Source organism: Bacteroides caccae, from assembly GCF_002222615.2.
In the GTDB taxonomy this organism is placed as follows: domain Bacteria; phylum Bacteroidota; class Bacteroidia; order Bacteroidales; family Bacteroidaceae; genus Bacteroides; species Bacteroides caccae.
In genome coordinates this window covers 2878473-2936143 of record NZ_CP022412.2, presented here as the reverse complement: position 1 = coordinate 2936143, position 57671 = coordinate 2878473, and the positions used below count along the sequence as shown (strand labels likewise).

Below are 57671 nucleotides of genomic sequence, written 5' to 3'. Positions count from 1 at the left end.
ACAGTCAAGCTATTACGGGGAATCTCGGCATCAATATCCTTCAAATTATGTACGCGCGCACCATACACATTAATATATTCTGTTTCCTGCATATTCATATTCTTCCATAAATGTTGCAAAATTAATGTTTCCGCCCGAAATATGCTCCTAAAAAAGCACAATATTATTTTCTTAACTCAAATCTTATGAAGATATAGGGCATTATTTGTACCTTTGTTCCTTGATTTCAAGAACTAATAGTTATAATTTGATGAAACCGATAAACCGATTATTCTTATTTTTGCTTTTTATAAGCGCTTCATACGCTATCAGTTATGCCCAAGAAAATCAATCATTTTTCTTGCATACTATCGAAAAAGGACAAAGTTTATACTCTATCTCCAAGATGTACAATGTCACTACATCTGACATCATCCGCTTGAATCCCGGTTGCGATGAGAAGATTTATGCCGGACAGACTATTAAAATTCCCAAAGGAAAGGATACTCAGAAAGGGGAAACATTCCATACGATTCAAGCCGGAGAGACTTTATATAAACTGACTACAATGTATAACGTATCCGCCAAGGCAATCTGTGAAGCAAATCCCGGGTTAAGCGCTGAGAATTTTCGCATCGGACAGGTAATTCTCATCCCGTTGGAAAAAGAACCAACCAATACGGTGCAGACTTCGGTGACACAACCTGCGATCCAAGGTCCGGTAGTAGCCAGATGTAAAGAGATGCACAAGGTTAAACGCAAAGAGACTATATTTAGCGTGAGCCGCGAATATGGAATCAGCGAACAAGAATTAATCAACGCTAATCCCGAACTGAAAAAGGGAATGAAAAAAGGACAACTACTCTGTATCCCTTATCCTTCTGCAACACCAGTGCAACCTACACCCAAGGAAGATCTATATGCGGTTCCTCCCAGCAACAGCGAACTTTTCCGTAAGAGTAAAGAAACTCCGAAGAATATCTCGACTATTAAAGCCGCTCTGTTACTGCCTTTCCAGGAAGACAAACGTATGGTAGAATATTATGAAGGTTTTTTAATGGCAGTTGATAGTTTGAAACGTACGGGTACTTCTCTTGATTTGTATGTATACGATTGCGGTAAAGAAGTTTCCACGTTGAACACAATTCTGGCTAAAAAAGAGATGAAAGAAATGAATGTCATCTTCGGCCCGATGCATCAAAGTCAAATTAAACCGTTATCTGATTTTGCGGAAAAGAATGGTATTCGTCTAGTGATTCCTTTCTCACAAAAAGGCGAAGAAGTATTCAACAATCCTGCCGTTTATCAGATTAATACTCCACAATCATATTTATATTCTGAAGTATACGAGCATTTCACTCGCCAATTCCCCAATTCTCATGTTATTTTTATTGAATCGGCAAATCCGGACAAAGAAAAAGCTGACTTCATCAGTGGGTTGAAGCAGGAATTGAAAAGCAAAGGCATTTCCATGCGGACTGTAGACGAAAGCGCAACTAAAGAAACGCTGAAAGCAGCACTACGCAACGATAAAGAAAATATCTTTATTCCGACATCCGGTAAAAATGTATTATTAATCAAGATACTTCCACAGTTAACCCTGTTAGTCAGAGATAATCCGGGTCCCAACATTCATTTATTCGGTTATCCGGAATGGCAGACTAACACAAAAGATCACCTGGAAAGTTTCTTTGAACTAGATGTATATTTCTACTCCTCATTTTATACAAATACTTTGTTCCCGGCTGCCGTGCAATTTACTAATGCCTACCACAAATGGTACAGCAAAGATTTAGCCAGCAAATATCCCAACTATGCAATGCTTGGTTTCGATACAGGTTTCTTCTTCCTGAAAGGATTGTCACGCTATGGCTCGGAACTGGAAAATAACCTGTCCAAGATGAACCTTACTCCTATCCAGACCGGTTTCAAATTCGAGCGTGTAAACAACTGGGGAGGATTTATTAATAAAAAGGTGTTCTTCATACGTTTCACTAAGAACTTTGAATTAGTAAAACTTGATTTCGAATAATACGAAAATGATAAAGATAAAGACATTTTTGCTCGCAACACTCCTGCTTACAGGACTTGTTTTTCCTGCTACTGCACAGATCGGAGAGCCACGAAGTAACTTCTCTGTTGGTGTCAATGGAGGTGTCAACCTGAACAGCGCTTCCTTCACTCCTACTATTAAGCAAAACAGCCTTATGGGAATTACCGGAGGATTGACGGCACGTTATATTTCCGAAAAGTATTTTGCCATGATCTGTGGCGCACAAGTAGAACTTAATATCTCACAACGAGGCTGGGATGAGTTATTTGAAATGGAAGATGAAAACGGGCAAACGATTAAAGTACCCGGCAAGACATATACCCGCAAGATGACCTATGTCGATATCCCTTTTCTTGCGCATCTTGCTTTCGGACGAGAAAGAGGTTTGCAGTTCTTTGTTCATGCAGGTCCTCAAATCGGTTTTCTGATCGGTGAATCGGAAACAATAGAGGGCATAGATATGAATACGTTGTCGAACACCCAGAAAGCGATATATGGAGTTAAGATCCAGAATAAATTCGATTATGGTATCACTGGCGGTGGCGGCGTGGAACTAAGAACGAAAAAAGCCGGCAGTTTTTTGGTAGAAGGTCGTTATTATTTTGCCTTATCCGACTTCTACAGTACAACAAAAAAAGATTATTTCGCCCGCGCAGCGCATGGCACAATCACTGTAAAACTCACCTATCTTTTTGATTTGAAGAAATAAATAATCTCTCATCAGATTATAAAAATGGCCACTAGTTCATTGCTGAAACAGTGGCCATTTTATATTATATTCTTATTTCTGACGATTATCTCAATCTATCGGCAGCTTTAACCATAACTTCATCACGTCCTATAGAACGGATAGCCAGTATATTCAGAATGATAGAAACAAGGGGTAAACAAAGCGCCCAACCGATACGGAAAAGATTCTCATCGTTTTTCAATGCAAAATAAAAAGCAAAGAAAGCAATATAATATCCTACCAGCAGCAAGCTATTGAAAATAGACATACGAATCTGCAACATACGATTCTTATATAAAAAGATAGTAGCAAAAGCAACTATAGTGCTAAGCATCAATATGCCAAACAATCCCCATGTAGATTGAAAAGCACCATTTACATCCATTCCTAAAGCTTTGAAGGGATGTTCGCCCATTGTATCAGTAAAATATCCCATTGGCAAACACATTGCCGTAATAAGCAACCCTGTAACAATCAGTAAATAAACTGTTTGAATTCGTTGAATCATAAGTATTCTAATAGTAGTTAAGTTAAACAATAATAGCCAAGCAATAAGGAATAGGAATTACTTTCCCGCTTACTACTTGACTATCAATTCTTTCGTCAGAAAATAAATTACTGAAGTTTTTCCTTTTCCTTTGCCGGATTTCTATAATATATTTTCCCTTCGATGTATTCTTGCGTAGCAATCAAGTCCGGTTTCGGCAACTTCTCATAATAACGAGAAATTTCGATTTGCTCTCTATTCTCAAATACTTCTTCCAAGTTATCATTGTAAGAAGCAAACTCTGCCAATTTCTTAGAAAGGTCGTTCTTGATTTCCACGCTGATCTGGTTAGCACGCTTACCAATAATAGCAACAGTTTCATAAACATTTCCTGTATCGGCACAGAGTTCCATCATGTCACGGGTTACCGTTGTAGCAGGAGCATTCGTTTTTTTGTAGTCCATAAATCTATTTAAATTTAGTCTTTAATTACTTTTTGTGATTCATTAAATATTTTCTCAGCCTCTTTCAAGTACTTGCTTTCCGGAAACTCATTCTTAAAAGCATAATACTCATCAACAGTTTCACGATAACGATCCGCCTTTTTATCTTCCACGCTATAAATAGCCATTTCGTATCTTGCACGCAGAATTAATATAGAAAGTTCTTCGCGATAATCGGTATAAGGATAATCTTTCAGTGCATTCTGAGCCGTGATTACACAAGACTCATAATTATTACCCATATAATTACCCAAATTATAATATAGTTTTGCCGAATAAAGTTCTTTCAACACCAGCTTATCCTGCAAAGCAAAAATCATATCCTGAGCTTCCTGCTTCTTGACACTATTCGGAAAGTATTCCATGAACATCTGTAATTGTTGGATAGCCTGATAAGTACTCGATTGGTCCAGACGTGGTTCCGGAGTATCCAAGAACAAGGCCTTACCTGCATGGAAACGTGCCAATTCGGTAAATGTGCCACGCGGATATGTATTAAAATAGGTGATAAATGTCTGGGCTGCTGTCTGATAATCTTTCTGATTATAATAGCTCATACCCAACATATACAAGGATTCTTCCGCTTTATCGGTTCCTTTAAGAATGGTTATTAACTCGTTCAGCAAAGTAGCTGAGCGGTTATACTGCCCTTTCGCAAAATAGTTTTTGGCGGCTTCGTACTTGTATTCGTAATCGGTGCTTTTCAGCAATTTATTATACTCTCCACATGATGTCAGAGTGGCTGCCGCAAGCAAAGTTATAATGATATTTTTCTTCATCCTATTTAAAAATAATGCGCAAAGTTACTTATTCGCTGGGAATTTAGCAATTAATCTATGTTTTTTAATACATAAAAGGCGTTAAACATCGACAAAAGGGGAGAAAATAACGGCGAACCGGAAACAATATACGGTGAATAAACTGCACATCACTTAAAAGCGCAACCTATTCACCGCATATTATTTACAATTCATTTTCTACTGTCTACATTTCAGCTATAATACTACAATTTATACAAATCGCTTGCCGCCAACAGGTCGACTTTCTTTTCTTTCAGCACTTCGATGCATTTATCCAGATTGCTGGGGCGAATCACCACATTTGCAATATTGTTGTTAGCAAATGAGTACATATATTCAATAAACACTCCTTCAGCAGACAAATATCCCAGTACCTTTGCCAAAGCTCCGGGTACGTTCGGACAGCTAATGCCGACCACATCAGTCACATTCACTGCAAAATGATTGTCTTTTAAGGCTTTGTATGCTCTATCCGGATCGGATACAATTCCACGCAGAATGCCAAAATCAGCATTTTCGGCGATGCACAAGGCAGAAAGGTTGATATTTTCTTTTGCCAGCACTTCAGTCACTTCCGTCAAACGACCTGACTTGTTTTCCAAAAAGATAGAAAGTTGTTTTGCTACCATAATTATTTAAGTATTAGGTTTACAGTTTTCTGTTATCAATCACTCGTTTCGCTTTACCCACGCTACGTTCAATACTACGTGGTTCTACCAGTTTCACATTAACACCCAATCCGAGTACACTTTGCAAACGTCCTGCCAATTTCTTCTTCAATGCCAACATCCGGTTGATTTCGTCCGAATAAAAATCCGGACGTACTTCCACCTGGAGTTCCATGGTATCGGTATTATTTTCACGGCCTACTATTAACAGGTAATGCGGTTCAAATTCTGCCATTTCAAGAATAACAGATTCGATCTGTGTCGGGAAGACATTCACCCCACGAATAATCAGCATATCATCACTACGTCCCAAGATACGATCCATACGTACCAACGTACGACCACAGGAACATGTGTCATAATGCAAGGCAGTTAAGTCACGAGTACGGTAACGTAATAGTGGCATCCCTTCTTTTGTCAAATGAGTAAATACCAGTTCACCCGTTTGCCCGGGTTCAACAGGTTGCAGGGTATTGGGATCAATAATTTCCGGAAAATAATGGTCTTCATTCAAGTGAGTGCCGTGTTGGCATTCACATTCGTACCCCACACCCGGTCCGGCAATCTCACTCAAGCCATAAATATCATAAGCCTTGATACCCAGTTTTTCTTCAATTTCATGGCGCATTTGCTCCGTCCAGGGTTCTGCACCAAAAGCACCGACTTTCAACTTGAATTCTTCGCGGGGTAAACCGGAGTCTTTGATCGCATCAGCCAGATAAAGTGCATAAGAAGGAGTACAACAAAGCACCGTTGAACCGAAATCATGCATCAGTGTGATTTGTTTCTCCGTATTACCGCTGGACATCGGAATCACGGATGCTCCGATATTTTCTGCACCGGCATGTGCTCCCAATCCACCTGTAAAAAGTCCGTATCCATAAGACACCTGGAAAATATCCGAACGGCCGGCACCATAAGCAGTAAAAGCACGTGAGATACATTCTGCCCATGAAGACAAGTCCTTACGGGTATATCCGACAACGGTCGGTTTTCCGGTAGTACCGGAAGACGCATGAATACGCACAATCTGACTCATCGGCACGGCACAAAGTCCGAACGGATAGTTATCTCTTAAATCATGTTTTGTGGTAAACGGCAGTTTCACAATATCATCAATACTGTTGATGTCATCGGGCGTGATACCCATTTCCTGCATTTTCTTCCGATAGAAGGGGGTGTTGTGATAAACGTAATCTACAATTTTCTTGAGTCGTATGCTTTGAATCTTGCGAAGACTTTCGCGGTCCATACACTCAATGCTCTCATTCCAAATCATGTGTTTCTGGTATTACTAGTTGTATGAATCTGTTTTTTGATATTAATATGTTGCAAAGTAAAGGATTTATTTGGAAAAATGATTTGTTATCTCGATTATTTTACCGAATATTGCTCCACTTTTTAGGATTTAACTATGAATTTTGAATTAACATCAGCCTACAAACCCACCGGAGACCAACCGGAAGCGATTGCCCAACTAACAGACGGAGTAATCCAGGGACTTCCTGCACAGACTTTATTAGGAGTTACCGGTTCGGGAAAGACATTCACTATCGCCAACGTTATTGCTAACATCAACAAGCCGACGTTGATTCTAAGCCATAACAAGACGCTGGCTGCACAGTTATACAGCGAGTTTAAGGGATTTTTTCCGAATAATGCGGTAGAATACTATGTTTCTTACTATGACTATTATCAGCCGGAGGCCTATCTACCCAACAGTGATACTTATATAGAAAAAGACCTTGCTATCAATGACGAAATTGACAAACTCCGTCTTGCTGCCACTTCTGCCCTACTCTCCGGACGAAAGGATGTGGTCGTGGTGTCTTCCGTTTCTTGTATCTATGGCATGGGAAATCCTTCGGACTTCTATAAAAATGTCATAGAAATCGAACGGGGACGTATGCTCGACCGCAACGTATTCCTCCGCCGGCTAGTAGATAGTTTATATGTACGCAACGACATTGACCTAAACCGTGGGAATTTCCGTGTCAAGGGAGATACAGTAGATATTTATCTGGCCTATACGGACAATCTGCTCCGTGTCACTTTCTGGGGTGACGAAATTGACGGTATAGAAGAGGTAGACCCAGTGACCGGAGTCACCATTGCTCCTTTCGAAGCTTACAAGATTTATCCGGCAAATCTGTTCATGACTACCAAGGAGGCGACTCTCCGTGCCATTCATGAAATAGAAGATGATCTGACCAAACAGGTTGCCTTCTTTGAATCAATCGGCAAAGAATACGAGGCCAAACGGCTCTATGAACGGGTTACTTATGATATGGAAATGATCCGGGAGTTGGGACACTGCTCCGGGATAGAGAACTATTCACGTTACTTCGACGGTCGGGCTGCCGGTACTCGTCCATACTGCCTGCTCGATTTCTTCCCGGACGATTTCTTGATTGTTATTGACGAAAGCCATGTTAGCGTACCACAAATCCGTGCCATGTACGGAGGAGACCGTGCCCGTAAAATCAATCTTGTAGAATATGGCTTCCGTTTGCCCGCAGCCATGGACAACCGTCCGTTAAAATTTGAAGAGTTTGCAGAAATGGCAAAGCAGGTGATCTATGTCAGTGCCACTCCGGCAGAATATGAATTGATTCAGTCTGAAGGTATTGTCGTAGAACAAGTGATTCGTCCCACCGGCCTGCTTGATCCTATCATTGAAGTCCGGCCGAGCCTGAATCAAATTGATGATTTAATGGAAGAAATCCAGCTTCGTATCGAAAAAAGCGAACGTGTGCTTGTCACTACTCTCACCAAACGTATGGCTGAAGAACTGACCGAATATCTCCTTAATAATAATGTAAGATGCAATTATATCCACAGTGATGTCGACACTTTGGAGCGTGTGAAGATTATGGATGATCTCCGGCAAGGTATATACGATGTACTGATTGGTGTCAACCTGCTTCGTGAGGGGCTTGACCTTCCAGAAGTATCACTTGTTGCTATCCTTGATGCGGATAAGGAAGGATTCCTCCGTTCACACCGTTCCCTGACACAGACCGCCGGACGTGCTGCCCGTAATGTCAATGGAAAAGTTATCATGTATGCCGACAGAATGACGGACAGTATGAAACTCACCATTGACGAGACTAACCGCCGCCGCGAAAAACAGTTGGCTTACAATGAAGCAAACGGAATCACTCCCCAACAGATTAAAAAGGCTCGAAATCTATCAGTATTCGGAAATGCAAACTCGGAAACAGAAGAACTGCTGAAAGAAAAGCACGCTTATGTTGAACCTTCTACTCCGAATATTGCAGCAGATCCGGTGGTACAGTATATGAGCAAAGCGCAAATGGAAAAGAGCATCGAACGTACCCGCAAACTAATGCAAGAGGCAGCCAAGAAACTGGAATTTATCGAAGCTGCACAATATCGCGATGAATTATTGAAACTGGAAGACCTTATGAAGGAGAAATGGGGATAAACTTTCCTCATTCTCCACATACTATATTCTGGGTATTAAGGGCTATAAATTCTTAACAAGTCTATAATACAAACATCCATTTTTTAATTAGTGTTATAAAAACACCTTTTATCTGCTGTTAATTTGCAGATATGGCAAAACAACGTATCTTTGCAGTGTGTTTTTCATAGTATTAGATTTAAGGTTAACAAAGGTTGGAGCAAGGCGTTGCTCCTTTTTTTATGTCCATACATTTGATTTCCTGAAAAAGAGTCGTATTTTTGTACACTATTCATATAAAAGGAAAATGAAACGAAAATTACTCTATATCACTTTAATAATAACCATTCTATGTGTAATTAGCATTATTATATGCAACCGGCGAATCAAGAAGAATGCATCTCAAAAATTATATACTGAAATTACAGAAACACCTAAAAACAATGTAGGGCTATTGCTTGGTACTTCTCCCAAACTAAAAAACGGGAATAACAATTTATATTTTGACTACCGTATTTTTGCAACTCTTGAATTATACAAAGCCGGAAAGATAAATTATATCCTTATCAGTGGCGACAATCGTAAAGAAAATTATAATGAACCGGAAGAGATGAAGAAAGCACTTATGCAAAGAGGAGTCCCGGAAAAATACATTTATCTGGATTATGCAGGATTTCGCACACTCGATTCCGTTGTTCGTGCCAAAGAAGTGTTCGGACAAAGCCGACTAACAATTATTTCTCAACGTTTTCACAATGAACGAGCTATTTATTTAGCAGAAAAGAATGGAATAAACGCTATCGGTTACAACGCCAAAGACGTGAATGCTTATTCAGGACTGAAAACTAATATTCGAGAATTATTTGCAAGAGTCAAGATGTTTATTGACTTGGCAATAAACAAACAACCTCATTTTTTAGGAGACAAGATTATTATCGGAAAATAAAAACAATTATGGAACAACAAATTCAACTCAACGACCACAACAAACAGGAGTATCCTCCTATGCACACTGCGGAGCATTTATTGAATGCCACTATGGTGAAGACATTCGGTTGTCCACGCTCACGTAATGCCCATATAGAAAGGAAAAAAAGTAAATGTGACTATATTCTTTCCTCTTCTCCGACAGCGGAACAAATTCAAGCGATCGAAAATAAGGTGAACGAAGTAATCAACCAGAACTTGCCCGTAACAATTGAATTCATGACACACGAACAGGCAAAAAATATTGTAGATCTTAGCAAGTTGCCGAAAGATGCCAGCGAAACACTTCGCATCATACGTATAGGAGATTATGACGCTTGCGCTTGTATCGGGGCACACGTCTCCCATACCTCCGAAGTGGGCATTTTCAAAATCATTAGCTATGATTATGACGAAGCAAGACAAACTCTACGATTAAGATTCAAACTGGTTTAAAAGGGAAGCACAGTTTATGCAAAGAGTTTCAAACGGATTTGGAACACATTGTTTCAACCCTACTTGAAACAATGTGTTTCATGCTTTGAAACAAATTCAACCTACCGTTTACCGGCTTTTCCTATAGCTAATCACCGCCCAACTATTGAAGAATACAGCAAAAAGAGACAGAATGCCTATCTCCGGCAATAAATCGACCAAGCCGCTTCCTTTCAGATATACCATACGCATCGCCTCTATAAAATATTTTAAAGGATTGAATACAGTGATAGCCTGCGCCCATTCCGGCATACTGCTAACCGGTGTAAACAGTCCGCTCATCAACATCAGAATCAACATGAAAAAGAACATCACAAACATAGATTGCTGCATCGTCGCTGAATAGTTGGATATAACCAACCCAAAACCGGACATCACCAATACAAAAAAAATCACCAAGAGATAGATCATACTAAAATGCCCCACAGGTACTATCCCATAAAGCAGCCAAGCCAACACAAAACATAATGTCAACACAATAAAACCTACAATCCAGTAAGGCAAAAGTTTAGCAAGAATAAAAGTAAATTTAGGTACAGGAGTAACATTTATCTGTTCAATGGTCCCGACTTCTTTCTCACTGACCACATTCAAAGCCGGCAGAAAACCACAAATCAATGTCAACAGCATTGCCATTAATGCCGGAATCATATAGAGCTTATAATTCAGATTCGGGTTAAACAGCCCTTGCGTATCAATACGGATAGAAGGAATGATTTCGGATACAGAAACAGCCTCCGGACGTTCCGAGCGTAATTCGGACGCATAACCATTAATAATAGCGGTCAGATAAGAACTGCCTAATCCGCCTTTTGTTCCATTCACCGAGTTGGCGGCTACTAATACGTGCGCATCTCTCCCATTCATCCAGTCACGCTCCAAATGCCTAGGAATCTCCATGACAATATCCGCCGTACCCAGTTCAATATTCCGTAATCCTTCTTCATACGAAGCCGGGACCTCCGTTAAATGGAAATAAGTAGAAGCGGCAATCTTATTCACCAATCGTTGCGAAACTGCAGAATGGTCATTGTCAACTATATTCAACCGAATATTCTTTATCTCCATATTCACCGCCCAAGGCATCAACAGCATAATCATACAAGGAAAAATAAGAATCAACTTCGGTAGAAACGAGTTGCGAAGCAACTGTTTAAACTCTTTTTCTATCAGAAACTTTATCATAACCGTTACTCCAATCGATATTTAAACTTCTTAATGCTGACAGTGATGAGCACGGTTGCCATTAACAACAAAATGCCAATCTCCTTAAATACCAGTACAACCGATACTCCTTCAATCATCAGTTTACGTACAGCCTGGATATACCAGCGGGCCGGAATAATATCCGATATCAACTGAAGAATCAACGGCATACTCTCCACAGGGAAAATCATACCGGACAACACCATGGTAGGCATCATCAGAATCATGCCGGAAGCCAGCATAGCCGCCACTTGTGTACGTGTTACCGATGAAATCAGCAATCCCAACGACAACGAGACAAAAATAAACAGCAAAGACACCACCACCAACCAAAACAGGCTGCCCACTACCGGTACATCCAGTACAAATACAGAAAGCAACAGAATCGTCACCAAATTGACAAACGACAATACAAAATAAGGAACTGCCTTCGCCAGAATGATAAACAGCGGTTTGACAGGCGATACCAACAAGACTTCCATTGTGCCTGTTTCCTTCTCACGGACAATAGAGATAGAAGTCATCATTGCGCAAATCAACATCAAAATCAATCCCATTACTCCCGGAACAAAGTTATAGGCGCTCTTCATTTGCGGGTTATACAGTAACTTTATGTCCGGAGTCAGACGAGCCGACGACGATATGCCCGGAGATATCATCTCCTGTCCTACCGCAGACACAATGCCCGTAGCATAGTTGATTTGCGAGGTCGACATATTAGGGTCTGTTGCATCCACAATCAACTGGACACGTGCGTCACCGCAATAAAGTCCGTCGGCAAAATGTTCGTTAAAGACAACCACCATATCTATTTTATTTTTCAAGAAGGCAGCCTCCATTTCCCGCGGAGAATGAAAACGCCTGGTGACAGTGAAATACTCACTAGCATCCAGCCGATCAATGATTTTCCGTGTCACCACATCATTAGAGGGATCGAGAACAGCAAGCCGGACATTTTTTACCTCCGTACTGATAGCGAAGCCGAATAGGATAATCTGCACGACAGGCATTCCCAACAGAATCAGCATCGTACGCCGATCCCGGAAAATATGGTAAAACTCCTTCTTTACGAAAGCTATAAACTGTTTCATAATCAATCTGCTTTACGTACCGCATGGCGGGCCAATTGTTGGAAAACATCATCCATTGTATCTGCTCCGAACTGCTGCTTCAGACGGGCCGGTGTGTCAAGAGCCTTGATCTGCCCGTCCACCATAATGGAAATCCGGTTACAATATTCAGCCTCATCCATATAATGCGTAGTTACAAATACAGTAATTCCCCGGTCGGCTGCCTGATAGATCAGTTCCCAGAACTGCCGGCGCGTAGCAGGGTCAACCCCGCCCGTAGGTTCATCCAGAAAGACAATTCTCGGCTCATGGAAAATAGAGACCGAAAAAGCCAGCTTCTGTTTCCAGCCCAAAGGAAGGCTTTTAACCAACGTGTTCCGCTCGGCAGAAAATCCCAAGCGTTCCAGCAGTTCATCAGTCTTCTGTTCTATATCTTTTTCCTTCATCCCATAAATCCCCGCAAACAGGCGAATGTTCTCCCAAACCTTCAAATCCTCATATAGAGAGAATTTTTGGCTCATATAGCCAATATGCTTTTTCACTTGTTCCGCTTCCCGGGATATATCAAATCCGGCGACTTTCCCTACCCCGGACGTCGGCTTGCTTAGTCCGCATAACATACGCATTGCAGTCGTCTTTCCTGCTCCGTTTGCTCCCAGGAAACCGAAAATTTCTCCACGGTTCACTTGAAAAGAAATATGGTCGACCGCAGTGAAATTGCCGAAACATTTTGTCAGTTGTTCTACTTCAATAACAGGAGCCATTGTATGTTGTACTTCTTCCCGTTCCAACGAAGGCGGACAAAGAATGGAAGCAAATTCCTGTAAAATCCGTTCGGGAGTATCAATTCCATGAATCTCTCCATGATTGATAAAAGCTATCCGGTCGCACTGGCGGGCTTCATCCATAATAGGAGTCGAAACAATAATCGTAATGCCCTGTTCCCGTAAGTTTCGCAACATCTGCCAGAACTCTTTACGAGACACCGGATCAACTCCTGTGGTAGGTTCATCCAAGAACAAAATATCGGGTTTGTGAATCAGCGCACAACTTAATGCAAGTTTCTGCTTCATACCTCCCGACAAAGCTCCCGCTCTCCGCTTCTTAAAAGGCTCTATCTGTTGATAAATATCTTTAATCAAAGCATAATTCTCTTGAATCGTCGTATGGAATACGGTAGCAAAAAACTCCAGATTCTCTTCTACCGAAAGATCCTGGTACAAAGAAAAACGACCGGGCATATACCCCACTTTGGTACGAATCAGTTCATAGTCTTCCACCACATTCAGCCCTCCGACAGTTGCCGAGCCTTTATCTGCAAGCAACAGGGTCGTCAAGATGCGGAACAACGTACTCTTGCCCGCACCATCGGGACCAATAAGCCCGAAGATTTCCCCCTGCTCTACAACAAGAGAAACCTCTTTCAGAGCTTCCACTTTTCCGTAGCTCTTACTTACATACTTTACAACGACTATAGGTTCTCCTTTTCTCATCTTTCCGGTTCTTCGTCATCAAAACTTGACTCCGCCATACATACCTATTTTCAACGCTCCGTCACTTTCCACGGCAATCTTTACCGCATACACCAGATTGGCACGTTCGTTCTTCGTCAGAATGGTTTTGGGTGTAAATTCCGACCGTTCGGAAATCCACGTAATTACACCCGTATAAGCCTTCTGCTCCGAATTTCCATAATCGGAATATACCGTCACCTTATCACCCAGTTTCACTTGTGATAGCTGCTCCGAAGTGATGTAAGCCCGCAGATACATACGACCTATTTCGGCCACCTTAAACAGAGGTTTGCCAACAGCCGCCAGTTCACCGGCTTCTGCATATTTCGCTAATACCGTGCCTTCAATCGGCGACTGAATATGACACTTATTCAATTGGTCTTTCACTTGTGCCACTTGTATGGCAACGGAGTTTCCCTGCTCCGTCAAACTATTCGTGCTATTCAGCAACGATGATTCTTGAGCTGCAAGCTGTCGTTCAAGCAGTTTAACCTGCGCATCCCAGTCATCCAATTGTTTCTGGTTTGCCGCTCCTGCCGTAAGCAAATTCTCCACTCTCTTTTTCTCCCGCTCAGCCGTAGCAATCTGCTGTTTGGTAGCAGCAATTTGTTTGGCTAAATCCGGACGCTGGCTTTCCACCGATTTCATGTTAGCCTCCAGTTGTAGTTTTTTCAAGTACAACTGAAGCGTATCCACCAGGCCGATTTCCTCTCCAGTCTGCAACCGCTTCCCTTCCTCAATATCCAAATTCAACAATTTGCCGGCAGCTTCAGCGGAAACTATAACTTCCGTTGCTTCAAACGTGCCTGTCGCATCATAGTCAGGCGTTCCATTTCCGCAGGCAGATAGCATTGTCAATGCTATCCCTCCTATTCCTATTTTTATCATTCGTTTCATATCCGAAGAAAATCTAATTAATGGTTTGTAGTATATTTCAATTGATAGATACCTTTCAACCGCTGGATTTCGTGCATCGCTTTCGTCTGGCGTGCCAAACTTTCATTCGTCAGTTCCCGAAGCATCTCAGTCACCGTCAAAGTACCGTTCGCCACTTTGGCTTCCGCCGATTTCCGAATGTTGGTACGCAAGCGGATAATCTCGTCATCATCCTTCATCTGTTTCTCCAATGAACGAATTGCCTGATCCTGCTGCGTCATTTCCAGACGCGTATTAAAAAGAAACACATCACGGTTATTATTCAGTTGCCGACGTTTGTTCTCAATCACCTGCCGGTCATTCTTCAGTGTATACAGACTCCCGAAATTCCACGAGAGTCGGACACCGGCTATATAATAAGGAGAGAACTCATTCTTCAGCATATTCAATCCCGGATTCCCATAAGCACCTTGCACATATAATCCAAACTGTGGCAAGTGGCGTACATTCAATGCTTTCTCCTGTATCTGCAACCCTGCACCCTGCGCATCAAACAACGACAGTTCCGGCCGGCGGATGTCGCTGACTGCCGAAACATCATTTTGCGGAACCGGTTTCTCCAGTTGTGTTTCCTGAGATAATTCCTCGCCTATCAATATGGAAAGCATCTCCAGATACGCAACGCGCAAGGAGGCAAGTTCCACTCTTTTCTGCTGCGTGTTCAACTGCTCCACCTTCACAGCGTCCAGATCAGCCTGATTAGCAATTCCATTTTCCACATAGGCGGTGATCTGACGATAATTCCGTCCCAACTCATCCTGCAACAAAGCATTCTGCCGCAACTGCTCATCCAGTAAAAGTATCCCGAAATAAAGATCATTTACCCGGCTATTCAACGAATACATATCCACGTTCAGCTTCTCTTTCTCCACGTCAGCCTCCGCTATCGTCTGTTTCTTCTGCATCCGGATTCCTCCACCGTCCCAGATTTTCTGTTGCAGTTCCAGCATTACCTGATATTGGTCTTTAGGCAATCTCTTTAGTTCCACACCGGGAATCTTCACCGGCAATTCCGTCACATCACTTTGATAAGAAGCCTTGGCCGAAAGAGCAAACTGAGGCAGATAACCTTTGGCCGCATTCTCCAGATTATATTCCTTTGTCTTCTCCACCAATCCATATTGATGTACCAACGGATAATTTTCCTGCGTCTTTCGTTGACATTCCTCCAACGTGATTTGCGCATACATCCCCGATACAAACAATAAAAAGGAGAGACTGAAAACCATTCTTTTCATACGCATCTTTTTCTATTAGTTTTTCGAAAGACAAAGATAAGAGGTTTCAAATATACAGTCACTCTCTATGAGTTGGTAAATATGTTCCAATAGTTCGATAAATCAGAAAAAAAGAATTAAGAAATATCTTTTTATTACCTTTGCAGGAAAAGAAAAAAAAGAATGGAACAGAAGAAAGCACCGTTAGACTTGGGACTTAAAATGTTGGAGAACTACAAAATTGTTCGTCATAACGAATTTCGTTTTATTTCCTCTGAGTTCGGATTCGTCAACAGCTTCATTAAAATGGAACCGAGTCTTTTCGCGTTCGGACAGCCGTATCGTATAAAAGAAGGTCGTATCGCACTGGTCAAACAAGGCGTTGCACGTGTTTCTATTAATCTGATAGAACATAATCTGCAAGCAGGAAACCTATCATTAATGACTCCCACCTCTATTATTCAGGTCATAGAAGTCTCTCCTGATTTCGATATGCAAATGATAGCCATAAATAACAACTTCCTCCCTATCTCCGAGAAAGAAGATTTTTTCACCTATCTCTTACATCATCAAAGAAACATTCTGTTATCATTAACTCCGCAGGAACATATACAACTAGAGAAGTATTTCAGTTTAATCTGGAGCATTCTGCAAGAACCTCCTTTCCGCCGGGAAGCTATACGACATCTTATCGCCAGCCTTTTATACAATATAGAATATATAGCTAAACACTATAATCAAATGAAAGGAGAGCGTTTGACACATCAAGAGAGTATTTTCCAGCAATTTATTTCTCTAGTCAACTCTTATAGCAAGACAGAACGCAATGTCGGCTTTTACGCAGACAAGTTATGCCTCACCCCCCGTTACCTGAACACCCTCATCCGGCAGACCAGCCAACAAACAGTAATGGACTGGATAAACCAGTCCATTATACTAGAAGCTAAAGTATTGCTAAAACATAGCAACCTGCTTGTCTATCAAATTTCTGATGAATTGAACTTCCCTAATCCTTCTTTTTTCTGTAAGTTTTTCAAGCGAATGACAGGAATGACGCCACAAGAATATCAGAAATCGGAATGAGTTCTTATTTTGAAAACTCTTTGATTCTCTGTTCTTCTTCCAATTTACAAATCAGCAGCGTATCATCTTTTTCGGCAATAATATATCCGTCCAATCCTTGTATTACCACGTGCTTTTCTTCACTGGTATGAACAATACAATTCTTGCTTTCATACAAACGAATATCAGTTCCCACCATAGCATTGCCCGATTTATCCTGTGGCAATAGTCCACGGAGGGCTCCCCATGTCCCTAAATCCGACCAGCCGAAAGAAGCAGGAAGCACATAGATCTCCTGTGCCTTCTCCATTACTGCATAGTCAATAGAAATACTTTCACAGGTCGGAAACAGCTTCTTGATTGATTCATTTTCTTTTTCAGTATAGAAATCCGGGAAAATACGATCAAAAATCTGTGCTATCCCCGGAGCATATACACGCATCACGGAAGTAATAGTACGCACATTCCATACAAAGATTCCTGCATTCCAAAAGTAATTGCCTTCCAACAGATATTTCTCGGCCGTTTCTTTGTCCGGTTTTTCCTTAAATGCATCTACTGTAAATATCTCCTTATCAGTTTGAAGCTGGTCGGCGGCGGCAATATAACCGTATCCCGTTTCCGCACGGGTCGGCCGGATACCGATTGTCACAATGGCACTGCTATCATCAGTGAAACGAAGAGCCTTCTCCACCACCCGACGGAATTCTCCCGTATCAATAACCAATGCGTCCGAAGGAGTCACCACCACATTAGCATTCGGATGTTTTTTCTTTATCTTCCAACAGGCAAAAGCAATACAAGGGGCCGTATTCCGCGCACAAGGTTCCGCCAGAATATTACTTTCCGGAATTTCCGGCAACTGTTCCCGAACAATATCTATATATTTTTCTGAAGTTACCACCCACATATTTTCTCTGGGACAGACACCGTCAAACCGATCTGCCGTCAACTGAATCAATGAGCGTCCACATCCCATTACATCTATAAATTGTTTGGGACATTCCGGCGTGCTCATCGGCCAAAAGCGGCTACCGATGCCACCAGCCATTATTACCACATGATTATCCATACCTGTTATTCTCCTATAAAAACACATTTGAAATAATTGCGCAATTTACTCCAAAATATCCAACTTTACAAGAAAAACAAAACACTTTTATCATAAATCCATAGTAATAACAGGAGTACTATTTCGTTGATTGGCAAAATATGTCCCTTCTAAGTAACAAGAGACACCCCTCCTCCTTTTCGCTAAAATTAGGTCAAATATTCCTTTTTATTGATTAAAAAGGTAAGTGTTTTCCAGACGATAATTGCATTTCATTCTCTTTTATCTATATTTGTGCCCGCATTTTTATCACATTTTATTAGCCACCCTATTCAAAATTTACAAAACCAAGATAAGCCGAATGGAAAAAATTAACGCAATAATTACAGGAGTCGGAGGATATGTTCCCGATTATGTTTTGACCAATGATGAGATTTCTAAAATGGTAGATACCACCGACGAATGGATTATGGGGCGTATTGGCATAAAAGAAAGACGTATCCTGAAGGATGAAGGACTAGGGACCTCCTATATAGCCCGTAAAGCAGCGAAGCAGTTGATACAACGTACCAGAACGAATCCGGACGATATTGATCTGGTTATTGTTGCTACCACCACTCCTGATTATCGTTTTCCTTCCACTGCATCCCTTTTATGCGAAAGGCTGGGATTGAAAAGAGCTTTTGCGTTCGATATGCAAGCCGTATGCAGCGGTTTTTTGTATGCACTGGAAACAGGAGCTAATTTCATCCGTTCGGGAAACTATAAGAAAATTATAGTTGTAGGAGCCGAAAAGATGTCATCAATCATCAATTATACAGATCGCGCCACTTGTCCTATTTTTGGTGATGGAGGGGCAGCCGTCATGCTGGAAGCCACAACCGAAGATTTAGGTATTATGGATGCCGTATTGAGAACAGACGGCAAAGGATTACCTTTCCTGCATATAAAAGCCGGTGGTTCTGTATGTCCCCCCTCCTATTATACATTGGATAATCAAATGCATTATATCTATCAGGAAGGACGTACTGTATTCAAGTATGCCGTAGCCAATATGTCCGATGCCTGTGAAGCTGTAATTGAAAGAAATCATCTTAACAAAAATGATATTGACTGGGTGATTCCTCATCAGGCCAATCAACGCATAATCAGCGCTGTAACGCAACGCTTAGGAGTACCTTCCGAAAAGGTCATTGTCAATATTGAACGATACGGAAACACCAGTGCCGGTACTCTCCCACTCTGCCTTTGGGATTTCGAGAATAAACTCAAAAAAGGAGATAATATAATTCTTACAGCATTCGGAGCAGGATTTGCCTGGGGAGCTATTTATGTAAAATGGGGATATGACGGCAGGAAGAAGTAATAAGCTGTTGTTATCAAAAGATACATACGATGATAACAACAAATAATGAATCAGTAATCTTTTTCATTTTATACAACTTTAGTGATTAGCTTTAAGCATCTGTTTATTGACATATTTAATCAATTGATATTACATTTCAATCCAGAATAATAGTAAAGAAAACAATTTTAAAAATAGCCAATATGTCACATTTATGAGTTCAAGTAGCTAATATACATAAATGTTATACATGGATTAGTCGCACGAATTATAATAATTGGTCGCACATTATGTACACCATATAATAAATGGAGCGAAGGTAAAAACATAAAAAAAGCACTAATATATCAAATATCAGTGCTAAGTATCTCTTCTTAATTATTTTTCGCGGTGCGTACGGGACTCGAACCCGTGACCCCATGCGTGACAGGCATGTATTCTAACCAACTGAACTAACGCACCATTTTTAGATATTGCATCCCTCTCGAATGCGGATGCAAAGGTAGATATTTTTTTGAAACCTGCAATAGCTTCAGTATCTTTTTTCTGAAAAAGTGGGTTTATTAAGAATTATCGTGTACATTTGCAAGCATTACATAAAATAGAAAATAGAATGAAAAATACACCAATTGAACGACATCTGATTGATGAAACCATAAATGAGTTTCAAATTGTCGATTTTTCTAAAGCAACCATTCGTGAAGTGAAAGCTATTGCTTCAAAAGCAGAAGCAGCATCGGGAGTCGAATTTATCAAAATGGAAATGGGTGTTCCGGGACTTCCTCCTTCTGCAGTAGGCGTAAAAGCTGAAATTGCGGCATTACAGAATGGAATTGCCAGTCTATATCCTGATATTAACGGATTGCCGGAACTGAAAAAAGAGGCTTCCAACTTTATCAAGGCATTTATTAATGTAGATTTAAGTCCGGAAGGTTGCGTGCCTGTCACCGGCTCCATGCAAGGCACATTTGCTTCATTCCTTACTTGTAGCCAATGTGACGAGAAGAAAGATACCATTCTGTTTATCGACCCCGGATTCCCGGTACAAAAACAGCAGTTGGTGGTAATGGGACAGAAATATGAAACATTCGATGTATATGATTACCGCGGTGATAAGCTGAAAGAGAAGCTGGAAAGTTTTTTGAAGAAGGGAAATATATCCGCTATCATATACTCGAACCCGAATAACCCCAGTTGGATTTGCTTAAAAGAGGAAGAACTGCGGATTATCGGTGAATTGGCAACACAATATGATGTGATTGTTTTGGAAGACCTGGCCTATTTCGCAATGGATTTCCGCCAGGATCTGAGCAAACCTTATCAGGCACCATTCCAGCCGTCGGTTGCACATTATACAGATAATTATGTATTGCTAATTTCCGGTTCAAAAGCATTCAGCTATGCCGGACAGCGTATCGGTGTAAGTTGTATATCTGATAAGTTATATCACCGGAGTTATCCCGGACTGACGAAACGTTATGGCGGAGGTACTTTCGGTACAGTTTTCATTCATCGCGTACTTTATGCCCTTTCTTCAGGAACAAGCCACTCGGCGCAATTTGCTATGGCTGCCATGCTGAAAGCGGCCAATGAAGGACAATATAACTTCCTGAATGAAGTGAAAATATATGGTGAAAGAGCGCAGAAATTGAAAGAAATCTTCCTTCGTCATGGCTTTCATCTGGTATATGATAACGATCTGGGCGATCCTATTGCAGACGGATTCTATTTCACAATCGGCTATCCGGGAATGACTAGCGGCGAGCTGGCTAAGGAACTGATGTATTATGGAGTCAGTGCTATTTCGTTAGTGACAACCGGAAGTCACCAGGAAGGCTTGCGCGCATGTACCTCTTTTATTAAAGACCACCAATATGCGCAACTCGATGAAAGAATGAAACTATTTGCCGAAAATCACCCGGTAGTATAAATATTTACCGGAAGATATTCACAAAAGCTACTCTTAAAATGAAAAAAAACGGAAAGAACGATTGTTATTCCGTTTTTTTTCTTACTTTAGTGGCATGAATATCGACTCTGACATATTTAAGATTCAATCAAATAATGTGTTGCCGTCAAGAGGAAAGATTCTAATATCCGAACCTTTTTTACGCGACGTAACGTTTGGAAGATCTGTAATTCTACTGATTGACCATACGGAAGAAGGAAGTATGGGATTGGTCATCAACAAGCAACTGCCGTTGCTTCTCAACGATATCATCATGGAATTTAAGTATATAGACGAAATTCCATTATATAAAGGTGGTCCGATTGCAACTGACACCTTATTCTATCTGCACACACTAGCTGACATTCCCGGTGCTATTTCTATCTGCAAAGGACTTTATCTGAACGGGGACTTTGAGGAGATAAAAAGATACATATTACAAGGAAATAAGATTAGCGAACATATCCGTTTCTTCCTGGGCTATTCCGGGTGGGAAAGTGAACAGTTGAGCAATGAAATCAGAGAAAACACATGGCTGGTCTCCGAGGAAAAGAAATCCTACCTGATGAAGAGCGACACCAAAGACATGTGGCGGAAAGCTTTAGAGAAATTAGGCAGCAAGTATGAAACGTGGTCACGTTTTCCACAGGTACCCACACTTAATTAATGATGAACTGTGAACGACAAACAAAATAATATGCCATTCGTTCACAATTCGTCTTTTATCACTTGCAGTTTAATTTAGGATTCAAACACTGGAAAAGTGCTGCATCTTTGCAGCATCCTCCTATCTGCAACCAATTCTTTAACAAGCCGCATTGCACAAAACCGCAAGATGTGAATAGCTTCATACAAACATCATTGTCGACAGCTACGTGTGCATAAAGCTGCGTTAAAGAAAGAAAGTCAAAAGCATACTCACAAAGTAAATTCAATGCATCGCCCGCATATCCTTGCTGACGATAATCCTTATGAATAGCAATTCCCACCTCCCCCCGCGAATGAAGGGGAACAAAGTCCGTAATATCAATAGTACCAAGTATGCAGTGATCGGATTTTCTCACGATCATCAGACGTAGCTGCTTGTCGGCAAAAACATCGCATTGAGAACCTTCGATGTACTGTCGTAATACGTAACGGGAATACGGAACGGTGAAATTGCTGATATCCCACATCGACGGGTCATTTTCCATTTCGTACATCACATCCATATCCTCTGGCTCCACAGCACGGAGATAAATACGGTCGTTTATTAAGAAGGACTGTTTCATAGTGCTTTAGTCTTTCGTGATATGAAGTTCGTTACGCAATCTTTTCTCACCAGGCAGACAGAAAAGAGAAGCAGTGAGACCAATCAACATACAAAGATTTCCTGTGGTACTAAGCGTCAGATAATAGCATAAAAGATTGGTAACGATAGCGACTTCCAATATGCCGAGACGGACAATGCTCCATTGCACATAACATTTCAAAGCAAGCGTGATCGTCATTTGATCTATTTTCTTTTTAAGCACCAGGCTGAATAATTTAAGAGAAAGGGGAATACACAAGGCCGTTAGCAGAATCCCTAATGTCTCAAAATAATAAACGGCTTGTGCATTGTCTGCCAAACTTCCTACGGGAAGGAGTTCAAACTCCCCTGCTCCAAGCAGAAACGCAGGGAGCACCCAAAAGAAAATATAACTAATATTTAAATTTCTGACAGCACGTTTTATCTGTTCTTCCATGTTCGTTCTAAGTTTCTAAAGATTAATTGATTATACAGTTCCGGTAAAAAGTGTCCGGTTCACAATACTACGGCCCAGAGTCACTTCATCCGCATATTCGAGTTCATCCCCCACAGATATGCCGCGAGCAATCACACTCAGCTTAACACCTAGTTTATCCAACTTACGGTAGATATAGAAATTAGTGGTATCCCCTTCCATAGTAGTGCTCAGAGCGAGAATCACTTCCTTTATTCCACCTTCGGATACCCGTTGCACCAGACTTTCAATTTGCAGGTCGCTCGGCCCCACCCCGTCCATTGGAGAAATCACACCGCCCAACACATGATAAAGTCCCCGGTACTGCTGCGTTGCTTCAACTGCCATTACATCACGAATGTTCTCCACCACACAAATAGTAGAAGCGTCCCGCTGCGGATTGGCACAAATCTGGCATATTTCGGTATCGGATATATTATGGCATACTTTACAATACTTCACCTCACGTTTCAAAGTAATAATAGAATTCCCGAAAGCTTCCACCGTAGCCGTATCCTGCCGAAGCAGATGCAGCACAAGCCTCATGGCCGTTTTACGCCCGATACCGGGAAGTTTGGAAAATTCGCCGACTGCCTTTTCAAGCAGCACGGAAGGATATTGTTGGTTCATAGATAATAATTGCTATTCTATCGATATTTTGGCGCAAAGATACGGATTATTGTTATAATACCTACAAAAAATACTACCTTTGCAGCCGATATGATGATACTTGTCACTATTATTTGCTACTTCGCGGCATTATTACTAATAGCCCGTATCACCGGACATAAAGGCGGATCGAATGCAGCGTTCTTTAAGGGAGAGAACAAATCGCCCTGGTATGTAGTCTCCTTCGGAATGATTGGCGCCTCTATCTCCGGAGTCACTTTCGTTTCCGTTCCGGGAATGATACGCGGAATGGATATGACCTATATGCAAACGGTATTCGGATTCTTTTTCGGATATATGGTTGTTGCCCACGTACTGCTTCCTTTATATTACAGACTCAACCTGACAAGTATCTACGGCTATCTCGGTACACGCATCGGGACACATGCCTATCGCACCGGCTCTTTCTTCTTTCTCTTATCACGTATGCTGGGAACGGCTGCCAAACTATATCTGGTCTGCCTCATTCTCCACACCTATGTATTTCAGGAAATGCATATCCCCTTCTGGCTGATAGCCGTCGGTTCGGTAGCATTAGTATGGATATACACCCATAAAAGCGGTATAAAGACAATCGTCTGGACAGATACCTTGCAGACATTCTGCCTGATTGCAGCATTGATCTTCATCATCTATTTCACCGTTCAGAAACTAGGACTTGATTTCAGTGGTATCATCCGGACAATTCAAGGCAGCGAACACAGCCGTATCTTCGTTTTCGACGACTGGATATCCCGCCAGAACTTCTTCAAACAATTCTTTAGCGGTATTTTCATCGTCATAGTGATGACCGGGCTAGACCAGGATATGATGCAGAAGAACCTTTCCTGCCGGAACCTCCGGGAAGCAAAAAAGAATATGTACTGCTACGGATTCTCCTTTATCCCGCTGAATCTTCTGTTTTTATGCCTGGGAATTTTGCTAATAGCCCTAGCCGGACAGATGCAACTGGAACTTCCGGCAATGAACGACGACATTCTTCCCATGTTTGCCGCACAAGGGTACTTGGGGAAACCGGTATTGATACTTTTTACAATCGGAATTATCGCAGCCGCTTTCAGCAACTCTGATTCCGCGCTGACAGCCATGACGACCAGTGTATGCGTAGACCTGCTGAACACGGGAAAAGACTCTGAAGAGGTGGCATGCCGTAAAAGAAAGAAGGTACATTTCTCTCTTTCTGTTTTATTAGCCTTATTCATTTGCCTGGTAGAAATGCTGAATAACAAAAGTGTAATTGACGCCATATACATCATCGCCTCCTACACATACGGCCCGCTACTGGGAATGTTTGCCTTCGGTCTGTTCACACGAAGACAGACAAACGACCGCCGGGTTCCCCTCACAGCTGTCGCCTCCCCACTGCTCTGCTATGTTTTAGACTGGTGGATATTCAAAGAAACCGGATATAAATTCGGCTATGAATTGCTAATGTTGAATGGAACTCTTACCTTTGCAGGACTAATGCTTATGTCTAAAAAAGAGAAAACGCCGAAAGCGCCATAAAAACAGGTGCTCCGGAGTTTATTATAAATAATGGCAGAGTTTATTATAAACGACGCAATAGTTTATTATAAACGATGAGCGAGTTTATTATAAACGAAATTATAAAGAAATAAATGACAAGAAAATGGAAATAACAAGTGCAGAATTTGTGATTAGCAATACAGACGTGAAAAAATGTCCGGCAGGTATCTTCCCCGAATATGCCTTCATCGGCCGTTCCAACGTAGGAAAGTCAAGCCTTATCAATATGCTGACCGCCCGCAAAGGACTGGCAATGACCTCCGCTACCCCAGGAAAGACAATGCTAATCAACCACTTTCTTATTAACAAGAACTGGTATCTGGTCGACCTTCCGGGATATGGATACGCCCGTCGCGGACAGAAAGGAAAAGACCAGATACGTACCATAATCGAAGATTATATCTTGGAACGGGAACAGATGACAAACCTCTTTGTCTTGATAGACAGCCGTCTGGAGCCTCAGAATATAGACCTCGAATTTATGGAATGGCTGGGCGAGAACGGAATACCTTTTTCTATCATCTTCACCAAAGCCGACAAACTCAAAGGCGGCCGCCTGAAGATGAACGTCAACGCTTATTTGCGTGAGTTAAGTAAACAGTGGGAAGAACTTCCCCCCTACTTTATCTCCTCCTCGGAAAACCGCACAGGACGGACAGAAATTCTCAATTATATTGAAAACATAAACAAGGAAATCAATTACAAATGAAAAAGAACATTGTATCACTTGCCTTTATGGCAGTATTCTTGCTAATGGCCACTAACAGCCAGGCGCAGTCATGGAAAGACTTGTTAAATAAGGACAACATCTCGAAAGTAGTAAATGCTATCACTGGAACTCCTGAAACGATCGACATGACCGGAACATGGAACTACAAAGGTTCGGCAGTAGAATTTGAATCGGAGAACCTGTTGATGAAAGCAGGAGGCGCCGCAGCCGCTACCATGGCAGAAAACAAGCTCGATGAACAACTAAGCAAAGTAGGGATCAAGGCCGGACAGATGAATTTCACATTCAATGCCGACAGTACTTTCACAAGTACCGTAGGTAAAAAAACACTGAAAGGAACTTATTCTTATGACGCTTCCGCAAAACAGGTAGACCTGAAATTCTTGAAACTGCTGAATCTCCACGCGAAAGTAAATTGCAGCTCCAGCTCATTGGAATTATTGTTCAACTCGGACAAACTGCTCAAATTATTAGCGTTTATCGGAAGTAAAAGCAATAGTACCGCTTTGAAAACAGTCAGCTCACTGGCCGATAATTACGACGGAATGATGTTGGGGTTCGAGCTCTCTAAATAACAAAAGAGAGTCGTTTAATACTATTTCGCACTCCATAAAGTACATTTTAAGGAAAAAGCACTACCTTTGTCACTTGTAATCACTAAAAAGAAGGAAAAATGAAAAAGGTACTTTTTTTAATGACCTTATTAGTAATGGGAGTAAGTTTTGCATTTGCACAAACAAATGCCGACATTAAATTTGACAAAACAACCCATGATTTCGGTAAGTTTTCCGAAAACAGTCCGGTTGTCAGTTGCACATTCACCTTTACTAATATCGGTGACGCTCCTTTGGTAATTCATCAGGCAGTAGCCTCTTGCGGATGTACCGTACCTGAATATACGAAAGAACCTATCATGCCCGGAAAGAAAGGCACGATCAAGGTAACTTATAACGGAACAGGTAAATATCCGGGACATTTCAAGAAATCAATCACTCTGCGTACCAATGCCAAAACAGAAATGGTAAGGCTATATATCGAGGGCGACATGACGGCCAAAGATGTCAAATAAGAAAAAATAGGCGATAACATAAAGGAGAATCTTTCGGTTCTCCTTTTTTTTTGTTTACTTTGAGGACGAATATATAAAATTGACACATTAGCAAATTATAAAACTATGAAACAAGAAGAAGACAAGTTCACCGGGCTACCCGAGAACGCGTTCAGAGAGTTGAAACCGGGAGAAGTGTACAACCCGTTAATGGCTCCCTCAAAAAGTTATCCGGAAGTTAACATCTGGTCAGTAGCATGGGGTATCGCCATGGCAATCCTTTTCTCGGCTGCCGCCGCTTATCTGGGATTAAAAGTAGGTCAGGTGTTCGAAGCAGCTATCCCGATTGCAATTATTGCCGTAGGAGTTTCCGGAGCTGCCAAAAGAAAAAATGCTTTAGGAGAAAATGTTATTATCCAGTCAATAGGGGCTTGTTCCGGTGTAATCGTTGCCGGAGCTATCTTTACCCTCCCCGCCCTCTATATTCTTCAGGCTAAGTATCCCGAAATGACCGTCACCTTTATGCAGGTATTTATCAGTTCCCTGCTGGGCGGTGTATTGGGTATCCTGTTCCTGATTCCTTTCCGCAAATATTTCGTTAGCGACATGCATGGCAAATATCCTTTTCCGGAAGCCACTGCTACTACTCAGGTATTGATTTCGGGAGAAAAAGGCGGTAGTCAGGCTAAACCGTTGTTAATGGCAGGAATGATCGGCGGATTATATGACTTTATCGTAGCCACATTCGGTTGGTGGAACGAGAATTTCACGACTCGCGTATGCAGTGCCGGCGAGATGTTGGCGGAAAAAGCAAAACTCGTATTCAAGGTCAATACAGGTGCGGCAGTACTCGGTTTGGGATATATCGTCGGATTGAAATATGCTTCGATCATTTGTGCCGGTTCATTGGCTGTCTGGTGGATTATCATTCCGGGAATGTCTGCTATCTGGGGAGACAGCGTGCTGAATGCATGGAATCCGGAGATTACTTCTACGGTAGGCATGATGAGTCCGGAAGAAATATTCAAGTATTACGCCAAGAGTATCGGTATCGGTGGTATCGCTATGGCAGGTGTGATCGGCATTATCCGTTCCTGGGGAATCATCAAGAGTGCTGTCGGACTGGCTGCCAAAGAAATGGGTGGTAAAGGAAATGTAGAGAAAAACATTATCCGTACGCAACGGGATCTTTCGATGAAAATTATTGCGATTGGTTCTATCATCACACTGATACTGATTGTGTTATTTTTCTACTTCGATGTGATGCAGGGAAATCTGGTGCATACATTGGTAGCAATCGTTTTAGTGGCCGGCATTTCTTTCCTGTTTACTACGGTAGCCGCCAATGCAATCGCCATTGTAGGCACAAACCCGGTATCGGGAATGACACTGATGACATTGATTCTGGCTTCCGTAGTCATGGTAGCCGTTGGATTGCGAGGTCCTTCGGGAATGGTCGCTGCGTTAGTTATGGGTGGTGTGGTATGTACGGCACTATCCATGGCGGGAGGTTTTATCACTGACTTGAAGATCGGTTACTGGTTGGGAAGTACTCCTGCCAAACAGGAGACATGGAAATTCCTAGGGACAATCGTTTCTGCTGCAACCGTAGGCGGTGTAATGATTATCTTGAACAAGACATACGGATTCACAAGCGGCGCACTCGCTGCTCCACAGGCAAATGCAATGGCAGCAGTTATCGAACCGTTGATGAGCGGTGTTGGTGCTCCTTGGTTGTTATACGGTATCGGAGCTGTTTTAGCTATCATTTTGACTCTTTGTAAAATTCCTGCTTTAGCTTTCGCATTGGGTATGTTTATTCCTTTGGAATTGAACGTACCATTGGTTGTGGGTGGTGCTGTAAACTGGTATGTCACTTCCCGCAGCAAAGACGCAGCATTGAATACGGAAAGAGGAGAAAAAGGAACTCTGTTGGCGTCCGGTTTCATTGCCGGAGGTGCATTAATGGGGGTAATCAGTGCCGCTATGCGTTTCGGTGGCGTTAATCTGGTGAATGAAGCATGGTTGAACAATACTTGGTCCGAAGTGTTGGCATTAGGAGCATACGCTTTATTAATCCTCTATTTCATCAAAGCTTCAATGAAAGTTAAATAAGTAATATGCGGAGACTGCTATCTATCATAATATCGCTTATCACTGTTATGGCATTTGCACAACAGCCCGTTGAATCAACTTCAAACGAGTCTGACCCTATGCTAAGAATCGGAAAGTCTTACTTGGGGACCAGATACGTAGCCAACACGTTGGACCGGAACGAAGTAGAGCAACTGGTTATCAACACCAAAGAAGTAGATTGCCTGACCTTTGTAGAATATACACTGGCACAAGCACTCGGTTCTTCTTTTGCCGATAACTTGCAAAGGATACGTTACCGGGACGGTATCATCAATGGATACCCCTCCCGCCTGCATTATACTTCCGACTGGATTGATAATGGTCTCCGCAACGGTTTTCTGACTGACGTTACAGCCCGAAACAGTTCCCGTACTACGAAACTTTCTCTTTCATATATGTCCACGCATCCCAAACAATATAAAAAATTGGCTGATTCTCCGGAAAATGTAACACAAATGGCAGAATACGAGAAAGCATTATCCGGAAAAACTGTATCTTGGTTGCCGAAAAGCGAATTACCGGAAAACGGATTACCCTGGATTATGAACGGAGATATTATCGCTATCACTACGAAGCTTCCCGGACTGGACATAGCCCATGTGGGAATAGCCTATTACGTAAACGGAAAACTGCATCTGCTGCACGCTTCTTCCACGCTGGGAAAAGTGGTTGTCAGCGAGAAGCCTTTCAATCACATGTTGAACAATAATAAATCGTGGACAGGTATACGTGTTGTCCGAATGTCTCACTCTAAAAATAACTGATTATGAAACGACTTAAACATTTCCTTCTCGCCTCATGCTTGTTGCCCGGCTTTCTGGCTGCGCAAGGAGGCGCAAACGCCTACTTTCTGGAACTTGCTCCGGATGCCCAATCAGCAGGTATGGCCGGCACGGGATTAGCTATCACCGACAATGGAAGTACAGCTATCTTTCATAATGCTTCTACCATTGTTTTCTCACAAGAAGTAATGGGCGCAAGTTATTCGTACGCTGACATAAACAAAGATTACTCGATGCACAGCGCATCTGTTTTCTATAAAATCGGAAGAGAAGGGAATCATGGTTTCACAGTAGGTTTCCGTCATTTTAAGAATCCGAAGCAAAGACTGGACGGTGATCAGAACGATAACTTCCGCCCGCATATATGGGATCTGGAAGCCGGATATTTCAGTACTGTAGCCAAGAACCTGTCCTTGTCTCTTACATTCAGATATTTACAGGCTAAAGCTTGGAAGGATGCGGACACCAAAAACTCGGTTTGCCTTGACTTCGGAGCAACTTATCACCGCAATATGGCTCTTTTGGATGAAATGGCTTCCTGGAGCATCGGTTTCCAGGCTGCTAACTTAGGAAAAAAGATAGACGGTTACAAACTTCCCGCCAAACTAGGCCTGGGAGGTGCAATCGACCTGCCATTCAGCATGGAGAACCGTCTGCAAGTGGCACTCGACTTCAACTATCTGCTTCCTTCCGAAATCCGCCAACTTCAGGCAGGAATCGGCGCCGAATATAACTTCCTGAAATACGGGGTAGTCCGTGCAGGATACCACTTCGGAGATAAAGACAAGGGAGTAGGCAACTACGGAACACTTGGCTGCGGAATAAACTTCTGGCCGATCCGTGCCGACTTCTCCTACGCACTGGCAGACAAAGACTGTTTCATGCACCGTACTTGGCAGCTTGGCATTGGAATAGTATTCTAAGTTCACCCTCGAGGCGTTGCTTCACTTCGTCCATAGGCACATCGTGCTTCAACTCCTGACGCAGAGAAGTGACGCCTTTATCAATAAACCCGCAAGGATGAATGTAGCTGAAATAGCGCAAATCCGTATTCACATTCAGGGCCAGCCCGTGCATAGTGACATAATGACTACTCCTCACTCCTATCGCGCAAATCTTACGGGCACGAGACGTATTACCTTCCAGCCAGACACCCGTCGCTTTCTCCAGACGTCCCGCTTCAATGCCATAAGATGCGCAGACACGTATCACCGCTTCTTCCAACAGATGAACATATTCCTTCAATCCCAACCGGAACTCCTCCAGATTCAGAATCGGGTAGCAAACTAACTGTCCGGGACCATGATAAGTAATGTCTCCGCCCCGGTCAATATGGTAAAGCGTAGCATCAATAGCTTTTAGTTGTTCCTCACTCAACAACATATTATTTTCCTTTCCGCTACGTCCCAAAGTGTAGACGTGAGGATGTTCGCACATAATGATATGGTTCTCGTACGGTTCTCCTTCCGCTTTCGCACGGACTATCCCGTCGAACCATTCCGTCTGCCGTTGCCATGCCTCGGCATACGGTATCAAATTCCAATCGATAAAAACTGTTTTCATAAAAACAAAGGTAAGAAATAAAAAGAAAATGTGTACATTTGTTGGCCGAATATAACAAACACAACTATGAAAATGGATTTTCCACAGGTAGATTTACCTACTGAAGTATTAGCATGGACGAACGTCACGGAAGACATTCTGAATATTTATAAGCAATCTTGCCGATTGCAAGCCTGTATTGTAGCCATATGTACGGAGGGGTCGATGAAGGCATCGATTAACCTGCTTGATTATGAAATCCGTCCGAATGACCTGATTACATTACTGCCGGGAACAATCATCCAGTTTCGGGAAAGAACAGAAAAGGTATGTCTTTGTTTCGTCGGTTTCTCCGCTCATTGTACCGGACGGGTCAACTTGATGAAAAATATTGGAAACGCTTATCCTAAACTTTTAGAACAACCGGTGGTACCGCTTTCCGAAGATGTTGCCGGTTATCTGAAAGACTATTTCGCCTTATTATCCCGGGCCAGTTGCAATGAAAACTTCGATATGGACCCGGAACTGGTAGAATTGTCACTCCAGACTATTCTGACAAGTATTCGGCTGATATACCACAACTATCCCGGAGAAAACAGCAGCTCAAACCGCAAAAAAGAAATTTGCCGGGAACTGATCCAATCTATCACCGAGCATTACAAAGATGAACGCCGTGCGCAATTCTACGCCGATCAATTAGGAATCTCCCTCCAACACCTGAGTACCACGGTGAGGCAAGTAACGGGCAAAAGTGTATTGGATACCATTGCTTACATTGTTATCATGGACGCCAAAGCAAAACTGAAAGGGACCAATATGACTATACAAGAAATAGCCTATTCGCTGAACTTCCCCAGCGCCTCTTTCTTCGGCAAGTATTTCAGACGATATGTGGGAATGACACCATTGGAATTCAGAAACAGATAACTTCATAAAAAGGGAGTGGCTAAATGGAGGCTGGCTGAAAGTCGGGGTGGTAGGTAGATACACAATGCTGATAATAAATAATTTATGTATTCACCTACCACCTCCCCCTACGGGTACTCCTCCTTCCTGAAGGAGGAGAATTTTAGATACTATCGACTTTTTAGTCAGTCATTTCCCTGTTTGAAAGAAACCGGGCCAATAATCAAAGACTTCTTCTTCCCAGACTCAACGAATTAAGTACCACGCTCACACTGGAAAAGGCCATTGCCGCACTCGCCAGCATCGGGTTCAACAGCAAGCCGTTCAATGGGAACAGGACACCGGCAGCAATAGGAATACCAATCAAGTTATAGATAAACGCCCAGAAAAGGTTCTGATGAATCAACTTTACTGTTTGCTTCGATAACTGAAAGGCTTTAGGAAGCAACAACAGATCGGAAGTCATCAAGGTAACCATAGCTACATCCATAGCAATATCCGTCCCTTTCCCCATAGCGATACTGACGTCTGCCAGTGCCAGAGCTTGTGAGTCGTTAATGCCGTCACCTACCATTGCCACTTTCTTTCCCTGCAATTGCAGTTCACGTATAAATTCGGCCTTGTCGTCGGGCAAAGCGTCAGCTACAAAACGTTCGATTCCCAACCGGGAAGATACTGCCAACGCAGTACGTTGTCCGTCACCGGTAAGCATACAAATATCAATACCCTGACGTTTCAGTTCTTTCACCGCTTCGGCGGATGTTGCTTTAATAGGATCGGAAACCGCAATAATAGCCAACAGTTCGTTCTCGCAACCAAAGTAAATGATACCATTACCGTCCGATTCATAACGAACCAACATATCAGCCATTACATCGCTCACGATAGCACCGAAATCTTTCAGGAGTTTATGGCTACCTACCCAGTAAGTACGTCCCTGATAAGACACCTTGATTCCTTTCCCCGTAATACTTTCAAAGCTGTCCAGCGTAGCGGGTTTGATCTTCTCCTCCTCTTGGAGTGCAGCAACAATCGCACCCGCCAACGGATGTTCTGATTTCAGTTCCGCAGCCAGAAGCACATTTTTGAAATGTGGTTCCTGAGGCTGTGCCCATAACCAGCCGGTAGCGGTAGGATGCCCTTCGGTCAGTGTTCCGGTCTTATCCAATACCACTACATTTACTTTGCGCATCTGTTCCAAAGCAACTGCATCCTTGATCAAGATATGTTGTCCGGCAGCCTTACCGATACCCACCATTAATGCAGTAGGCGTAGCAAGTCCTAAAGCGCACGGACAGGCAATCACAAGAACAGACACAGCCGACATTATCCCATAAGACATATATTCGCTACCGCCGATAACAACCCAAAGGATAAATGTCAGAATAGCAATTCCCAGCACAACAGGGACAAAGATCCCTGTAATACGGTCGACAATACGCTGCACCGGAGCTTTACTTCCCTGAGCTTCCTGCACCATGTGAATGATACGGGCAAGCACTGTTTCACTACCCACCTGCGTGGCACTGATAATAAATGAACCACGCTGATTGATAGTTCCTGCCAGTACTTTATCACCTTTCTTCTTTTCCACAGGAATCGGCTCACCGCTAATCATACTTTCGTCCACATACGAATCACCCTCGGAGAGCTGACCGTCCACGGGAATCTGTTCTCCCGGACGAACGACTACCAAATCTCCTACTTGCAGTTGGTCTATCAATATTTCTTCTTCCACTCCGTTACGCAATACACGGGCTACTTTAGGTTGCATTCCCATTAACTTGCGAATCGCATTCGATGTATTTCCCTTGGCACGTTCTTCCATAAGTTTCCCGGTCAGGACGAAAGCTATAATTACCGCAGAGGCCTCATAATAAACATGAGGTTCCAGTCCGCGGGCATACCAGAACTCAGGGAAGAAAGTATTAAAGAGACTGAACAAGAAAGCAATGGACGTACTTAGCGCAACCAACGTATCCATATTGCTCCGTCCTATTTTTGCCTGTTTCCAGGCTCCCGTGTAAAAACCGCCGCCGAAAAGTACCAATACAGGAATAGTCAGTACCAACTGAATTTCATTAGAGTATGGCACATGCATCAATACCATTGAGAAAATAAGCAAAGGGACTACCAGAATCCACGCACCGATTACCTTCCGCTTCAGACGAAGATAACGCCTATGTTGTTCCTCCTCCTGACGTTCTTCTTTATGAACTTCCTCTACAATCAAGTCGTAACCTGCTGCAAGCACTGCCGCACGAATCTCCCCGGGAGCCAGTTTATCGCTCTCATAAGAAACGGTTAATGTATTGGTAGCAAAATTGACAGAAGCCTCTATGACCCCCGGCAACTTCCTGACTGTTCTTTCTACATTATTTGCACATCCCGCACAATGCATATTGAGCACGGGAAAATTCTTCTTTACCATATTATTATCTATATTTATAAGAGTTTCTCCCCAACCCTCTCCAAAAGAGAAAGCTGGGGAGAGACCACATTCTATTTATAAAACACGCAAATACGGATATTTGTTCAATTACTTCTTATCCGCTTTTTTATCGTCTTTCTTTGTTTCTTTTACAAATTCAGCTTCATAATTGAACTTCTTAAACCCTGCCTGCAAGTTCTTTACATTTGTTTTATCCGCGTCGTAAGTGATAGTGACGGTTTTGGTTTTCACCTCAGTCGACAAGTCCTTCAGCCCCTTCTCAAAGCGCATATTGTCCTTCACTTTCTTTTCACACTTTTCACAATGCATTTGAGCCACTTTGAACACTACGACACGAATATCTTTCGCCAATACGACAGTCACACCCAAAAGAGCCACCACGCAAGTGGCTATCCATCTTCTTGTTTTCATTTTTCTTATTAGTTTAAAATTCTATGATTCATTTTTGATACATTCTTCTTATTCACCGTTTCTTGCCAGATTGAAACGTATGCCGACATAGGCTTTTGCACCGTGCACAGGTCCCCAAATCATGGTAGAATCGAAATTATCTCCCCAAGGATTCGCTGCATCAATGATCGGGTTCTTCTGCTTGAAGTTCGTCAGATTCTCGCCTCCCACATAGATAGACCAGCGACGGAAATAACGAGTCACCTGCATACTAAGCTGTTCGAAGCTACCATAACGACGACTCCATGAGAGTTGCCCGTCCGCCAATTCGTAAGGAGCAGGCATTCTGCCCCCGCCATTAAGTTGCAAGGTCGCATCAAACTGCCAGATTCCCAACGGAGTCTGATAAGAAGCCGTCAACAATCCTTTATACTTGCCGGTTAGTGGTTTCTCCATTCGCTGACCTTTATAAGTAGTTTGTGCGTCCGTCAACCGATAGGCACCGGTCAGAGTGAAACCTTTGAAGAAAGGATAGCTTGCTTCCACCTGGAGTACGTGCGAATACGAACGTCCGTCCAGATTATAAAAAGCCACTTCATGAGGATTACTATCCATATCTACAACAACTTGCTTCCGGAAATCCGTATAATAATATTCTGCGTTGACATTCAGCGTCTTACCGAATACCGGAATATAAGTAGAAACACTGGCACCCAAGTTCCATGCTTCTTCCATATCCAGATTTTTCGCAATCTCCACCTTCCGGCTACTGGAAAGTAAGTAGTTGTTTTCTGCCAGCACATGATTTGTACGGTATCCCTTACCGGCAGAAAGCCGGAAGTGTACATAATCATTCGGATTATATTTAAGATGCGCGCGCGGAGTCACAAAGAAACCGTGTTTACTGCTATAATCTCCCCGAAGACCGGCCATTAACATCCATTGGTCATTCAGATTCAAGGTATATTGCACATACACACCGGGAACAGCCTCTTTATCAGAAGCTTTGAGAGGGGTATCCGCGTTATTATTCAAACGATAATGCTGATCGTATGCGTCATAGTTAAAGCTCAATCCTGCGGAGAAACTATTCTGCGGATTAAATTCCGTTTCAAACATCAGAGAAGCGTATGTATTAGTCTGGTCTACATTATACAATTTCCGTCCGTACATCGCATCCTGATTGTGCCAGGAAGTGGACAGAATCAAAGCTAGATTCGTATTCTTCTCCTTATCAAATATGTAAGCGTTTTTAGTGAACAGTTCGTAGCGTTCCGTGTCAATCCCGACCTTATACAGTTCACTGGAGTACATACCTCCATGCGTGGACTGTCCACTGCTACGAGTCTCGGAAAGAGCTTTGAAACCTGCCTGAAAAACATAATGGTCGCCCATATATGCCCAACGGTTCCAGACATTATACTGTTCTACCTGTGGAATATCCACAAATCCGTCATCATTGCCGTCATGTGCTTTTGTTTCATTTTCATAATGCGCCAATAACGAGGTACTCCACCGTTTGGAAAGTTTCAAAGTGGCATCAGCATTAGCTTCATAACGATTCGTGGTACTTGCAAAAAGGTTGGCAGATACCCAGTCGGCCTCAGGTAATTGCGGCTTTTTAAACTCCACATTGATCTGTCCCGTAATAGCTTCGTAGCCGTTCTTTACGGAAGAAATTCCTTTGGAAACCTGTATACTCTGCATCCAGGGACCGGGAACATACCCCAAGCCATAAGGGGCTGCAGCCCCACGATAGTTCGGGATGTTCTCCGTCAACATCTGCACATAAGTCCCCGACAAGCCTAACAATTTTATCTGTTTGGCTCCCGTTGCCGCATCCGAGTAACTCACATCCACCGAAGGATTTGTAACAAAACTCTCTCCCAAATTGCAACAAGCGGCCCTGCTCAACTCGGCACTGCTTATCATATCCTCGTTCATCACGCTGTTACGCAGCTTCATCGTTCCCAACTTACGGCTGACGACATTCACTTCTTTCAATTCCACTCCGTCCCGGAGGACAATCTCCAATTCCTGCTTTTTACTGTCAACGTGGATCGTATCATTCTGAAAGCCGATAAAGCTGACCACCAGTATATGGCTTTTCGAAGGCTTCGTAATAGAGAAGGTGCCGTCTACTTTTGTTGTTACTCCCTGTCCTGTATTCATCCAGAACACATTAGCTCCCGGAACAGGTTCTCCGGTACTATCTTTTACCGTCCCCCGTACTTGCGCATACATACCGGTGGCAAGCAACGAGAACAGTCCTAATATCATATATTTCATTCTTTAAGTAAGTTACTTTTGTGATACAAAATTAGCTTATAATCCTTGCAACTTAGTTGCAATCAAACCTACTTCACTTCCACTGTCAGAAGACGGCGGCAAGCAAAGTACTGAAAAAGAATAAAATAGTGGCTAAATAATATAGGTGGAATATAACGCCAACATCTGCCTTGAACAGATAGGTGGCGGCGAAGAAGGAATTATATATTCAACCGGCTTCTCCGTATACCCAATGTTCAGCAAATAGCAGAACTGCTCACAGAAAAGGTCAACCACCGGAGCTGCAACGGTCAGCTCGGTAGCATGGTTCATCAGGTTCAGCTTATAGATAGTAGCCGTGCAACCTTCGTTTTTACAATCTTTCTTTGAATCGCACGTATGAGATTTCTTACATTTGGGACAGCCCGTAGCACAGCAGGACTGTACTGTTTCACAACCGGCACAACAATAATGAACAATAGAAACTCCCGCCCCCGAATATATAATCAGGAGGGAAAGAAACATTGCAGTTATGTAGGCTAGTCTTTTCATATCCGGAGACAAAGATAGAAATAAAAACAGACTATACCAGCTGTTTCATTCAAAAAAGATAATAACCATAAAGCCTAAAGCTGCATTACAAGAAAAAACAGACAGAATATTTTTCCTTTTTTATTCGCAGGATTCGTTATTTTCATCTATATTTGTCGATAGTGAAAGATAGAACAATTGTAGAATTTATAGAAAAAACGAGTATGAAAAAACAATATGTCAGTCTGCTTGCGATTATACTTTCGGTAAGCGGCTTTTTGTTTTCTTGTCATGACAAGATGAACAAAAATACAGGTGCATTGCAATTCGACAGTATCCAAGTGAATGAAACGGCTCACTTGTTTAATGATACAGCCAAACCGGCATGTAACATTATCATTAACTTTGCTTATCCTGTCAAATCATCGGATGATATGCTGAAAGACAGTTTGAACGCTTATTTCATTTCTGCCTGCTTCGGCGACAAATATATCGGAGAAAAACCGGAGAATGTAGTAAAGCAATACACCGAAAATTACATCAGTGAGTATCGCCGTGACTTGGAACCTATGTATACAGAAGATGAAAAGGACAAAGAAGATGAATCTTCTATCGGTGCCTGGTATTCTTATTATAAGGGTATAGAGAGCCACGTGCAACTCTACGAGAAAGACTTGTTGGTATATCGCATCGACTACAACGAATATACCGGAGGTGCACACGGCATTTACATGACCACTTACCTGAATATGGACCTTACCCTGATGCGTCCCCTCCGCCTGGATGATATTTTTGTAGGAGATTATAAAGAGCCACTGACCGACCTGATCTGGAACCAGCTCATGGCTGACAACAAAGTGACCACTCACGAAGCTTTGGAAGACATGGGATATGCTTCTACCGGCGACATCACCCCGACAGAGAATTTCTATCTCAGCAGAGAGGGCGTCACGTTCTACTACAATGTATACGACATCACTCCATACTCCATGGGCCCCGTCAAAGTGACAATTCCATTCCCAATGTTGGAACATCTGTTAGGCAGCAACCCGATTTTGGGAGAGTTGAAAGATTAAAGCCCTATTTTCATTAAAAGAACGAACACCAATGAATATCCGGTTGTTATTGCCCCGTGTGATGCAGAAGGATATTCATTTTATATACATATTTTAAACTTATCATTCAAAACCAAAGAAGTGGAAATCATACTGAAATATTTTCCTGATCTGACGGAAGAGCAACGCAAACAGTTTGCTGCTCTATACGACCTCTACATCGACTGGAATTCAAAAATCAACGTTATCTCCCGCAAAGATATCGAGAATTTATACGAACATCACGTACTTCATTCGTTGGGTATTGCCAAAATCATCCAGTTCCGTCCCGGCACAAGCATTATGGACTTGGGTACGGGCGGAGGTTTCCCCGGCATTCCTCTGGCAATCTTGTTTCCGGAAACAAAATTTCATCTGGTTGACAGTATCGGCAAGAAAGTGCGCGTAGCAACCGAAGTAGCCAATGCAATCGGACTGAAAAACGTAACTTTCCGCCATGCCCGTGCCGAAGAAGAAAAACAACTGTTCGACTTTGTTGTCAGCCGTGCCGTAATGCCTCTGGCAGATCTGATTAAGATTATCAAAAAGAATATTTCTCCTAAACAGCAGAACGCATTGCCCAACGGATTGATCTGCCTCAAAGGCGGTGAGCTGGAACATGAGACAATGCCGTTCAAGCACAAAACTGTGATTCAAAGTCTGAGCGACAGTTTCGAGGAAGATTTCTTTGAAACAAAGAAGGTGGTATACGTTCCCATTTAACAGAATATCCGTTCTGATTTAATATAAATCATAGAGAACCATGAAAATAAAAAGATTTGAGTTTAATATGTTTCCCGTAAATTGCTACGTATTATGGGATGACACGAAAGAAGCAGTCGTGATTGACCCCGGCTGCTTTTACGAAGAGGAAAAGCAAGCCTTGAAGAAATTCATTCTTACCAACGAACTGAATGTAAAGCATTTGCTGAATACTCACTTACATCTGGACCATATCTTCGGCAATCCGTTCATGCTGAAAGAATTTGGTCTGTCGGCCGAAGCCAACAAGGCGGACGAATACTGGATTGATGAAGCGCCGAAACAAAGCCGTATGTTCGGATTCCAGTTGCAGGAGAAGCCGGTTCCGCTAGGCAAGTATCTGCACGACGGTGATAGTATCACTTTCGGACATACAACTCTGGAAGCGATACACGTGCCCGGTCATTCACCCGGCAGTCTGGTGTATTATTGTAAAGAAGACAACTGTATGTTCTCCGGCGATGTCCTGTTTCAAGGCAGTATCGGCCGTGCCGACCTCACAGGCGGTAACTTCGACGAGTTGATAGAGCATATTTGCAGCCGTCTTTTTGTCCTCCCCAACGAAACAGTCGTTTACCCGGGACACGGTGCCCCCACGACTATCGGAATGGAGAAAGCTGAGAACCCATTTTTTAGATAAAACAAAATCCTCCTATTAATATGAAAACCGATTTGTTAGCTAGCCGTCACATCGGCATCAATGAACAAGACACAACTGTAATGCTCCGCAAAATTGGTGTGGACTCGTTGGACGAACTAATTGAGAAAACCATTCCCGCCAATATCCGGCTGAAAGAGCCACTGGCATTAAACGCTCCCCTGACGGAATACGAATTTGGGAAACACATCGCTGAACTGGCAGGTAAGAACAAACTGTACACTACATACATTGGTATGGGTTGGTACAACACGATTACTCCGGCCGTTATCCAACGGAATGTGTTCGAAAATCCCGTATGGTATACGTCTTATACTCCTTATCAGACCGAAGTTTCGCAAGGACGCCTGGAAGCACTGATGAATTTCCAAACTGCCATATGCGACCTTACCGCCATGCCGCTTGCCAACTGCTCACTCTTGGACGAAGCGACTGCGGCTGCCGAAGCCGTAAGTATGATGTACGCCCTACGTTCCCGTGCGCAACAGAAAGCGGGTGCGAACGTAGTGTTTGTTGACGAAAATATTTTCCCTCAGACATTGGCGGTAATGACTACACGTGCCGTACCTCAAGGCATCGAGCTGCGTGTAGGTAAATATAAAGAATTTGAACCTTCACAGGAAGTATTTGCCTGCGTATTGCAATATCCCAATTCGAATGGCAGCGTAGAAGATTACACAGAGTTTACGGAAAAGGCTCATGCGGCAGATTGTAAAGTTGCCGTTGCCGCCGACATCCTAAGTCTTGCCTTGCTGACACCTCCGGGAGAATGGGAAGCGGACATCGTATTCGGAACAACACAACGCCTAGGCACACCGATGTTCTACGGCGGACCTTCGGCCGGCTACTTCGCCACACGGGATGAATACAAACGGAATATGCCAGGACGAATCATCGGCTGGTCTAAAGACAAATACGGTAAACTTTGTTACCGAATGGCTTTACAGACCCGCGAACAGCATATCAAACGCGAGAAGGCAACTTCAAATATCTGTACGGCACAGGCATTGCTGGCTACAATGGCAGGATTCTATGCCGTTTACCACGGTCAGGAAGGTATCACAACTATCGCTTCACGTATCCACAGTATCACCGTATTCCTTGATAAACAATTGAAGAAATTCGGATATACGCAAGTGAATGCACAATACTTCGATACCCTGCGCTTCGAACTGCCCGAACACGTTTCGGCACAGCAAATCCGTACGATAGCTCTTAGCAAGGAAGTAAATCTGCGTTATTTCGAAAACGGAAACGTAGGGTTCAGTATTGACGAAACGACTGATGTAGCAGCCGCCAATGTGTTGCTTTCTATCTTTGCCATTGCTGCGGGAAAAGATTATCAGAAGGTGGATGACATCCCTGAAAAAAGCAATATAGACAAGACTGTAAAACGTACCACGCCTTTCCTTACACACGAAGTATTCAACAAATATCATACGGAGACGGAGATGATGCGTTACATCAAACGTCTTGACCGCAAGGATATTTCGCTGGCCCAATCTATGATCTCCCTCGGTTCATGTACCATGAAACTGAATGCCGCTGCGGAAATGCTGCCTTTGAGCCGTCCCGAATTTATGGGTATGCATCCATTGGTTCCGGAAGACCAGGCAGAAGGGTATCGGGAATTGATTAATAATCTGAGTGAGGACTTGAAGATCATCACCGGTTTTGCCGGCGTAAGTTTGCAGCCAAATTCGGGAGCTGCCGGAGAATATACAGGCCTTCGTGTGATTCGTGCCTATCTCGAAAGCATTGGTCAGGGACACCGTAACAAGATATTGATTCCCGCTTCAGCTCACGGAACGAATCCGGCATCGGCAATACAGGCAGGGTTTATAACCGTCACCTGCGCATGCGACGAGCAAGGAAATGTAGACATGGACGACTTGCGTGCCAAAGCGGAAGAAAACAAAGAAGAACTGGCGGCACTGATGATTACATACCCTTCTACACACGGTATCTTCGAAACAGAAATAAAAGAAATCTGCCATATTATCCATGCTTGTGGAGCACAAGTATATATGGACGGTGCGAACATGAATGCACAAGTCGGGTTAACCAATCCGGGATTTATCGGTGCTGATGTCTGCCATTTGAACCTTCACAAAACGTTTGCTTCACCTCACGGTGGTGGTGGTCCGGGTGTGGGTCCTATCTGTGTGGCCGAGCATCTGGTACCTTTCCTTCCGGGACACGGAATCTTCGGTAATGCACAGAATCAGGTTTCCTCCGCTCCGTTCGGAAGTGCGGGAATCCTGCCGATCACTTACGGATACATCCGTATGATGGGTACAGAAGGACTGACTATGGCTACTAAAATCGCGATTCTAAATGCCAATTACCTGGCTGCTTGTCTGAAAGACACGTATGGGATCGTTTATCGCGGAGCGAATGGTTTCGTCGGGCACGAGATGATTCTGGAATGCCGCAAAGTGCACGAGGAAACGGGCATCTCCGAAAATGATATCGCAAAACGTCTCATGGATTATGGTTATCATGCTCCTACCCTCTCCTTCCCTGTGCATGGCACGCTGATGATTGAGCCAACCGAAAGCGAGAGTCTGGCAGAACTGGATAATTTCGTTGATGTCATGCTGAACATCTGGCAGGAAATTCAAGAAGTGAAGAACGGTGAAGCGGACAAAGACGACAACGTATTGATTAATGCTCCGCATCCCGAATACGAAATTGTAAGTGATCGCTGGGAGCACTCGTACACACGCGAAAAAGCAGCTTACCCGATAGAAAGTGTACGTGAGAATAAGTTCTGGATAAATGTGGCACGTGTAGACAATACACTGGGAGACCGGAAGTTATTGCCGACTCGCTACGGCACATTCGAATAAGAAGAAACGGCCACAGAGAAAATCATCACAAATAAAGTGATGAAAAACTAATAAAACAATCCCGGGGCTTACACTTGTTGTGCTCCGGGATTATCTCTATAAAGCCCGGACTCATCACCTTTCTTCCCAGGGCTAAACACACAAAAGTCCCGGGCATAATGGAAATATACCCGGGACTTATATATTCGGAAATGCCTACTTGACAATAGTTATCGTACCGTCTTTCACCTTTTTCTCTTTCATCGGGATTTTAGAATCAGCATATCCCAACGCTACACAACCGTAAACTTTATGATTTTCCGGAACGCCCAACGAAGTAATAAATGCACGTACCTCAGGATCGTCACACGTCGTCCCGAGCTGATTTATCCAACAAGAACCGATCCCCAGAGAATGAGCCGCAAGAAACATATTTTCGATAGCACAGGCGCAGTCCATACCCGCCCACCACTGAGTCGGCTCATTGGAAACGATAACCAAAGTAGGAGCATGATAATAGCAACAATACGTCTTGCTCTGCCCGCGTTCCTTCAAACGGGGTTCGTCGCTCTTGGCAAAAGATCCCTTGATACGTTCATTCAATTCGGTCAGTTTATCGGCATTCTGAATGGCAGTGAAATGCCATGTCTCCAGATGCATCCCGCTCGGTGCATAAGTAGCAGCCTCCAGAACAGCCTGCAAATCCTCTTCCGAGACCTGCTGACCGGTGTAAGCCCGTACACTTCGACGTGCTTTGATATTCTCTAAAATTTCATTTGTCTTCATACTATAATTTATTTACCGTTTAACCAAACCAATCTTTGCATTCAGCTTGAAATAATAAACTCCGTTCTCTTTCTCCAAAAAGCCATATTTATCTTTATCCAAAGAGCCCTTTTCCAAACGAGTATTTCGGAACAGGAAGTCTTCCATGACCTGCTTCTCCGATTTATGATAACAAAGTACTTCCCCGTTTCCACCTACCAGCAAAATGCCTTCAACAGCCGAATCCTGACCATTGTATATCTTTGCCGGACGCATCCCCAAGGCCAGAGCCATTAAGAATTGCTTTATTTTAAACTCATAGAAACAATGTTTGTTTATCAACTCATCTTTTATCTTCAGAGGATTCATCTGCTTGATTACTTCCGTCAATTCACTGATTCGGGAGATGCCGTCCAAATGCATAATACGAATCATCTCTGTCAGTACACGCGGAAAATGTAAATCAATCATCAGAAGATTACTGCGGAACACACGGTCGGCTACATCCGAATATTTGAGCACACCACCCAAACGCTCTATCAGCATCATTCGCTCGGATACTTCGTTGGGGGATTCGGGCAATGCATTAATCTTATTCACCGTAGGAGTAGCAAACTTGATTCCACTCTGCTCCAGTTTAAGATTTGCCGCACGCCCTCCGTCCAATAACGGATTCATGGCACTCAACCGCGAACGTACATTGAAACCTCTTACCGGAGCTTCCGGATGCCAAAAGGCAACCGAGAAATCTGTACGATCTTCTGTTTTTGCTTCCAAATCGAAGATACCGGCTTCGTCCAAAAATTCTTCCACTCCCTCCGGCGAGGTGACATCATTTTCCGAGGAGGATTTCACTGCCTGCAAAATCAGATCGGCAACAATACCGAAATCTTCACGCGGCATGGACTTAACACCCGTTTCTCCCTCAATACGGACTGATTCTTCTTCAATATAATACCGGCGCGTTCCGTCATGTTCTTCCCGTTGAATCATTGCAATAGGCCAGGACATTTCTCCTATTTTCGCTTCTGCCGTGCCTAATACAACTTTTCCGTCTGCCAACAGGCGGAAGAAAGTATAAAGTTCGCACCATTCTTTTTTTGTTGCTTCAAATGCCATATATCTTATGTTTCTTATTTACTGATTCAAGAGGATTACGTATCCATTCTCTCGGAGTAACCACAATATATCTGCCTGTCCAGCATCCGTCAAAATAAGAAGGATTGCCGACTTGTTTCTTAATCGGATAGCGAATATTCTCGCCTTTACTCCTCATCTCCGGCGAACGGCCGGGGTCATTCACCCACACATATTTATCATCAATGCCACGCAATACAATCCAATGTCCTCGTGGTCCGGGACGAAGTCCACGAGTTGCTCCTGTATACCTTACGTTTATCAACACGGGAATCCCACGGTCGATATAATCTTTCAGTATCCGGTAATCTTTCTGTTGGAAATGTTCCGCACTTATCATATTCTCATAATAACGGGTCAATGAATCTATTTCGAAAGAATAATATCCTCCCTGCCCTATCGATGTACGACGACGGAAGGGAGCGCGTTTCTTAAAAAAATAGTTCCTCTGATATTCAATCAGTTTCTTTTCCGCATCCGAAGAGGTTCGTTGCGCGTCTGCTGTCATGCCTTTGAAATAATCGAATACCATTAATGAGGATGCAAGCGAACAGTGTGTATAGGGACAACCTGTGATTTTCTGCGAATACCAGGGAACAGGTATGTCGTTTGGAGCAAATTTCAAGTTCTCCTGTGCCTGTGTTTCAATGCCAACCAACACAAGAGAAGCCCAAAACAAGCTGAAAAGTATATTATATCTGTTCCTCATAAACATATTTTTCTTATTTATATTCTATCTCACTTCCACCAACAATCTCTATCAAAACTCTCCTCCTTCGGGAAAGGAGGAGTCTCCGTAGGGAGAGGTGATAGGTAAATGTCTCAATCAGTCTTCCTCAAGAATCCGTGCCGTTTCCACTTTCTCCAGCCGTGCACGCAGTTTCGGCATCATGGAAGAACGGATGCGCAATGTCATACTGCAATCCATATCATACGACTGCCGAAGAATCTCCGGTTCTTCTTCCTTGACAATACGCATCACATCATTCATAAAAGGATACTCAAACATGATTGTCACTTCCTCGTCCACCGTTTTCTCGATGACCGTAGCAGCAGCTATTGCTTCGGCAGCAGCAGCTTTATAGGCAACAATCAGTCCGTTTGTCCCCAACTTGATTCCTCCGAAGTAACGGACTACGATAATCAGGATGTCTGTCAGTTCATTGGAGTTTATCTGTCCGAGAATAGGCTTGCCCGCCGTTCCGGAAGGCTCTCCATTATCATTGGCACGGAAATCTTTGCGAGCGGCTCCCAGCATATAGGCATAGCATACGTGCCGTGCATCATAATACTTCTTCTGATACGTTTCAAGATGAGCTTTTATCTCATCGAGAGTACGCACAGGCAGGGCGATAGCAATAAACTTGCTCCGCTTTTCTGTATAAATACCTTCGGAAGGTTCGGCAATGGTTTTGTAAGTATCTTCAGCAGTCATGTTGCAAAGATACGGGTTTACACGGAAATTTCAATTTATCGTTTGGAAATATTAAGCGATCAGACAATTGACGAGATACGTTCGGGATGATACAAACAAGCGGTCGTTTTACTACAAACGAACGGTTGATTCTTTATAAAGAAGCGGTCGATCCGTTATAATCTACCGTATGATTGTAACAAATCGACCGCTCTATTTTATAAAATGATACTTGTCTTATTCCAATTTATGGATAACCAGTCCCGAACGAAGTTTCGGTTCGAACCAAGTTGTCTTTGGAGGCATGATGTTACCTGTATCGGCAATATCCATTAATTGCTTCATAGACACGGGATAAAGAGCTAATGCCACTTTCATCTCACCACTGTCTACACGTTTCTTGAGTTCTCCCAAACCACGGATACCTCCTACAAAGTCGATACGTTTGTCGGAGCGTAAATCTTTGATGCCTAAGATTTCATCCAAAATCAAGTTGGAGGATATAGTCACATCAAGCACACCGATCGGATCGTTATCATTGTATGTACCTGCTTTAGCAGTCAAACTATACCATTTTCCTCCAAGATAAAGAGAGAAATTATGCAAACCGGAAGATTTGTAAATATCCGCCCCCTTTTCCTCAACAATGAAGTTCTTGTTCAAGGCGCCAAGGAATTGTTCGGGAGTTAATCCATTGAGGTCTTTTACCACACGGTTGTAGTCAATGATAGTCAACTGATTGGCAGGAAAACAAACTGCCATGAAATAGTTATATTCTTCATCTCCCTTATGGTTCGGATTCTGCTTTGCCTTTTCAGCACCTACCAATGCAGCGGCAGCAGAACGATGATGTCCGTCGGCAATATAAAGAGCTGGCATTTTAGCAAATTCGGTGGTGATAGCCGCAATGTCTTCACTCTGGTCAATAATCCAAAAAGTATGTCCGAAACCGTCACCCGGAGCGATAAAGTCATAGACGGGCTTTTCCAAAGTATATTTCTTGATGATAACATCCAGTTTATCATTATCGGGATAAGCAAAGAATACGGGTTCGATATTCGCATTGTTCACACGAACATGCTTCATACGGTCTTCCTCCTTGTCGCGACGGGTAAGTTCGTGTTTCTTAATAACACCATTCATATAATCGGGAACATACGCACCGACTACCAATCCGTACTGCGTCTTACCGTTCATTGTCTGCGCATAGATATAATAGTTTTCCTTGCTATCCTGCACCAACCAGCCTTTATCCTGAAACAGTTGGAAATTCTCGGCCGCCTTGCTGTAAACACATTCATCATGTTCGTCCGTACCAACAGGGAAATCTATTTCAGGTTTAATAATATGATAAAGGGATTTTTCATTACCTTCCGCTTCTGCGCGGGCTTCTTCTGAGTTCAATACATCATAAGGACGTGAAGCAACCTGTTCAACCAGGTTCTGCGGAGGACGAATGCCCTTGAAAGGTTTAATTATTGCCATGATATTAGTATTTTATATGTAAAAAATTAGAGCCACAGACTTATATAAAATCTGTGGCTCAAATATACTACTTATTTCTAAAAAAGACGTTCTGCGACAGATTGTTTTTAATCAGATTATAACTATGTTATCCTGAAAATCCGCCTTCCTCATTCTGAATATTATTTGTTTACTCTAAACTTCTCACAACCGTCTTTCAGAAAACCGACAATCTGTTGAGCTGCAGCAATACCAGCATTGATATTTGCTTCGGCAGTCTGTGCACCCATTTTCTTCGGTGTTGAGAAATAACGTCCGGCAAACTTTTCTACAAATTCAGCGTTAGCAGCAGGCATAATGTCCGTAATGTATTTGAAGTCTGCACGGTCTTCCATTAATTTGATAAGTTCTGCTTCATTAATTACTTCCTTACGGGCAGTATTCACTAGCATAGCACCTTTCGGCATGTCTTTCAGCAAAGCATAGTTGATAGAGTTCTTTGTTTCGGCAGTTGCCGGGATGTGCAGAGAAACAAACTGGCAAGTCTTGTAAAGTTCTGCAGCAGAATCAAGCGCTTTCACTCCGTCTTTCTCGATTACTTCTTTCGGGCAGAATGCATCGTATGCATAAACTTCCATTCCGAAGCCTTTAGCAACACGGGCTACATTGCGACCTACGTTTCCGTAAGCATGGATACCCAATTTCTTGCCCATTAATTCCGTACCGGAAGTACCGTTATAGAAGTTACGGACAGCATAAACCATCATACCCAAAGCCAGTTCGGCAACAGCATTAGAGTTCTGTCCCGGAGTATTCATCACACAAACGTCGTGAGCAGTAGCGGAAGCCAAGTCAACATTATCATATCCTGCACCGGCACGAACCACAATCTTCAACTCTTTCGCAGCATCCAACACTTCTGCATCAATAATATCACTACGGATAATAATCGCATTAGCATCTTTCACTGCATCCAACAACTGAGCCTTATCTGTATATTTTTCAAGCAAAACAAGCTCATATCCGGCCGCTTCAATTTCTTTACGGATACCGTCTACTGCAATCTTTGCAAACGGTTTTTCAGTAGCTACAAGTACTTTCATAATCAAATTCTGTTTATAAAAACTCACCACAGATTACTCAGATTCTCACAGAATTTAGAAATATCTGTGCCAATCTGTGTAATCTGTGGTGACAATATTATTAATGAAGTTTTTCAAATTCCTGCATGCAGTCAATCAAAGCCTGAACGCTCTCTTTCGGCATAGCATTGTAGCATGAAGCACGGAAACCACCTACGGAACGGTGTCCCTTAATACCTACCATACCTTTTTCTGTTGCAAACTTCAAGAAGTCTGCCTCCAAATCTTTGTATTCAGGAGCCATTACAAAACAGATATTCATGCGTGAACGGTCTTCCTTGGCAGCAGTACCTACGAACAGTTTATTACGGTCAATTTCTGCATACAGCATATCAGCCTTTTCAATAGCACGGCGTTCCATTTCCTTCACACCACCCTGAGCTTTAATCCAACGAAGAGTCTGCAAAGCAGCATAAATAGGTACTACCGGAGGAGTGTTGAACATAGAGCCACTATCAATATGAGTCTGATAGTTCAACATTGTCGGGATATAGCGGGAAACTTTACCTAGTGCGTCATTCTTTACGATAACAAATGTAACACCTGCGGGAGCCAAATTCTTCTGCGCACCACCATAGATACAGATGTATTTGGAAACGTCAATCGGACGTGAGAAAATATCAGAAGACATATCGGCAATCACTGGAACCGGAGAATCGAGGTCTTTCTTCAATTCCGTACCGTAAATTGTATTATTTGTAGTGATATGGAAATAATCTGCATCAACAGGGATTGTGTAATCTTTCGGGATATAAGTATATGTAGCTTCGGCTGAAGAGGCAACCTCTACAACTTCACCAAAACCTTTGGCTTCTTTCATTGCTTTCTTTGCCCATACACCGGTATTCAAATAAGCTGCTTTTTTTTCGAGGAAATTATAGGGCACCATGCAGAACTCCATACTAGCACCTCCACCCAGGAACAAAACCGAATAACCTTCGGGGATATTGAGTAATTCCTTGAATAATGCCTCTGCCTCGTCAACCACAGGTTGGAAGTCTTTGGCACGGTGGCTGATTTCCATCAGAGATAAACCAGAGCCGTTGAAATCTAAAATAGCCTTCGCTGTATCCTCTATCACCTCACGCGGAAGAATGGAAGGTCCTGCATTGAAATTATGCTTTTTCATTTGAAGTTTGTTTTTGGTTTAACAATTTCGTTACTTTTTGTCTTTCGACTTTGCGAATTTACGAATTTATTTTCGGCGTACAAATCTTTCCTTATAAAAATACTGTTTTATAGCAGATTTCTCTTACTTTTTATTGGTTTATACAGGATATATACACCATATTGTTATCTATACATATCAAGTTAAGAATAAAAGTCGAAAATATCACTCTATGAAATCAATAAATTATAAAGTGAAAGAGAAATGAGATAAAAATGAATATTTATAAAGAAAAAGTTTTTTTCTACTTCGCTTCTTCGATAATTGTCTTCATTCCTTTGATCTTTTCTCCTTGGATCAAATTCAGCAATTGTTTCACCTTAGCCCGACGAACGGCAACAAATGCATAATGCTCTTTTACATCAATAGCCCCTACATCTTCACGAGCCAAATTTCCTTTTTTATATAAGAATCCGGCAATATCTATCCGGCTTAATTTTTCTTTCTTTCCTTTACCTATATATACAGTAGTCCAGACAGATTTAGGAGGACGAGGAGCATTTTCCGGTAATGCCACTGTTTCTATATTATCCGGGATATAAGTCGGAAGTTTTTCCTCAGCGTGAAGCACCAGATAAGAAGTTCCGGTTGCATCCCAACGCGCGGTACGTCCGTTACGATGCGTGAAGGCTTCTTCGTTCACAGGAAGATGGTAATGAATGATATGCTCAATTTCCGGTATATCCAGCCCACGGGCAGCGAGGTCCGTAGAGATAAGCACATGACAACTACCGTTACGGAATTTATACAAAGCACGTTCACGGTCCGGCTGCTCCATGCCACCATGAAAACGTTCGGCAAATAACTTCTTTTCAGCCAGAAGCTTATGTACCCGGTCTACCGCATCCCGATGATTACAGAAAACAATACTTGAACTGCTTCCCAGTGTACAAAGCAAATTATATAAAGTATCAATCTTGTCTTTCGAGGGAGAAATCACCTTCATTAATGTCAGGCGGGATTCCTGTTCTTCAGAAGCATCCGGCAGGAAATTCAGTTTCACTGTGCGGTTCAATCCTGTAAACTGAGGAATTTCTTCTGCATCGGTAGCTGAAAGCAGCATACGTTTCTTCAATCCCGGAAGTTGTGTGATAATCTCCGCCATTTCATCATGGAAGCCAAATTCCAGTGATTTGTCAAATTCATCAATAATCAGTGTATGGATCGTTTCGGGATTGAAGTTTCCCTTGGACAAATGATCGGTGATACGTCCCGGAGTACCAATAATAATAGCAGGATGATTGCCTAGAATACTCTTTTTTTCTTCAGCAATAGGGTGCCCACCATAACAACAACAAGTTTTCCAAGAAGTACCCATTGCCTTAAATACACTGTCTATCTGTAAAGCCAGCTCGCGTGAAGGTACTAAGATTAATACCTGCACACTACCGTCATCCGTTTTCAAAGTGAGCAATAATGGCAGCAGATAAGCCAAAGTCTTACCTGATCCTGTCGGTGACAACAGTATGACGTCTTTTTTTCCTGTAGCTTGTTCCAGCGATGCTTCCTGCATCGGGTTCAACTCCTCGATCCTCAAGTTACGAAGAACCGATTGTATAATCTCATTTTTCTCTAACATGTGGCAAAGATACAAAAAGAGTAAGAGTATGAAGACAAAAAGACGGTCAAACTTTAGCCATTCCAGTCAGTATATAGCGACCTTTCAGGTTATTCTCCTTCATATAAATCGTAACTTCTACCCGACAGGCTTTCATCAGATCATATCCGGTTAAACCTGCATTCATAGCTTTGATAAACGAATACTCCGTGTCGTCGTGAATAAAAGAAATACGATGATATTCCATAACAAAATGTATTTAGGGAACTATTATGTAGTCAAAAGTACAAAATTAATAGATAAGTAGATGCAAAAACAGATAACTATCTTCAAAACTGACATAAAATTCACCAAATACATCCCGAAAAGACACAAAAGAAGGCGGGAAATCTGAGAAGCATAATCAGCATTCAGATTTCCCGCCCTGTTTTTATATAACCTTTCCGGTAGTTTCCCAACCGGAGGGTATTTTTCGAAGATTATCCTCCGAAGTTATCGAACATCAAGTTCTGGGCTGGAACGCCAAGGTCATCAAGCATCTTTTCAACAGCTTTCGACATCGGGCCAGGACCACACATATAATATTCAATATCTTCAGGAGCTTCGTGATTCTTCAGGTAAGTTTCATAGATTACGTTGTGAACGAATCCCGGAGTATACTTCACACCGGCAGCATCAGCAGCAGGATCCGGACGGTCAAGTGCCAAATGGAATGTGAAGTTCGGGAAGTCTTTTTCGATTTGCAGGAAGTCCTCCAGATAGAATACTTCGTTCAACGCACGGGCACCGTAGAAGTAAGACATCTTACGATCGGTAACGTGCAGTGTCTTCGTCAAGTGCATGATTTGTGCACGCAACGGAGCCATACCGGCACCACCACCAATCCACATCATTTCCTTGTTAGAATCCAAGATTGGGTGGAAATCTCCATAAGGACCGCTCATAATAACCTTGTCACCCGGTTTCAGCGTGAAGATATAAGAAGAAGCGATACCCGGCATTACATCCATAAATCCGGGACCTTGTTCTTTCGGTTTGAACGGTGGAGTAGCGATACGTACAGTCAACATGATACGGTCACCTTCTGCCGGATAGTTGGCCATAGAGTAAGCACGGATTGTTTCCTCATCGTTCTTACACTTCAAGCCCAACAGACCGAATTTCTCCCATGCAGGCAGATATTCGTCACCAATCAGGCTCTTATCGATATCCTTGTCATAGTCCATTGAGAATTTAGGAATCTTGATCTGTGCATAAGAACCGGGGATGAAGTCCATGTGTTCACCCTTAGGCAGAGCAACGATGAACTCTTTGATAAATGTAGCCACGTTCTTGTTGGAGATAACTTCACACTCCCACTCTTTCACACCGAGCACAGACTCGTCAATCTTGATAGACATATCACTTTTCACTTTCACCTGACAGCCCAGACGCCAATGGTCTTGCTGCTGTTTACGGCTAAAGTGAGGAACTTCGGAAGGCAAGATTTCACCGCCACCTTCAAGCACCTGGCATTTGCACTGTCCGCAAGAGCCCTTACCACCACAAGCGGATGACAGGAATATCCCGTTGACAGACAGCGTATTCAGTAAAGTAGAACCGGAAGCCACTTCCAATTCCTTTTCACCGTTGATTGTCAGTTTCACGTTACCTGACGGTACCAGGAAATTTTTGGCAACCAACAGGATAACAACAAGCAGCAGAATAACCACAAGGAATACCCCAATGCTCGCTAATATTAAATTCATATCCATTGTCTTATTCCTTTCTTTTTAGATGTTCAAACCAGAGAAACACATAAATGCGATTGCCATTAGGCCTACTGTGATAAACGTGATACCCAATCCCTTCAACGGAGCAGGAACGTCAGAGTAAGCCATTTTCTCACGGATAGCAGCCAGACCTACGATAGCCAGCAGCCAACCGATACCGGAACCGAGTGCATAAGAAAGCGCGTCCCAGATATCACCAATATACTTCGGATCACTCGGACCGAGATTGATGCGTTGCTGCATAAACAGAGAAGCACCCATGATAGCACAGTTAACGGCAATCAACGGCAGGAAGATACCCAGTGAAGCGTACAGCGACGGGCTGAAACGTTCCACCACCATTTCCACCAATTGCACAATACCGGCAATAACGGCAATGAAAAGAATAAAACTCAAGAAACTAAGATCGACACCTTCAATGATAGCGTTGGCAGCCAGCACCTTAGTTTGCAACAAGTAGTTCACCGGAAGCGTCACCAGCAACACAAAAGTTACGGCGATACCCAGTCCTACGGCAGTCTTCACATTCTTCGAAACGGCCAGGTATGAACACATACCCAGGAAGAATGCGAATATCATGTTGTCCACAAAGATAGAGCGGACGAATAAACTTAATAAATGTTCCATAATTCTTTTTTGAATCTTGAATTATTAATTACTTTCTTCTTGCAACTCTTTGTGGCGCGCACGTTGGTACCAGATAATGCAAGCTACGATAATCAATGCCATAGGCGGCATCAACATCAAACCGTTGTTAATGTATCCGGTGTTTTGAATAGGTTCGTAGTTCAATATATTGAAACCAAGCAGTGTACCCGAACCAAGCAATTCGCGGAAGAAAGCCACGATTACCAGAATCTTGGCATATCCCAAACCATTACCGACACCGTCAAGGAAAGACTCCCAAGGACCGTTCTGCATGGCAAATGCTTCCAGACGTCCCATAAGAATACAGTTGGTAATAATCAAACCTACATAAACAGAAAGTTGCACGCTTACATCATAAGCAAACGCTTTCAGAACTTCACTCACGATAGTTACCAAAGCAGCTACCACAACCAACTGAACGATGATACGTATACGGTTAGGAATGGTTTTGCGAAGCAATGAAATAACGACATTAGCAAAAGCTGTAATCACTGTTACCGAAAGTCCCATTACAATGGCAGGCTCCAGTTTTGCGGTAACAGCAAGTGCAGAACAGATACCTAGCACCTGTACGGTAACCGGATTATCTATTCCCAACGGAGCAGAGAATACTTCTTTATTTCTCTTTGAAAACAATTGTCCCATATTCTTTATATCTCCTCCTTAATTATTTAGTTAAAAAACTCATATAACTGCTCAGGCAAGCTTTCAACATAGCGTCCACCCCTACTGAGGTAATTGTACCACCCGAAATACCGTCCACCTGATATTCAGGTTTCTCTACCTTGCCATTCTTTACAACTCCCAAAGCGATAGAACCGTCTTCCAATGTTTTCTTACCTACGAATTCATTCTGGAAATGTTCGGTAGCAATTTCAGCACCCAGACCCGGAGTTTCACTAGCATGAGAGAAGTAAGTACCGTAAACAGTATCCTTATCTTCGTTCAGCGCGATGTATCCCCAGATAGCGCCCCAAAGACCGGCACCGTAAACAGGAACGACATATTTAGTCTGGCCGTCCACTTCGCACACAAATACGTGCAGACGTTGTTGTTCTTTTGCTTCTTTCTCGTAGTTGGTAGCAAATTCGCCAGTATTTTCAGTCAGCGTACCGTCTACGTTCATCAGCATATCACCTTTTACATATTTCTGATATTCTGCATCCGCATCTTCTATATTCTTAATGTTCAATGCAGCAAGAATCTGCTTTTTAGTGTCCAACTGCACATTCTTGTTTTGTGTTTCTCTCAATGAAGAGCTAACGAATGCCAGCAGGAATGCCACGATAACAACCATTACCGAAGCATAAATGATAGTATAACTATTACTATTCGTATTCATTTTCATTCGGTATTTACTGGTTAGACTTGATAGCACGTTTCTCGCGGCGACTGATATTTCCCTGTACTACACAGTAGTCAATCAGCGGTGCGAAGATGTTCATTAACAGGATAGCGAGCATCATACCTTCGGGGTAACCCGGGTTCAGAACACGGATAACGATCGCCATGACACCAATCAGGAATCCGAAAATATACTTACCTCTTTCCGTACGTGCGGAAGTAACAGGGTCGGTAGCCATAAACACGGCACCGAAGCAGAAACCACCGAGAACGAGGTGTTCGTACCAAGGCATTTGCGCCATTGTATTGTTTTCCATGCCGATTGCGTTGAACACCCAAGCCATGAATGCACCACCGACAAACACAGAAATCATAGTCTTCCAACTAGCAACCCCTGTCCACAAAAGGATAACGGCACCAATCAGAATAGCGATCACGCTTGTTTCACCGATAGAACCGGGAATCAGACCTGTCACCATATCCATGCTGAACTCAGGCACAGTACCTGTCGTTGCAGCTAATCCCAGAGGAGTGGCAACCGTAAGTCCGTCTACCGCCTGTCCCATACCGAAAATAGTGTCGCCGGATACCCAAACGGCATCACCGGACATCTTGGTCGGATAAGCGAAGAACAGGAATGCACGAGTAATCAACGCTACGTTGAAAATGTTCATACCTGTACCACCGAATACCTCTTTCGCAAAGATAACAGAAAATGCAGTAGCTACGGCGAGAATCCACAACGGACAGTCAACCGGAACAATCATCGGGATCAGGATACCCGAAACGAGGAATCCTTCCTGAATTTCTTCCTTCTTCCATTGAGCTACGATGAACTCAATGCCCAGACCTACTACATAAGATACGATTATTTTCGGCAACACTGCCAGGAATCCGTAGATAAACATTTCGAAGAAGCTGCCTGTGGCACCTGTATGAGTGAAATGCTGATAACCTACGTTGTACATACCGAACAGCAACGCCGGTACTAACGAAATAACCACAATCGACATGATACGTTTGCTGTCGATCGCGTCGTGTATGTGCGTTCCCGTTTTCGCAGTCTTGCTGGGCACGAACAGGAATGTTTCGAAGCCGTCGAACACCGACTGGAATGCGTGGAATTTGCCGCCCTCTTCAAAGTTCGGCTTTATCTTATCGAGATAATTTCTTAACGCTTTCATTAATATATTTACTATTTTACGATTTACAATTTACGATTTGCCATGCGGGCATTGATTTATGCCATTTCAGCACGGAGCATGTCGAGTCCGGCACGGACGATACGTTGCAGTTCCATTTTCGAAGAGCAGACGAATTCGCAAAGAGCGAAGTCTTCGGGAGCCACTTCGTAGATACCCAACGCTTCCATACGGTCAATATCACCGGCGATGATAGCTTTAATCAGATATTCGGGCAAGATATCCATTGGGAATACCTTGTCGTATTCACCTGACATAATCATATGACGTTCGCCACCTTTGATGCGGGCATCCAACGTATATTCTTTTTTGCCCATTAACCAGCTAAAATAAGAGCGGTTGGCACTGAACTGGTTGAAACGCGGCATAATCCAACCAAGCATTTCGTGAATGTCGTCACCTTCGGGAATTACAGTCAGCTGGCTGTCGAAAGCTCCCAGGAATCCGTTCGGTGATACCTGTTTTCCGCTCAACACATTACCACTGATGTAACGCAGTTCCTTGCCTGTCGTTACATTTCCGGCAAATA

The 57671-nt window shown here is 42.9% G+C and carries 56 protein-coding genes and 1 tRNA gene (2 of these 57 cut by a window edge); 21 read left to right on the top strand and 36 right to left on the bottom strand.

Annotated elements, in window-relative coordinates; all coding sequences use genetic code 11:
* On the bottom strand, positions 1 to 92 hold the start of the coding sequence (gene uvrA / locus CGC64_RS11870; protein ID WP_032855050.1) for an excinuclease ABC subunit UvrA. 2734 nt of this gene lie to the left of the window's left edge; only the first 92 of its 2826 coding nucleotides appear in the window; its start codon is at positions 90 to 92; the stop codon falls past the left edge of the window.
* 158 nt (positions 93 to 250) lie between these two features.
* Here uvrA and CGC64_RS11865 point away from each other — a divergent pair, with 158 nt between their 5' ends.
* Entirely contained in the window at positions 251 to 2011 is a 1761-nt protein-coding gene (locus tag CGC64_RS11865) for a LysM peptidoglycan-binding domain-containing protein (protein WP_005676273.1), read from the top strand.
* 7 nt (positions 2012 to 2018) lie between these two features.
* On the top strand, positions 2019 to 2741 hold the full coding sequence (locus CGC64_RS11860; RefSeq protein ID WP_005676274.1) for a porin family protein: 723 nt from the start codon (positions 2019 to 2021) through the stop codon (positions 2739 to 2741).
* Positions 2742 to 2826: 85 nt separating this feature from the next.
* Here the strand turns inward: CGC64_RS11860 and CGC64_RS11855 are convergent, their stop codons facing one another.
* The 5 genes from CGC64_RS11855 to CGC64_RS11835 form a co-directional block, all read right to left on the bottom strand.
* Complete coding sequence (locus tag CGC64_RS11855; RefSeq protein ID WP_005676275.1) at positions 2827 to 3270, bottom strand: DUF4293 domain-containing protein; 444 nt, start codon at positions 3268 to 3270, stop codon at positions 2827 to 2829.
* A gap of 107 nt (positions 3271 to 3377) precedes the next feature.
* Complete coding sequence (locus CGC64_RS11850) at positions 3378 to 3713, bottom strand: DNA-directed RNA polymerase subunit omega (protein ID WP_004299989.1); 336 nt, start codon at positions 3711 to 3713, stop codon at positions 3378 to 3380.
* A 14-nt stretch (positions 3714 to 3727) separates the two neighbouring features.
* Positions 3728 to 4531 (bottom strand): outer membrane protein assembly factor BamD, encoded by an 804-nt coding sequence (locus CGC64_RS11845; protein WP_005676278.1) that lies wholly within the window; start codon positions 4529 to 4531, stop codon positions 3728 to 3730.
* Positions 4532 to 4755: 224 nt separating this feature from the next.
* Entirely contained in the window at positions 4756 to 5181 is a 426-nt protein-coding gene (locus CGC64_RS11840; protein ID WP_005676279.1) for an amino acid-binding protein, read from the bottom strand.
* A gap of 19 nt (positions 5182 to 5200) precedes the next feature.
* Positions 5201 to 6499: a phenylacetate--CoA ligase family protein gene (locus CGC64_RS11835; protein ID WP_005676280.1), complete on the bottom strand. Its 1299-nt coding sequence runs from the start codon at positions 6497 to 6499 to the stop codon at positions 5201 to 5203.
* Between the two features lie 135 nt (positions 6500 to 6634).
* Here CGC64_RS11835 and uvrB point away from each other — a divergent pair, with 135 nt between their 5' ends.
* The 3 genes from uvrB to CGC64_RS11820 all read left to right on the top strand — a co-directional run bounded on the left by uvrB (position 6635) and on the right by CGC64_RS11820 (position 10069).
* Positions 6635 to 8668: an excinuclease ABC subunit UvrB gene (gene uvrB / locus CGC64_RS11830; protein ID WP_005676281.1), complete on the top strand. Its 2034-nt coding sequence runs from the start codon at positions 6635 to 6637 to the stop codon at positions 8666 to 8668.
* Between the two features lie 286 nt (positions 8669 to 8954).
* Positions 8955 to 9593, top strand: coding sequence for a SanA/YdcF family protein (locus CGC64_RS11825; protein WP_005676282.1), 639 nt, complete (start codon positions 8955 to 8957; stop codon positions 9591 to 9593).
* Positions 9594 to 9601: 8 nt separating this feature from the next.
* Positions 9602 to 10069: an alanyl-tRNA editing protein gene (locus tag CGC64_RS11820; RefSeq protein ID WP_005676283.1), complete on the top strand. Its 468-nt coding sequence runs from the start codon at positions 9602 to 9604 to the stop codon at positions 10067 to 10069.
* 108 nt (positions 10070 to 10177) lie between these two features.
* Here CGC64_RS11820 and CGC64_RS11815 read toward each other — a convergent pair whose 3' ends face one another.
* From CGC64_RS11815 to CGC64_RS11795, 5 genes are read right to left on the bottom strand one after another with little or no spacing between them, the layout of a single operon-like run.
* A complete protein-coding gene (locus tag CGC64_RS11815; protein WP_005676285.1) occupies positions 10178 to 11293 on the bottom strand; it encodes an ABC transporter permease in 1116 nt (371 codons plus the stop codon).
* A gap of 5 nt (positions 11294 to 11298) precedes the next feature.
* Positions 11299 to 12405, bottom strand: a complete 1107-nt coding sequence (locus tag CGC64_RS11810; RefSeq protein ID WP_005676286.1) for an ABC transporter permease — start codon at positions 12403 to 12405, stop codon at positions 11299 to 11301.
* A 2-nt stretch (positions 12406 to 12407) separates the two neighbouring features.
* Positions 12408 to 13877: an ATP-binding cassette domain-containing protein gene (locus tag CGC64_RS11805; RefSeq protein ID WP_005676287.1), complete on the bottom strand. Its 1470-nt coding sequence runs from the start codon at positions 13875 to 13877 to the stop codon at positions 12408 to 12410.
* Between the two features lie 18 nt (positions 13878 to 13895).
* On the bottom strand, positions 13896 to 14795 hold the full coding sequence (locus tag CGC64_RS11800; RefSeq protein ID WP_005676288.1) for an HlyD family secretion protein: 900 nt from the start codon (positions 14793 to 14795) through the stop codon (positions 13896 to 13898).
* A gap of 17 nt (positions 14796 to 14812) precedes the next feature.
* A complete protein-coding gene (locus tag CGC64_RS11795; protein ID WP_005680746.1) occupies positions 14813 to 16072 on the bottom strand; it encodes a TolC family protein in 1260 nt (419 codons plus the stop codon).
* A 162-nt stretch (positions 16073 to 16234) separates the two neighbouring features.
* Between CGC64_RS11795 and CGC64_RS11790 the strand changes: the two genes are divergently transcribed.
* Positions 16235 to 17134 (top strand): AraC family transcriptional regulator, encoded by a 900-nt coding sequence (locus CGC64_RS11790; RefSeq protein ID WP_005676291.1) that lies wholly within the window; start codon positions 16235 to 16237, stop codon positions 17132 to 17134.
* Positions 17135 to 17138: 4 nt separating this feature from the next.
* Here the strand turns inward: CGC64_RS11790 and CGC64_RS11785 are convergent, their stop codons facing one another.
* Positions 17139 to 18185 (bottom strand): mannose-1-phosphate guanylyltransferase, encoded by a 1047-nt coding sequence (locus tag CGC64_RS11785; RefSeq protein ID WP_005676294.1) that lies wholly within the window; start codon positions 18183 to 18185, stop codon positions 17139 to 17141.
* A gap of 340 nt (positions 18186 to 18525) precedes the next feature.
* On the opposite strand from CGC64_RS11785, the gene CGC64_RS11780 reads away from it, so the two are divergent.
* Positions 18526 to 19530, top strand: a complete 1005-nt coding sequence (locus CGC64_RS11780; RefSeq protein ID WP_005676295.1) for a beta-ketoacyl-ACP synthase III — start codon at positions 18526 to 18528, stop codon at positions 19528 to 19530.
* A gap of 367 nt (positions 19531 to 19897) precedes the next feature.
* Here CGC64_RS11780 and CGC64_RS11775 read toward each other — a convergent pair.
* A tRNA-Asp gene (locus CGC64_RS11775) sits at positions 19898 to 19971 on the bottom strand.
* 151 nt (positions 19972 to 20122) lie between these two features.
* Here CGC64_RS11775 and CGC64_RS11770 point away from each other — a divergent pair.
* Positions 20123 to 21439 (top strand): pyridoxal phosphate-dependent aminotransferase, encoded by a 1317-nt coding sequence (locus CGC64_RS11770; protein WP_005676296.1) that lies wholly within the window; start codon positions 20123 to 20125, stop codon positions 21437 to 21439.
* 94 nt (positions 21440 to 21533) lie between these two features.
* Positions 21534 to 22124, top strand: a complete 591-nt coding sequence (locus CGC64_RS11765) for a YqgE/AlgH family protein (protein ID WP_005676297.1) — start codon at positions 21534 to 21536, stop codon at positions 22122 to 22124.
* A gap of 58 nt (positions 22125 to 22182) precedes the next feature.
* Here CGC64_RS11765 and CGC64_RS11760 read toward each other — a convergent pair whose 3' ends face one another.
* Genes CGC64_RS11760 through recR form a run of 3 tightly spaced genes read right to left on the bottom strand, consistent with a single transcriptional unit; the run spans position 22183 to position 23832 of the window.
* On the bottom strand, positions 22183 to 22728 hold the full coding sequence (locus tag CGC64_RS11760; protein WP_005676298.1) for a GNAT family N-acetyltransferase: 546 nt from the start codon (positions 22726 to 22728) through the stop codon (positions 22183 to 22185).
* A gap of 6 nt (positions 22729 to 22734) precedes the next feature.
* Positions 22735 to 23184 (bottom strand): hypothetical protein, encoded by a 450-nt coding sequence (locus tag CGC64_RS11755; RefSeq protein ID WP_005676299.1) that lies wholly within the window; start codon positions 23182 to 23184, stop codon positions 22735 to 22737.
* A 30-nt stretch (positions 23185 to 23214) separates the two neighbouring features.
* Positions 23215 to 23832, bottom strand: a complete 618-nt coding sequence (gene recR / locus CGC64_RS11750) for a recombination mediator RecR (RefSeq protein WP_005676300.1) — start codon at positions 23830 to 23832, stop codon at positions 23215 to 23217.
* A gap of 90 nt (positions 23833 to 23922) precedes the next feature.
* Between recR and CGC64_RS11745 the strand changes: the two genes are divergently transcribed.
* The 7 genes from CGC64_RS11745 (at position 23923) to CGC64_RS11715 (ending at position 31017) form a co-directional block, all read left to right on the top strand.
* The gene (locus tag CGC64_RS11745) at positions 23923 to 25377 is read left to right on the top strand and encodes a sodium:solute symporter (RefSeq protein WP_005676301.1); all 1455 of its coding nucleotides are present in this window, start codon (positions 23923 to 23925) and stop codon (positions 25375 to 25377) included.
* Positions 25378 to 25501: 124 nt separating this feature from the next.
* Positions 25502 to 26107: a ribosome biogenesis GTP-binding protein YihA/YsxC gene (gene yihA, locus CGC64_RS11740; protein WP_005676302.1), complete on the top strand. Its 606-nt coding sequence runs from the start codon at positions 25502 to 25504 to the stop codon at positions 26105 to 26107.
* Complete coding sequence (locus tag CGC64_RS11735; RefSeq protein ID WP_005676304.1) at positions 26104 to 26703, top strand: DUF4923 family protein; 600 nt, start codon at positions 26104 to 26106, stop codon at positions 26701 to 26703. The genes yihA and CGC64_RS11735 overlap by 4 nt, the downstream gene beginning before the upstream one ends.
* A 98-nt stretch (positions 26704 to 26801) precedes the next feature.
* Positions 26802 to 27197, top strand: coding sequence for a DUF1573 domain-containing protein (locus tag CGC64_RS11730; RefSeq protein ID WP_005676305.1), 396 nt, complete (start codon positions 26802 to 26804; stop codon positions 27195 to 27197).
* A gap of 105 nt (positions 27198 to 27302) precedes the next feature.
* On the top strand, positions 27303 to 29291 hold the full coding sequence (locus CGC64_RS11725; protein ID WP_005676306.1) for an OPT family oligopeptide transporter: 1989 nt from the start codon (positions 27303 to 27305) through the stop codon (positions 29289 to 29291).
* 5 nt (positions 29292 to 29296) lie between these two features.
* The gene (locus tag CGC64_RS11720; RefSeq protein ID WP_005680735.1) at positions 29297 to 30076 is read left to right on the top strand and encodes an N-acetylmuramoyl-L-alanine amidase-like domain-containing protein; all 780 of its coding nucleotides are present in this window, start codon (positions 29297 to 29299) and stop codon (positions 30074 to 30076) included.
* 2 nt (positions 30077 to 30078) lie between these two features.
* Entirely contained in the window at positions 30079 to 31017 is a 939-nt protein-coding gene (locus tag CGC64_RS11715) for a PorV/PorQ family protein (RefSeq protein WP_005676308.1), read from the top strand.
* Here the strand turns inward: CGC64_RS11715 and lipB are convergent.
* On the bottom strand, positions 30974 to 31657 hold the full coding sequence (gene lipB / locus CGC64_RS11710) for a lipoyl(octanoyl) transferase LipB (RefSeq protein WP_005676309.1): 684 nt from the start codon (positions 31655 to 31657) through the stop codon (positions 30974 to 30976). The two genes, CGC64_RS11715 and lipB, sit on opposite strands and share 44 nt — an antisense overlap.
* A 66-nt stretch (positions 31658 to 31723) precedes the next feature.
* On the opposite strand from lipB, the gene CGC64_RS11705 reads away from it, so the two are divergent.
* Entirely contained in the window at positions 31724 to 32563 is an 840-nt protein-coding gene (locus CGC64_RS11705; protein WP_005676310.1) for a helix-turn-helix domain-containing protein, read from the top strand.
* A gap of 202 nt (positions 32564 to 32765) precedes the next feature.
* On the opposite strand, the gene CGC64_RS11700 is transcribed toward CGC64_RS11705, so the two are convergent.
* The 4 genes from CGC64_RS11700 to CGC64_RS11685 form a co-directional block, all read right to left on the bottom strand.
* Complete coding sequence (locus CGC64_RS11700) at positions 32766 to 34973, bottom strand: heavy metal translocating P-type ATPase (RefSeq protein WP_005676312.1); 2208 nt, start codon at positions 34971 to 34973, stop codon at positions 32766 to 32768.
* Positions 34974 to 35081: 108 nt separating this feature from the next.
* A complete protein-coding gene (locus CGC64_RS11695; RefSeq protein ID WP_005676313.1) occupies positions 35082 to 35405 on the bottom strand; it encodes a heavy-metal-associated domain-containing protein in 324 nt (107 codons plus the stop codon).
* A 48-nt stretch (positions 35406 to 35453) separates the two neighbouring features.
* The gene (locus tag CGC64_RS11690; protein WP_005676314.1) at positions 35454 to 37673 is read right to left on the bottom strand and encodes a TonB-dependent receptor; all 2220 of its coding nucleotides are present in this window, start codon (positions 37671 to 37673) and stop codon (positions 35454 to 35456) included.
* A gap of 132 nt (positions 37674 to 37805) precedes the next feature.
* Positions 37806 to 38204: a hypothetical protein gene (locus tag CGC64_RS11685; RefSeq protein ID WP_032838059.1), complete on the bottom strand. Its 399-nt coding sequence runs from the start codon at positions 38202 to 38204 to the stop codon at positions 37806 to 37808.
* A 203-nt stretch (positions 38205 to 38407) separates the two neighbouring features.
* Between CGC64_RS11685 and CGC64_RS11680 the strand changes: the two genes are divergently transcribed.
* The 4 genes from CGC64_RS11680 to gcvP all read left to right on the top strand — a co-directional run bounded on the left by CGC64_RS11680 (position 38408) and on the right by gcvP (position 43549).
* The gene (locus tag CGC64_RS11680) at positions 38408 to 39259 is read left to right on the top strand and encodes an RsiV family protein (RefSeq protein ID WP_005676317.1); all 852 of its coding nucleotides are present in this window, start codon (positions 38408 to 38410) and stop codon (positions 39257 to 39259) included.
* Positions 39260 to 39379: 120 nt separating this feature from the next.
* On the top strand, positions 39380 to 40000 hold the full coding sequence (gene rsmG / locus CGC64_RS11675; RefSeq protein WP_005680725.1) for a 16S rRNA (guanine(527)-N(7))-methyltransferase RsmG: 621 nt from the start codon (positions 39380 to 39382) through the stop codon (positions 39998 to 40000).
* A gap of 40 nt (positions 40001 to 40040) precedes the next feature.
* The gene (locus CGC64_RS11670; protein WP_005676320.1) at positions 40041 to 40679 is read left to right on the top strand and encodes an MBL fold metallo-hydrolase; all 639 of its coding nucleotides are present in this window, start codon (positions 40041 to 40043) and stop codon (positions 40677 to 40679) included.
* A 20-nt stretch (positions 40680 to 40699) separates the two neighbouring features.
* Complete coding sequence (gene gcvP, locus CGC64_RS11665) at positions 40700 to 43549, top strand: aminomethyl-transferring glycine dehydrogenase (protein ID WP_005676321.1); 2850 nt, start codon at positions 40700 to 40702, stop codon at positions 43547 to 43549.
* A gap of 195 nt (positions 43550 to 43744) precedes the next feature.
* Here the strand turns inward: gcvP and CGC64_RS11660 are convergent, their stop codons facing one another.
* The 15 genes from CGC64_RS11660 to CGC64_RS11590 all read right to left on the bottom strand — a co-directional run.
* Positions 43745 to 44314, bottom strand: a complete 570-nt coding sequence (locus CGC64_RS11660; protein WP_005676322.1) for a nitroreductase family protein — start codon at positions 44312 to 44314, stop codon at positions 43745 to 43747.
* A 12-nt stretch (positions 44315 to 44326) separates the two neighbouring features.
* Positions 44327 to 45412 carry an HpaII family restriction endonuclease gene (locus CGC64_RS11655; protein ID WP_005676323.1) on the bottom strand — a complete coding sequence of 362 codons (1086 nt, stop codon included), beginning with the start codon at positions 45410 to 45412 and terminating at the stop codon, positions 44327 to 44329.
* Positions 45402 to 46139: a C39 family peptidase gene (locus CGC64_RS11650; protein ID WP_171028046.1), complete on the bottom strand. Its 738-nt coding sequence runs from the start codon at positions 46137 to 46139 to the stop codon at positions 45402 to 45404. Before CGC64_RS11650 ends, CGC64_RS11655 begins: the two co-directional genes overlap by 11 nt.
* Before the next feature lie 117 nt (positions 46140 to 46256).
* On the bottom strand, positions 46257 to 46865 hold the full coding sequence (locus tag CGC64_RS11645) for an IMPACT family protein (protein WP_005676327.1): 609 nt from the start codon (positions 46863 to 46865) through the stop codon (positions 46257 to 46259).
* Between the two features lie 216 nt (positions 46866 to 47081).
* Positions 47082 to 48329: a DUF1015 domain-containing protein gene (locus CGC64_RS11640; protein ID WP_005676328.1), complete on the bottom strand. Its 1248-nt coding sequence runs from the start codon at positions 48327 to 48329 to the stop codon at positions 47082 to 47084.
* A gap of 161 nt (positions 48330 to 48490) precedes the next feature.
* Entirely contained in the window at positions 48491 to 49411 is a 921-nt protein-coding gene (locus tag CGC64_RS11635; RefSeq protein WP_005676329.1) for an NAD(P)-dependent oxidoreductase, read from the bottom strand.
* Between the two features lie 100 nt (positions 49412 to 49511).
* On the bottom strand, positions 49512 to 50579 hold the full coding sequence (gene serC / locus CGC64_RS11630; protein ID WP_005676331.1) for a 3-phosphoserine/phosphohydroxythreonine transaminase: 1068 nt from the start codon (positions 50577 to 50579) through the stop codon (positions 49512 to 49514).
* 283 nt (positions 50580 to 50862) lie between these two features.
* Positions 50863 to 52197, bottom strand: a complete 1335-nt coding sequence (locus CGC64_RS11625) for a DEAD/DEAH box helicase (protein ID WP_005676334.1) — start codon at positions 52195 to 52197, stop codon at positions 50863 to 50865.
* Between the two features lie 46 nt (positions 52198 to 52243).
* A complete protein-coding gene (locus tag CGC64_RS11620; RefSeq protein ID WP_005676337.1) occupies positions 52244 to 52423 on the bottom strand; it encodes a hypothetical protein in 180 nt (59 codons plus the stop codon).
* A 232-nt stretch (positions 52424 to 52655) separates the two neighbouring features.
* Positions 52656 to 53930, bottom strand: coding sequence for an NADH:ubiquinone reductase (Na(+)-transporting) subunit F (nqrF, locus tag CGC64_RS11615; RefSeq protein WP_005676339.1), 1275 nt, complete (start codon positions 53928 to 53930; stop codon positions 52656 to 52658).
* A gap of 18 nt (positions 53931 to 53948) precedes the next feature.
* Positions 53949 to 54575 (bottom strand): NADH:ubiquinone reductase (Na(+)-transporting) subunit E, encoded by a 627-nt coding sequence (gene nqrE / locus CGC64_RS11610; RefSeq protein WP_005676340.1) that lies wholly within the window; start codon positions 54573 to 54575, stop codon positions 53949 to 53951.
* A gap of 24 nt (positions 54576 to 54599) precedes the next feature.
* Positions 54600 to 55241: an NADH:ubiquinone reductase (Na(+)-transporting) subunit D gene (locus CGC64_RS11605; protein WP_005676342.1), complete on the bottom strand. Its 642-nt coding sequence runs from the start codon at positions 55239 to 55241 to the stop codon at positions 54600 to 54602.
* A gap of 22 nt (positions 55242 to 55263) precedes the next feature.
* The gene (locus CGC64_RS11600; RefSeq protein WP_032855052.1) at positions 55264 to 55938 is read right to left on the bottom strand and encodes a Na(+)-translocating NADH-quinone reductase subunit C; all 675 of its coding nucleotides are present in this window, start codon (positions 55936 to 55938) and stop codon (positions 55264 to 55266) included.
* Between the two features lie 13 nt (positions 55939 to 55951).
* Positions 55952 to 57124 (bottom strand): NADH:ubiquinone reductase (Na(+)-transporting) subunit B, encoded by a 1173-nt coding sequence (locus tag CGC64_RS11595; RefSeq protein WP_005676346.1) that lies wholly within the window; start codon positions 57122 to 57124, stop codon positions 55952 to 55954.
* Between the two features lie 56 nt (positions 57125 to 57180).
* Positions 57181 to 57671, bottom strand: the 3' portion of a protein-coding gene (locus CGC64_RS11590; RefSeq protein WP_005676347.1) for a Na(+)-translocating NADH-quinone reductase subunit A. 859 nt of this gene lie beyond the right edge of the window; the window shows 491 of its 1350 coding nt (coding positions 860-1350); its start codon lies off the right edge, out of view — the gene reads right to left on this strand; its stop codon occupies positions 57181 to 57183.

What these genes read in the sequence shown, in the direction of transcription:
- CGC64_RS11865 (WP_005676273.1), top strand. Translation starts at nt 251, where the DNA reads ATGAAACCGATAAACCGATTATTCTTATTTTTGCTTTTTATAAGCGCT.
- CGC64_RS11860 (WP_005676274.1), top strand. Translation starts at nt 2,019, where the DNA reads ATGATAAAGATAAAGACATTTTTGCTCGCAACACTCCTGCTTACAGGA.
- CGC64_RS11855 (WP_005676275.1), bottom strand. Translation starts at nt 3,270, where the DNA reads ATGATTCAACGAATTCAAACAGTTTATTTACTGATTGTTACAGGGTTG.
- CGC64_RS11850 (WP_004299989.1), bottom strand. Translation starts at nt 3,713, where the DNA reads ATGGACTACAAAAAAACGAATGCTCCTGCTACAACGGTAACCCGTGAC.
- CGC64_RS11845 (WP_005676278.1), bottom strand. Translation starts at nt 4,531, where the DNA reads ATGAAGAAAAATATCATTATAACTTTGCTTGCGGCAGCCACTCTGACA.
- CGC64_RS11840 (WP_005676279.1), bottom strand. Translation starts at nt 5,181, where the DNA reads ATGGTAGCAAAACAACTTTCTATCTTTTTGGAAAACAAGTCAGGTCGT.
- CGC64_RS11835 (WP_005676280.1), bottom strand. Translation starts at nt 6,499, where the DNA reads ATGATTTGGAATGAGAGCATTGAGTGTATGGACCGCGAAAGTCTTCGC.
- uvrB (WP_005676281.1), top strand. Translation starts at nt 6,635, where the DNA reads ATGAATTTTGAATTAACATCAGCCTACAAACCCACCGGAGACCAACCG.
- CGC64_RS11825 (WP_005676282.1), top strand. Translation starts at nt 8,955, where the DNA reads ATGAAACGAAAATTACTCTATATCACTTTAATAATAACCATTCTATGT.
- CGC64_RS11820 (WP_005676283.1), top strand. Translation starts at nt 9,602, where the DNA reads ATGGAACAACAAATTCAACTCAACGACCACAACAAACAGGAGTATCCT.
- CGC64_RS11815 (WP_005676285.1), bottom strand. Translation starts at nt 11,293, where the DNA reads ATGATAAAGTTTCTGATAGAAAAAGAGTTTAAACAGTTGCTTCGCAAC.
- CGC64_RS11810 (WP_005676286.1), bottom strand. Translation starts at nt 12,405, where the DNA reads ATGAAACAGTTTATAGCTTTCGTAAAGAAGGAGTTTTACCATATTTTC.
- CGC64_RS11805 (WP_005676287.1), bottom strand. Translation starts at nt 13,877, where the DNA reads ATGAGAAAAGGAGAACCTATAGTCGTTGTAAAGTATGTAAGTAAGAGC.
- CGC64_RS11800 (WP_005676288.1), bottom strand. Translation starts at nt 14,795, where the DNA reads ATGAAACGAATGATAAAAATAGGAATAGGAGGGATAGCATTGACAATG.
- CGC64_RS11795 (WP_005680746.1), bottom strand. Translation starts at nt 16,072, where the DNA reads ATGAAAAGAATGGTTTTCAGTCTCTCCTTTTTATTGTTTGTATCGGGG.
- CGC64_RS11790 (WP_005676291.1), top strand. Translation starts at nt 16,235, where the DNA reads ATGGAACAGAAGAAAGCACCGTTAGACTTGGGACTTAAAATGTTGGAG.
- CGC64_RS11785 (WP_005676294.1), bottom strand. Translation starts at nt 18,185, where the DNA reads ATGGATAATCATGTGGTAATAATGGCTGGTGGCATCGGTAGCCGCTTT.
- CGC64_RS11780 (WP_005676295.1), top strand. Translation starts at nt 18,526, where the DNA reads ATGGAAAAAATTAACGCAATAATTACAGGAGTCGGAGGATATGTTCCC.
- CGC64_RS11770 (WP_005676296.1), top strand. Translation starts at nt 20,123, where the DNA reads ATGAAAAATACACCAATTGAACGACATCTGATTGATGAAACCATAAAT.
- CGC64_RS11765 (WP_005676297.1), top strand. Translation starts at nt 21,534, where the DNA reads ATGAATATCGACTCTGACATATTTAAGATTCAATCAAATAATGTGTTG.
- CGC64_RS11760 (WP_005676298.1), bottom strand. Translation starts at nt 22,728, where the DNA reads ATGAAACAGTCCTTCTTAATAAACGACCGTATTTATCTCCGTGCTGTG.
- CGC64_RS11755 (WP_005676299.1), bottom strand. Translation starts at nt 23,184, where the DNA reads ATGGAAGAACAGATAAAACGTGCTGTCAGAAATTTAAATATTAGTTAT.
- recR (WP_005676300.1), bottom strand. Translation starts at nt 23,832, where the DNA reads ATGAACCAACAATATCCTTCCGTGCTGCTTGAAAAGGCAGTCGGCGAA.
- CGC64_RS11745 (WP_005676301.1), top strand. Translation starts at nt 23,923, where the DNA reads ATGATGATACTTGTCACTATTATTTGCTACTTCGCGGCATTATTACTA.
- yihA (WP_005676302.1), top strand. Translation starts at nt 25,502, where the DNA reads ATGGAAATAACAAGTGCAGAATTTGTGATTAGCAATACAGACGTGAAA.
- CGC64_RS11735 (WP_005676304.1), top strand. Translation starts at nt 26,104, where the DNA reads ATGAAAAAGAACATTGTATCACTTGCCTTTATGGCAGTATTCTTGCTA.
- CGC64_RS11730 (WP_005676305.1), top strand. Translation starts at nt 26,802, where the DNA reads ATGAAAAAGGTACTTTTTTTAATGACCTTATTAGTAATGGGAGTAAGT.
- CGC64_RS11725 (WP_005676306.1), top strand. Translation starts at nt 27,303, where the DNA reads ATGAAACAAGAAGAAGACAAGTTCACCGGGCTACCCGAGAACGCGTTC.
- CGC64_RS11720 (WP_005680735.1), top strand. Translation starts at nt 29,297, where the DNA reads ATGCGGAGACTGCTATCTATCATAATATCGCTTATCACTGTTATGGCA.
- CGC64_RS11715 (WP_005676308.1), top strand. Translation starts at nt 30,079, where the DNA reads ATGAAACGACTTAAACATTTCCTTCTCGCCTCATGCTTGTTGCCCGGC.
- lipB (WP_005676309.1), bottom strand. Translation starts at nt 31,657, where the DNA reads ATGAAAACAGTTTTTATCGATTGGAATTTGATACCGTATGCCGAGGCA.
- CGC64_RS11705 (WP_005676310.1), top strand. Translation starts at nt 31,724, where the DNA reads ATGAAAATGGATTTTCCACAGGTAGATTTACCTACTGAAGTATTAGCA.
- CGC64_RS11700 (WP_005676312.1), bottom strand. Translation starts at nt 34,973, where the DNA reads ATGGTAAAGAAGAATTTTCCCGTGCTCAATATGCATTGTGCGGGATGT.
- CGC64_RS11695 (WP_005676313.1), bottom strand. Translation starts at nt 35,405, where the DNA reads ATGAAAACAAGAAGATGGATAGCCACTTGCGTGGTGGCTCTTTTGGGT.
- CGC64_RS11690 (WP_005676314.1), bottom strand. Translation starts at nt 37,673, where the DNA reads ATGAAATATATGATATTAGGACTGTTCTCGTTGCTTGCCACCGGTATG.
- CGC64_RS11685 (WP_032838059.1), bottom strand. Translation starts at nt 38,204, where the DNA reads ATGAAAAGACTAGCCTACATAACTGCAATGTTTCTTTCCCTCCTGATT.
- CGC64_RS11680 (WP_005676317.1), top strand. Translation starts at nt 38,408, where the DNA reads ATGAAAAAACAATATGTCAGTCTGCTTGCGATTATACTTTCGGTAAGC.
- CGC64_RS11670 (WP_005676320.1), top strand. Translation starts at nt 40,041, where the DNA reads ATGAAAATAAAAAGATTTGAGTTTAATATGTTTCCCGTAAATTGCTAC.
- gcvP (WP_005676321.1), top strand. Translation starts at nt 40,700, where the DNA reads ATGAAAACCGATTTGTTAGCTAGCCGTCACATCGGCATCAATGAACAA.
- CGC64_RS11660 (WP_005676322.1), bottom strand. Translation starts at nt 44,314, where the DNA reads ATGAAGACAAATGAAATTTTAGAGAATATCAAAGCACGTCGAAGTGTA.
- CGC64_RS11655 (WP_005676323.1), bottom strand. Translation starts at nt 45,412, where the DNA reads ATGGCATTTGAAGCAACAAAAAAAGAATGGTGCGAACTTTATACTTTC.
- CGC64_RS11650 (WP_171028046.1), bottom strand. Translation starts at nt 46,139, where the DNA reads ATGAGGAACAGATATAATATACTTTTCAGCTTGTTTTGGGCTTCTCTT.
- CGC64_RS11645 (WP_005676327.1), bottom strand. Translation starts at nt 46,865, where the DNA reads ATGACTGCTGAAGATACTTACAAAACCATTGCCGAACCTTCCGAAGGT.
- CGC64_RS11640 (WP_005676328.1), bottom strand. Translation starts at nt 48,329, where the DNA reads ATGGCAATAATTAAACCTTTCAAGGGCATTCGTCCTCCGCAGAACCTG.
- CGC64_RS11635 (WP_005676329.1), bottom strand. Translation starts at nt 49,411, where the DNA reads ATGAAAGTACTTGTAGCTACTGAAAAACCGTTTGCAAAGATTGCAGTA.
- serC (WP_005676331.1), bottom strand. Translation starts at nt 50,579, where the DNA reads ATGAAAAAGCATAATTTCAATGCAGGACCTTCCATTCTTCCGCGTGAG.
- CGC64_RS11625 (WP_005676334.1), bottom strand. Translation starts at nt 52,197, where the DNA reads ATGTTAGAGAAAAATGAGATTATACAATCGGTTCTTCGTAACTTGAGG.
- CGC64_RS11620 (WP_005676337.1), bottom strand. Translation starts at nt 52,423, where the DNA reads ATGGAATATCATCGTATTTCTTTTATTCACGACGACACGGAGTATTCG.
- nqrF (WP_005676339.1), bottom strand. Translation starts at nt 53,930, where the DNA reads ATGGATATGAATTTAATATTAGCGAGCATTGGGGTATTCCTTGTGGTT.
- nqrE (WP_005676340.1), bottom strand. Translation starts at nt 54,575, where the DNA reads ATGGAACATTTATTAAGTTTATTCGTCCGCTCTATCTTTGTGGACAAC.
- CGC64_RS11605 (WP_005676342.1), bottom strand. Translation starts at nt 55,241, where the DNA reads ATGGGACAATTGTTTTCAAAGAGAAATAAAGAAGTATTCTCTGCTCCG.
- CGC64_RS11600 (WP_032855052.1), bottom strand. Translation starts at nt 55,938, where the DNA reads ATGAATACGAATAGTAATAGTTATACTATCATTTATGCTTCGGTAATG.
- CGC64_RS11595 (WP_005676346.1), bottom strand. Translation starts at nt 57,124, where the DNA reads ATGAAAGCGTTAAGAAATTATCTCGATAAGATAAAGCCGAACTTTGAA.